General features: G+C 69.6%; 52 protein-coding genes (2 of these 52 running past the window's edge). 28 read left to right on the plus strand and 24 right to left on the minus strand.

Going from position 1 to position 56,496, the window contains the following annotated elements:
• Positions 1-102, minus strand: the 5' portion of a protein-coding gene (locus ACXJJ3_RS21685) for an ABC transporter ATP-binding protein (RefSeq protein ID WP_458163542.1). 915 nt of this gene lie to the left of the window's left edge; only the first 102 of its 1,017 coding nucleotides appear in the window; its start codon is at positions 100-102; its stop codon lies beyond the left edge, outside the window.
• 196 nt (positions 103-298) lie between these two features.
• Between ACXJJ3_RS21685 and ACXJJ3_RS21690 the strand changes: the two genes are divergently transcribed.
• A complete protein-coding gene (locus ACXJJ3_RS21690) occupies positions 299-850 on the plus strand; it encodes a MarR family winged helix-turn-helix transcriptional regulator (protein WP_427887177.1) in 552 nt (183 codons plus the stop codon).
• Between the two features lie 386 nt (positions 851-1,236).
• A complete protein-coding gene (locus tag ACXJJ3_RS21695; RefSeq protein WP_458163545.1) occupies positions 1,237-2,658 on the plus strand; it encodes a molybdopterin-dependent oxidoreductase in 1,422 nt (473 codons plus the stop codon).
• Here ACXJJ3_RS21695 and ACXJJ3_RS21700 read toward each other — a convergent pair.
• Positions 2,639-3,250 (minus strand): TetR/AcrR family transcriptional regulator, encoded by a 612-nt coding sequence (locus ACXJJ3_RS21700; protein ID WP_458163547.1) that lies wholly within the window; start codon positions 3,248-3,250, stop codon positions 2,639-2,641. The two genes, ACXJJ3_RS21695 and ACXJJ3_RS21700, sit on opposite strands and share 20 nt — an antisense overlap.
• A gap of 56 nt (positions 3,251-3,306) precedes the next feature.
• On the opposite strand from ACXJJ3_RS21700, the gene ACXJJ3_RS21705 reads away from it, so the two are divergent.
• From ACXJJ3_RS21705 to ACXJJ3_RS21720, 4 genes are all read left to right on the plus strand, one after another.
• A complete protein-coding gene (locus tag ACXJJ3_RS21705) occupies positions 3,307-4,005 on the plus strand; it encodes a hypothetical protein (RefSeq protein WP_458163549.1) in 699 nt (232 codons plus the stop codon).
• Positions 4,002-6,065 carry a YhgE/Pip family protein gene (locus ACXJJ3_RS21710; RefSeq protein WP_458163551.1) on the plus strand — a complete coding sequence of 688 codons (2,064 nt, stop codon included), beginning with the start codon at positions 4,002-4,004 and terminating at the stop codon, positions 6,063-6,065. The genes ACXJJ3_RS21705 and ACXJJ3_RS21710 overlap by 4 nt, the downstream gene beginning before the upstream one ends.
• Positions 6,066-6,126: 61 nt before the next feature.
• Positions 6,127-7,521, plus strand: coding sequence for a ricin-type beta-trefoil lectin domain protein (locus ACXJJ3_RS21715; protein ID WP_458163553.1), 1,395 nt, complete (start codon positions 6,127-6,129; stop codon positions 7,519-7,521).
• Positions 7,522-7,531: 10 nt separating this feature from the next.
• Positions 7,532-8,020, plus strand: coding sequence for a DinB family protein (locus tag ACXJJ3_RS21720; RefSeq protein ID WP_458163555.1), 489 nt, complete (start codon positions 7,532-7,534; stop codon positions 8,018-8,020).
• On the opposite strand, the gene ACXJJ3_RS21725 is transcribed toward ACXJJ3_RS21720, so the two are convergent.
• Positions 8,007-8,483 (minus strand): YbaK/EbsC family protein, encoded by a 477-nt coding sequence (locus ACXJJ3_RS21725; RefSeq protein ID WP_458163557.1) that lies wholly within the window; start codon positions 8,481-8,483, stop codon positions 8,007-8,009. The genes ACXJJ3_RS21720 and ACXJJ3_RS21725 overlap by 14 nt on opposite strands.
• Positions 8,459-9,316 (minus strand): DMT family transporter, encoded by an 858-nt coding sequence (locus tag ACXJJ3_RS21730; RefSeq protein ID WP_458163559.1) that lies wholly within the window; start codon positions 9,314-9,316, stop codon positions 8,459-8,461. Before ACXJJ3_RS21730 ends, ACXJJ3_RS21725 begins: the two co-directional genes overlap by 25 nt.
• An 81-nt stretch (positions 9,317-9,397) precedes the next feature.
• Between ACXJJ3_RS21730 and ACXJJ3_RS21735 the strand changes: the two genes are divergently transcribed.
• Positions 9,398-10,288 (plus strand): LysR family transcriptional regulator, encoded by an 891-nt coding sequence (locus ACXJJ3_RS21735; protein WP_458163561.1) that lies wholly within the window; start codon positions 9,398-9,400, stop codon positions 10,286-10,288.
• A 93-nt stretch (positions 10,289-10,381) separates the two neighbouring features.
• Here the strand turns inward: ACXJJ3_RS21735 and ACXJJ3_RS21740 are convergent, their stop codons facing one another.
• The 9 genes from ACXJJ3_RS21740 to ACXJJ3_RS21780 all read right to left on the minus strand — a co-directional run bounded on the left by ACXJJ3_RS21740 (position 10,382) and on the right by ACXJJ3_RS21780 (position 20,123).
• Positions 10,382-10,603 carry a hypothetical protein gene (locus ACXJJ3_RS21740; RefSeq protein WP_458163563.1) on the minus strand — a complete coding sequence of 74 codons (222 nt, stop codon included), beginning with the start codon at positions 10,601-10,603 and terminating at the stop codon, positions 10,382-10,384.
• Positions 10,604-11,050: 447 nt separating this feature from the next.
• Positions 11,051-12,292: a hypothetical protein gene (locus ACXJJ3_RS21745; RefSeq protein ID WP_458163565.1), complete on the minus strand. Its 1,242-nt coding sequence runs from the start codon at positions 12,290-12,292 to the stop codon at positions 11,051-11,053.
• Positions 12,289-13,191: a carbohydrate ABC transporter permease gene (locus tag ACXJJ3_RS21750; protein ID WP_458163567.1), complete on the minus strand. Its 903-nt coding sequence runs from the start codon at positions 13,189-13,191 to the stop codon at positions 12,289-12,291. Before ACXJJ3_RS21750 ends, ACXJJ3_RS21745 begins: the two co-directional genes overlap by 4 nt.
• Before the next feature lie 9 nt (positions 13,192-13,200).
• Entirely contained in the window at positions 13,201-14,091 is an 891-nt protein-coding gene (locus tag ACXJJ3_RS21755) for a carbohydrate ABC transporter permease (RefSeq protein WP_458163569.1), read from the minus strand.
• Positions 14,091-15,461, minus strand: a complete 1,371-nt coding sequence (gene ngcE, locus ACXJJ3_RS21760) for an N-acetylglucosamine/diacetylchitobiose ABC transporter substrate-binding protein (RefSeq protein WP_458163571.1) — start codon at positions 15,459-15,461, stop codon at positions 14,091-14,093. Before ngcE ends, ACXJJ3_RS21755 begins: the two co-directional genes overlap by 1 nt.
• 103 nt (positions 15,462-15,564) lie before the next feature.
• A complete protein-coding gene (locus ACXJJ3_RS21765; RefSeq protein WP_458163573.1) occupies positions 15,565-16,233 on the minus strand; it encodes an N-acetylmannosamine-6-phosphate 2-epimerase in 669 nt (222 codons plus the stop codon).
• Positions 16,230-17,117, minus strand: coding sequence for an N-acetylglucosamine kinase (locus tag ACXJJ3_RS21770; RefSeq protein WP_458163575.1), 888 nt, complete (start codon positions 17,115-17,117; stop codon positions 16,230-16,232). Before ACXJJ3_RS21770 ends, ACXJJ3_RS21765 begins: the two co-directional genes overlap by 4 nt.
• On the minus strand, positions 17,114-19,747 hold the full coding sequence (locus ACXJJ3_RS21775) for a hypothetical protein (protein WP_458163577.1): 2,634 nt from the start codon (positions 19,745-19,747) through the stop codon (positions 17,114-17,116). Before ACXJJ3_RS21775 ends, ACXJJ3_RS21770 begins: the two co-directional genes overlap by 4 nt.
• A gap of 193 nt (positions 19,748-19,940) precedes the next feature.
• Positions 19,941-20,123, minus strand: coding sequence for a hypothetical protein (locus ACXJJ3_RS21780; RefSeq protein WP_458163579.1), 183 nt, complete (start codon positions 20,121-20,123; stop codon positions 19,941-19,943).
• 48 nt (positions 20,124-20,171) lie between these two features.
• Between ACXJJ3_RS21780 and ACXJJ3_RS21785 the strand changes: the two genes are divergently transcribed.
• The gene (locus ACXJJ3_RS21785; protein WP_458163581.1) at positions 20,172-20,960 is read left to right on the plus strand and encodes a glycoside hydrolase family 172 protein; all 789 of its coding nucleotides are present in this window, start codon (positions 20,172-20,174) and stop codon (positions 20,958-20,960) included.
• Here ACXJJ3_RS21785 and ACXJJ3_RS21790 read toward each other — a convergent pair.
• A complete protein-coding gene (locus ACXJJ3_RS21790) occupies positions 20,957-21,847 on the minus strand; it encodes an acetamidase/formamidase family protein (RefSeq protein ID WP_458163583.1) in 891 nt (296 codons plus the stop codon). The two genes, ACXJJ3_RS21785 and ACXJJ3_RS21790, sit on opposite strands and share 4 nt — an antisense overlap.
• Positions 21,848-21,866: 19 nt before the next feature.
• Positions 21,867-22,493, minus strand: a complete 627-nt coding sequence (locus ACXJJ3_RS21795) for a hypothetical protein (protein WP_458163585.1) — start codon at positions 22,491-22,493, stop codon at positions 21,867-21,869.
• A gap of 90 nt (positions 22,494-22,583) precedes the next feature.
• Here ACXJJ3_RS21795 and ACXJJ3_RS21800 point away from each other — a divergent pair, with 90 nt between their 5' ends.
• A complete protein-coding gene (locus ACXJJ3_RS21800; protein WP_458163587.1) occupies positions 22,584-23,366 on the plus strand; it encodes a polysaccharide deacetylase family protein in 783 nt (260 codons plus the stop codon).
• 20 nt (positions 23,367-23,386) lie between these two features.
• The gene (locus ACXJJ3_RS21805; RefSeq protein WP_458163589.1) at positions 23,387-24,559 is read left to right on the plus strand and encodes a YncE family protein; all 1,173 of its coding nucleotides are present in this window, start codon (positions 23,387-23,389) and stop codon (positions 24,557-24,559) included.
• Here ACXJJ3_RS21805 and ACXJJ3_RS21810 read toward each other — a convergent pair.
• A complete protein-coding gene (locus tag ACXJJ3_RS21810; RefSeq protein WP_458163591.1) occupies positions 24,556-25,299 on the minus strand; it encodes a GntR family transcriptional regulator in 744 nt (247 codons plus the stop codon). The genes ACXJJ3_RS21805 and ACXJJ3_RS21810 overlap by 4 nt on opposite strands.
• Before the next feature lie 605 nt (positions 25,300-25,904).
• On the opposite strand from ACXJJ3_RS21810, the gene ACXJJ3_RS21815 reads away from it, so the two are divergent.
• From ACXJJ3_RS21815 to ACXJJ3_RS21850, 8 genes are read left to right on the plus strand one after another with little or no spacing between them, the layout of a single operon-like run.
• Positions 25,905-26,693, plus strand: coding sequence for a TIGR03084 family metal-binding protein (locus tag ACXJJ3_RS21815; RefSeq protein WP_458163593.1), 789 nt, complete (start codon positions 25,905-25,907; stop codon positions 26,691-26,693).
• Positions 26,690-28,432, plus strand: coding sequence for an acyclic terpene utilization AtuA family protein (locus tag ACXJJ3_RS21820; RefSeq protein ID WP_458163595.1), 1,743 nt, complete (start codon positions 26,690-26,692; stop codon positions 28,430-28,432). Before ACXJJ3_RS21815 ends, ACXJJ3_RS21820 begins: the two co-directional genes overlap by 4 nt.
• Positions 28,429-29,550: an acyl-CoA dehydrogenase family protein gene (locus ACXJJ3_RS21825; protein ID WP_458163597.1), complete on the plus strand. Its 1,122-nt coding sequence runs from the start codon at positions 28,429-28,431 to the stop codon at positions 29,548-29,550. The genes ACXJJ3_RS21820 and ACXJJ3_RS21825 overlap by 4 nt, the downstream gene beginning before the upstream one ends.
• A complete protein-coding gene (locus ACXJJ3_RS21830) occupies positions 29,547-31,100 on the plus strand; it encodes an acyl-CoA carboxylase subunit beta (RefSeq protein ID WP_458163599.1) in 1,554 nt (517 codons plus the stop codon). Before ACXJJ3_RS21825 ends, ACXJJ3_RS21830 begins: the two co-directional genes overlap by 4 nt.
• A 5-nt stretch (positions 31,101-31,105) precedes the next feature.
• On the plus strand, positions 31,106-33,007 hold the full coding sequence (locus tag ACXJJ3_RS21835; protein ID WP_458163601.1) for an acetyl/propionyl/methylcrotonyl-CoA carboxylase subunit alpha: 1,902 nt from the start codon (positions 31,106-31,108) through the stop codon (positions 33,005-33,007).
• On the plus strand, positions 33,004-34,161 hold the full coding sequence (locus ACXJJ3_RS21840; RefSeq protein WP_458163603.1) for an acyl-CoA dehydrogenase family protein: 1,158 nt from the start codon (positions 33,004-33,006) through the stop codon (positions 34,159-34,161). Before ACXJJ3_RS21835 ends, ACXJJ3_RS21840 begins: the two co-directional genes overlap by 4 nt.
• Positions 34,162-34,174: 13 nt before the next feature.
• Positions 34,175-35,719 carry an AMP-binding protein gene (locus ACXJJ3_RS21845; RefSeq protein WP_458163605.1) on the plus strand — a complete coding sequence of 515 codons (1,545 nt, stop codon included), beginning with the start codon at positions 34,175-34,177 and terminating at the stop codon, positions 35,717-35,719.
• Positions 35,712-36,323 carry a TetR/AcrR family transcriptional regulator gene (locus tag ACXJJ3_RS21850; RefSeq protein WP_458163607.1) on the plus strand — a complete coding sequence of 204 codons (612 nt, stop codon included), beginning with the start codon at positions 35,712-35,714 and terminating at the stop codon, positions 36,321-36,323. Before ACXJJ3_RS21845 ends, ACXJJ3_RS21850 begins: the two co-directional genes overlap by 8 nt.
• Here ACXJJ3_RS21850 and ACXJJ3_RS21855 read toward each other — a convergent pair.
• A complete protein-coding gene (locus tag ACXJJ3_RS21855; protein ID WP_458171929.1) occupies positions 36,296-38,545 on the minus strand; it encodes an NACHT domain-containing protein in 2,250 nt (749 codons plus the stop codon). The two genes, ACXJJ3_RS21850 and ACXJJ3_RS21855, sit on opposite strands and share 28 nt — an antisense overlap.
• A 106-nt stretch (positions 38,546-38,651) precedes the next feature.
• Between ACXJJ3_RS21855 and ACXJJ3_RS21860 the strand changes: the two genes are divergently transcribed.
• Together ACXJJ3_RS21860 and ACXJJ3_RS21865 are read left to right on the plus strand one after the other, a co-directional pair.
• Positions 38,652-40,100 carry an MDR family MFS transporter gene (locus ACXJJ3_RS21860; RefSeq protein WP_458163609.1) on the plus strand — a complete coding sequence of 483 codons (1,449 nt, stop codon included), beginning with the start codon at positions 38,652-38,654 and terminating at the stop codon, positions 40,098-40,100.
• A 181-nt stretch (positions 40,101-40,281) separates the two neighbouring features.
• A complete protein-coding gene (locus ACXJJ3_RS21865; protein ID WP_458163611.1) occupies positions 40,282-41,712 on the plus strand; it encodes a GNAT family N-acetyltransferase in 1,431 nt (476 codons plus the stop codon).
• Positions 41,713-41,766: 54 nt separating this feature from the next.
• Here ACXJJ3_RS21865 and ACXJJ3_RS21870 read toward each other — a convergent pair whose 3' ends face one another.
• Positions 41,767-42,195: a MarR family winged helix-turn-helix transcriptional regulator gene (locus tag ACXJJ3_RS21870; protein WP_458163613.1), complete on the minus strand. Its 429-nt coding sequence runs from the start codon at positions 42,193-42,195 to the stop codon at positions 41,767-41,769.
• A gap of 28 nt (positions 42,196-42,223) precedes the next feature.
• Here ACXJJ3_RS21870 and ACXJJ3_RS21875 point away from each other — a divergent pair, with 28 nt between their 5' ends.
• On the plus strand, positions 42,224-42,616 hold the full coding sequence (locus ACXJJ3_RS21875; RefSeq protein WP_458163615.1) for a MarR family winged helix-turn-helix transcriptional regulator: 393 nt from the start codon (positions 42,224-42,226) through the stop codon (positions 42,614-42,616).
• Positions 42,617-42,996: 380 nt separating this feature from the next.
• Here the strand turns inward: ACXJJ3_RS21875 and ACXJJ3_RS21880 are convergent, their stop codons facing one another.
• Entirely contained in the window at positions 42,997-43,185 is a 189-nt protein-coding gene (locus tag ACXJJ3_RS21880) for a hypothetical protein (protein ID WP_209700304.1), read from the minus strand.
• Between the two features lie 213 nt (positions 43,186-43,398).
• On the opposite strand from ACXJJ3_RS21880, the gene ACXJJ3_RS21885 reads away from it, so the two are divergent.
• From ACXJJ3_RS21885 to ACXJJ3_RS21900, 4 genes are read left to right on the plus strand one after another with little or no spacing between them, the layout of a single operon-like run.
• On the plus strand, positions 43,399-44,694 hold the full coding sequence (locus ACXJJ3_RS21885) for an XRE family transcriptional regulator (RefSeq protein ID WP_458163617.1): 1,296 nt from the start codon (positions 43,399-43,401) through the stop codon (positions 44,692-44,694).
• A gap of 9 nt (positions 44,695-44,703) precedes the next feature.
• Entirely contained in the window at positions 44,704-45,234 is a 531-nt protein-coding gene (locus ACXJJ3_RS21890; RefSeq protein WP_458163619.1) for a GNAT family N-acetyltransferase, read from the plus strand.
• A gap of 14 nt (positions 45,235-45,248) precedes the next feature.
• Positions 45,249-46,127, plus strand: a complete 879-nt coding sequence (locus ACXJJ3_RS21895; RefSeq protein WP_458163621.1) for an oxygenase MpaB family protein — start codon at positions 45,249-45,251, stop codon at positions 46,125-46,127.
• A gap of 26 nt (positions 46,128-46,153) precedes the next feature.
• On the plus strand, positions 46,154-47,347 hold the full coding sequence (locus tag ACXJJ3_RS21900) for an ROK family transcriptional regulator (protein ID WP_458163623.1): 1,194 nt from the start codon (positions 46,154-46,156) through the stop codon (positions 47,345-47,347).
• Positions 47,348-47,351: 4 nt separating this feature from the next.
• Here ACXJJ3_RS21900 and ACXJJ3_RS21905 read toward each other — a convergent pair whose 3' ends face one another.
• Complete coding sequence (locus ACXJJ3_RS21905) at positions 47,352-47,948, minus strand: ParA family protein (protein ID WP_458163625.1); 597 nt, start codon at positions 47,946-47,948, stop codon at positions 47,352-47,354.
• Between the two features lie 258 nt (positions 47,949-48,206).
• On the opposite strand from ACXJJ3_RS21905, the gene ACXJJ3_RS21910 reads away from it, so the two are divergent.
• Positions 48,207-48,728, plus strand: a complete 522-nt coding sequence (locus ACXJJ3_RS21910; RefSeq protein ID WP_458163627.1) for an RNA polymerase sigma factor — start codon at positions 48,207-48,209, stop codon at positions 48,726-48,728.
• Positions 48,725-48,973 (plus strand): hypothetical protein, encoded by a 249-nt coding sequence (locus tag ACXJJ3_RS21915; protein ID WP_458163629.1) that lies wholly within the window; start codon positions 48,725-48,727, stop codon positions 48,971-48,973. Before ACXJJ3_RS21910 ends, ACXJJ3_RS21915 begins: the two co-directional genes overlap by 4 nt.
• Here the strand turns inward: ACXJJ3_RS21915 and ACXJJ3_RS21920 are convergent.
• Positions 48,960-49,817, minus strand: a complete 858-nt coding sequence (locus tag ACXJJ3_RS21920) for an NAD(P)-dependent oxidoreductase (RefSeq protein WP_458163631.1) — start codon at positions 49,815-49,817, stop codon at positions 48,960-48,962. The genes ACXJJ3_RS21915 and ACXJJ3_RS21920 overlap by 14 nt on opposite strands.
• Positions 49,818-49,859: 42 nt before the next feature.
• On the opposite strand from ACXJJ3_RS21920, the gene ACXJJ3_RS21925 reads away from it, so the two are divergent.
• A complete protein-coding gene (locus tag ACXJJ3_RS21925; protein WP_458163633.1) occupies positions 49,860-52,682 on the plus strand; it encodes a BTAD domain-containing putative transcriptional regulator in 2,823 nt (940 codons plus the stop codon).
• Here the strand turns inward: ACXJJ3_RS21925 and ACXJJ3_RS21930 are convergent.
• The 3 genes in view from ACXJJ3_RS21930 to ACXJJ3_RS21940 are tightly spaced (each overlapping or abutting the next) and all read right to left on the minus strand, a layout consistent with a single transcriptional unit that may run on beyond the window.
• A complete protein-coding gene (locus tag ACXJJ3_RS21930) occupies positions 52,660-53,622 on the minus strand; it encodes an ABC transporter substrate-binding protein (RefSeq protein ID WP_458163635.1) in 963 nt (320 codons plus the stop codon). The genes ACXJJ3_RS21925 and ACXJJ3_RS21930 overlap by 23 nt on opposite strands.
• Entirely contained in the window at positions 53,619-55,562 is a 1,944-nt protein-coding gene (locus tag ACXJJ3_RS21935) for an ABC transporter permease (RefSeq protein ID WP_458163637.1), read from the minus strand. Before ACXJJ3_RS21935 ends, ACXJJ3_RS21930 begins: the two co-directional genes overlap by 4 nt.
• Positions 55,562-56,496, minus strand: partial view of a quaternary amine ABC transporter ATP-binding protein gene (locus ACXJJ3_RS21940; protein WP_458163639.1) — the 3' portion only. The gene runs 121 nt beyond the window's last position; the window shows 935 of its 1,056 coding nt (coding positions 122-1,056); its start codon lies off the right edge, out of view — the gene reads right to left on this strand; it ends in the stop codon at positions 55,562-55,564. Before ACXJJ3_RS21940 ends, ACXJJ3_RS21935 begins: the two co-directional genes overlap by 1 nt.

Raw genomic sequence — 56,496 nt, forward strand, 5'->3', positions numbered from 1 at the left:
GCGTTTGGTGCTGAACAGGGCTCGCAGGCGCGGCAAACGACCCGGGAGCACCGCGGGCCGGCTGAACTCCTTGACCAGGTCGATTGCCTCGATCACTGCCATCCGTACCCTCCCCAGCGAGCGCGTCCGGTCATCCTGCCACCGTTCCGGCGGCGCCGCAGTACGAATTTCACCGTTCTAGACCAGATATGGCTCAGGTTGTCCGTTACGCTCGGGAGGTTTGCGGTTCTGGGTCGATGTGTAGCCGAAGGGTCACCCCGTGTAGCGAAGTGAACTGGTCAGCTAATAGAGTCCGCGCATGACCATCGCGCCTTCGCTTTGCTCGCCCCTAGCGCTCGCCGATGCAGAACCCACTCGCGCTGCCGAACCATGGGAAAGCGACGTGCTGACGGCCTACGGGCTGCTGCGAGAAGCAGCGGCCGAACTGGATCACCTGATGCGCCATTCCCTGAAGCGCAGTGGACTGCAAATGGCAATGTTCGAACTGTTGCTACGGCTGGCCCGTAGCAACGGGGAGAAGCAGCGTCTCACCTCCCTTGCCCGGGAACTGACCGTCACCACCGGTGGCATCACCCGTCTGGTCGACCGCGCCGAGAACCTCGGCCTGGTTCGCCGGGAGCCGTGCCCCGACGATGCCCGCGGCTCGTTCGCCGTCCTGACCGAGGAGGGGAAGCGGCGGCTACGCGACGCGCTGCCGGATCACCTACTCGAGATCGACAGCCTCTGGATGTCTCAGTTGGCGGACGACCGCGACCTCGTCCTCGGCAAGCTCCGCCGGGTCCGCGACAACGCCCGACGCTGGCCGAACGGCCGCCCGGGTCTTGGGCCGATCACGCCCGACCGGATCTGACCAGCACCACATTTTCACCAACCGCATTACCCGCGACTAACGGATGGGGCGCCCGACTGGTGTCGGGCGCCCCATCGCGCAATTGTTGAGAAGTGAACCAGCGCCAACCCGGCACGCCCGCCGAGCCAACCGGCCAGACCAGTCCCACGCGTGGCCCCCGCTGGCAGGGCGGTGCCGACGTGCGTACAAGCGGACCGACGCGTGTCAGCGGGCCGGCAGGGCCGGCGGGCCTTGGTGGCCGAGCGAGTGGTCCGGTTGGACCTGGGGACAGTGGTAGGTCCGGCGGTCCCGGCGGTGTGGGGCGGCGGGGTTTGTGGTGGCGCGGGGCTTTGGGTGGGATTCTGGCGGCCTTGGCGGGGCTCGCTGTGGGTGGAGTGGTTGCGGCGGTGCTGGGGACGCAGCAGACGCCGGTGGTGGCGATCGGATCGGCGTTCATCGATCGGACGCCGCCGTGGTTGAAGGATCTGGCGATCTCCTGGTTCGGGACGAATGACAAGACCGCGCTCCGGGTCGGCATCCTGATCGTCGTCGTCCTGCTCGCCGCCGTCGGCGGCATCCTCTCGGTACGCCGGTACTGGGCCGGCGCACTGATCACGATCGCGCTCGGCGCCGTCGCCGTGGTGGCGGCGTTCACCCGCGCGGACTCCGGTCAGACCGGCTTCCTCCCGTCGGCCCTCGCCGGCATCACGGCACTCCTCGTCCTCCGTCTGTTCAGCCGGAGACTCGAACCGCTCGTGGACTTCCCGGACGACGCCGTCAGCCGTCGCGGATTCCTGCAACTGTCCGCCGGTGTCGCGCTCGGCTCGGCCGCGGTCGGCGTACTCGGCAAGGTCGTCGGCGGGAACCGCGCCGCCGTCGCCGACGCCCGCAACCAGCTCCGCCTCCCGAAGCCCCCGACCCTCGCGCCACCACCCGGCGTCCAGGCGGACGGCGCCGTAGCGTGGGCGACCGCGAACACGGACTTCTACCGCATCGACACCGCCCTCTCGGTCCCGCTGATCGTGCCCGCGGACTGGAAGCTGCGGATCCACGGCATGGTCGACCGCGAGCTCAACCTCTCGTTCGACGACCTGCTGAAACGCCAGGTCATCCACAAGTGGGTGACGCTGACCTGCGTGAGCAACGAGGTCGGCGGCGACCTGATCGGCAACGCGCTCTGGTCGGGCGTGGTCCTCAAGGACCTCCTCCAGGAGGCCGGCCCGTCGAAGGACGCGGACGCGATCAAGTCGACCTCGCAGGACGGTTTCACCGCCGGTACGCCGCTCCCGACGCTGCTCGACGACCGCCAGGCGATGCTCGCGTTCGCGATGAACGGCGACCCGCTCCCGGTGGAGCACGGCTTCCCGGTGCGGATCGTCGTACCCGGGCTGTACGGCTACGTGTCGGCGACGAAGTGGCTGGTCGACATCGAGGTGACCCGGTTCGACCAGTTCGAGGGGTACTGGACGCCGCGCGGGTGGTCGGCGCTCGGGCCGATCAAGCTGTCGTCGCGGATCGACACCCCGCAGAACAAGAAGGTCGCGCCCGGCCCGGTGACCGTGGCGGGTGTCGCCTGGGACCAGCACGTCGGCGTCTCCAAGGTCGAGGTCCGCGTCGATGGGGGCCCGTGGCAACAAGCGACGCTGGCCGCGGACCCGTCGGTGGACACCTGGCGGCAGTGGCACTGGACGTGGAACGCGCCGCAGGGCATGCACATGCTGCAGGTACGGGCGTTCGACGCGCAGGGCAATCCGCAGGTCGAGTCGTCGGCGCCGCCCGCTCCGAACGGCGCGACAGGCCTGCACACGGTCAGCGTGAAGGTCGGCTGACCGCTTCCAGCACCATCGGCAGGAACGTGTGCTCCAACGACCCGGCCGGCACCGCGTCGGGCTCGAGCAGGCTCTGCGACCGGGCGCCTTCGTGGACGGCGATGACCATCCGGACGAACTGCTCCGCCGGGACGGTCAGCTCGAGCCCGCTGGTCTCGGTGATCTGCTCGACCAGCCGGGTCAGGCTGTCGCGGAACATCGCGCGCTGCTTGTTCAGCGCCTCGGCCGCATCGGGGTCGCGCAGCGCGTGCAGCGTGAACTCGGCCGAGATCAGGTGCCACTGCCGCTGATCCGGCGCGGTCTCGTCGAGCAGTCCGAGGACGGCGTCGAGCAACGACCCGGGCTGGGTCGCGAGCTCGGGTAGCAGCGCCTCGATCTGCTCCAGCAGCCGGTCGGTGGTGGCCTGGAACAGCGCGAGCACCAGCTCGTCCTTGGACCCGAAGTTCGAGTAGAACGCGCCGCGGGTGAAGCCCGCCCGCTCGCAGATGTCCTCCACCGATGCGCCGTGGAACCCGCGCTCGGCGAACACCTCGAGGGCGCCTTCGAGAAGACGGGCCCGCGTGTTCGAGCGTCGGCGCTTGGGAGGTTCCATAGGAGTAGGATACAGTTCTGTATTGAATACACAACCGTATCGAACGGGGATGCAGGATGGAGCTCGAGGCCGTCGGGATCAGCGTGCGTGGCCCGCACGCACCGATGCTGCTCGCCACGTCGGTGGCGGTCGCGGATCATCAGGTCGTCCTGCTGACCGGTTACCCGGGCGCGGGGCACGTGGCCGCGGCGCTGGGACTGTCCGGCCGGCTGAAGCCGGACACCGGCACGGTCCGGCTCGACGGCAAGACCGACCTCGCGCTGCTGCGCCGCCGGATCGCCGTGGTCGACGCGCCCGGCATCACCGAGCCGGACGACGCCCTGCCGGTGCAGACGGTCGTCGGCGAGGAGCTGGCGATCGCCGGCCGCAAGGCGGGGCGTAAGGCGGTGCTGGAGTGGCTGAACGAGCATGACGCCGCCGAGCACGCCGACAAGCGGTTCGAGCACCTGCCGGTCGCCGTACGGACCAGGCTGCTCACGGAGCTCACCGTTGCGCGTCCCGACGTACAGGTGGTGATTCTGTGCATGCCGGATCGACATGGCGGTGATCCGCACGGCTGGTACCAGCTGGGGCGCGGGCTGGCGGCAGAGGGATACGGCGTGATCATCACGTGTGCCGACGCGTCAGCGCGACTGCTGGACGTCAAGGCCGCCCGGATGGGCGAGACGGATCAGCCCGACCCGGTGCAAGTCGCGCCTATCGCTCCTGTTGAGCCTGTAGCTGCAATTGAAGAAGAAGAGGAGACAGAGGCGTGACCGCGCTGCGGATGGCCCTGAGTGAGTTACGGCGTCTGACGGCCGGTCGGCTGCCCAAGCTGGCCGTGGTCGCCCTACTGCTGGTGCCGGTGCTGTACGGCGGCCTGTACCTCTACGCGAACCACGACCCGTACGGGCGGCTCAACAAGATCCCGACCGCGGTCGTCGTCGAGGACCAAGGTACGACGCTGGCGACCGGCGAGAAGCTCAACGTCGGGCCGCAGGTCGCGGACGAACTCGTGAAGTCGAAGAGCTTCGACTGGCACCAGGTGGACCGCGCCGACGCGACGCAGGGCGTCTCCGACGGGAAGTACGAGTTCGCCCTGGTGCTGCCGAAGTCGTTCTCGGGCGACCTGGCGTCCAGCGCGGACTTCAAGCCGCGGCAGGCGCAGCTGGAGCTGCTGACGAACGACGCCAACAACTACATCGCGCACACGATCGCCAACCAGGTCGTCGCGCAGGTGACGAAGACCGTGGCGTCGCAGGTGAGCGAAACCGCCGCGTCGCAGCTGCTGGCCGGCTACAACACCATCCACAAGCAGATCAGTACTGCGGCCTCAGGAGCTGCCCAACTGCAGACCGGGCTGACCTCCGCCGCGACAGGTGTCACGAAGCTGCAGACGGGCGCTACCCAGCTCAACACTGCGCAGAAGCAGCTGTCGACCGGTGCGACGCAGCTGGCTGCTGGCGCAACGCAGGCGTCGCAGGGCGCGTCGTCACTCGCTACCGGTGCCGCGCAGCTCGACAGCGGCCTCGGAACGTTGAAGGACAAGACCGCGTCGCTGCCGAAGCAGACGAAGCAGCTGGCCGACGGCGCCGACCAGGTGGCCGACGGCAACGAGAAGATCGCCGGTGTCGGGCAGCAGGTGGCGACCGCGTCCGGCACGCTGGTGCAGGACCTGAAGACGTTCGACACCCAGCTTGCCGCGAAGCTGAAGGAGCAGGGCCTCAGCCAGCACCAGATCCGCGTGATCATGCTGGAGACCGCCAAGCTGCGCACTCCCGTCGTCCAGGCGAACACGAAGATCCAGTCCACGTCCAAGCAGCTCAATCAGCTCGCTACGGGTGCCCGGAAGGTGGCGAACGGCGCGTCCCAGCTGGCTGACGCCACGCCTGCGCTGACCAACGGCATCAGCTCCGCCGCTAGCGGCGCACACCAGCTCAACACGGGCGCCACTCAGCTGAAGACCGGCCTTGGCACACTGCAAACCGGCGCTACGAAGCTCGCTGCCGGTGAAAAGCAGGCCGTGACTGGCCAGGGCCAGCTGCTGACCGGCGTGAACAGTCTTGCGACCGGCGTCGGTCAGCTGAAGACCGGTGCGACCCAGCTGAACACTGGGCTGCAGAGCGGCGTCAAGCAGATCCCCAACCCGACTGCTGAGCAGCGTAAGGCGGTTGCCGAGACGCTGGGTGCGCCTGTGACGCTGCAGAACGTCTCCCAGGCCACGGCCGACAGCTACGGCGCCGGTTTGGCGCCGTTCTTCCTCAGCCTCGCCTGCTGGATCGGGGCGTACGTCCTGTTCCTGCTGGTCCGGCCGCTGTCGCCGCGGGCGCTGGCCGCGCTGCAGTCGCCGTTCCGGGTGGCGCTCGGCGGTTGGTTGCCTCCGGCCCTCTTCGGCGCGGTGCAGGCGACGCTGGTGTTCGTGGCCGTCGTCCTCGGCCTCGGCATCAACGCCGCGCATCCGTGGCTGACCGTCGGGTTCCTGATCCTGACGTCGTTCACGTTCGTCGCGATCCTGCACGCGCTGTCGGCGTGGTTCGGTGCGGTCGGGAAGTTCCTCGGCCTGGTGCTGATGGTGGTGCAGCTGGTCAGCGCGGGCGGTACGTTCCCGTGGCAGACGATCCCGGAGCCGCTGTACTTCTTCCACCACGCGCTGCCGATGAGCTACGCGATCGACGGCGTCCGGCATCTGATGTACGGCGGGCCCGGCACCTCGCTCGGGCGGGACCTGCTCGCGCTGGCGGCCTGGTTCGTCGTCGCGATGGCCGCTTCCACCCTGGCGGCCCGCAAGCAGCGGGTCTGGCCGGCGAAGAAGCTCCAGCCGGAGCTCGTGCTGTAGACGCTCGGTAGTCGGCGGCGAGGCATTGACGGGCCGGAATGTTTGCGTGAACATCGGCGGCATGAGATCACCAGCCCGGCGCCTCGCCGCCGCGACGCTCTCGGTCGCCGCCGCCGTCACCGCCCTCACCGTCCCCTCGTCCTCGGCGGCTCCGCTGCCCGGCAACACCGGCGCGTTCCGCGGGGTGAACTGGGCCGACCCGCGCGACAACTACGCCCACGACGCGGTCGTCCCGTCCGGCCTCAGTACGGCGGACGACTACCCGACGACGTACCGCAAGGCTGACGGGATCGTCGGCGAGTTCCGCAAGGAGCTGAAGGCGAACACGGTCCGGCTGCCGATCAACCCGTCGAGCGTCGGCACCGCCTGGTGGAACTCGTACCGCGGCGCGATCGACGCCGCCGTCGGCCGCGGGTTCACCGTCATCCTCAGCTACTGGGAGGCCGACAACGCCAAGGACGGGCGGGTCGACGACCCGGCGGCGTACGCGGCGATGTGGGACACCGTGGTCAAGACGTACGCGAAGAACCCGCACGTGTACTTCGAGCCGATGAACGAGCCGTTCGGGTACTCGCTGACCGACTGGGTCTCGCTGACGTCGGCCTGGATCGCCCGGCACAGCGACGTACCGCGGAGCCGGATCGTCATCTCGGGCACCGGGTACAACGACAACGTGACCGGGGTCGGCGCGGCGCCGGAACTGCAGGGGACGCTGCTGTCGCTGCACTTCTACGGGTTCTGGGCGTCCGACACCACCGAGGCGGCGTGGCTGGCGAACCTGCGGCCGCGGATCGGGTCGTACGGATCGCGGACGATCATCGACGAGGCAGGGTCGCCGATGACGATCGGGCTGAACTACGGCAACCACGAGGGCAACGTGTACACGTCGTACCTCGCTGCGCTCACCCAGGTCGCCCGCGAGAACAAGATGGGCATCGTGTACTGGCCAGGGCTGCGTACTGGTGATTCCTACTCCATGACGACGCAGGTGGGACCGGCCGACCTCAAGGTCAACAGCCGGAGCGGGCTGGACCAGCTGTGGTGGGGCTGGCGGTTGCTGAAGGACGAGCCGACCAACACGCTGCCGCCGTCCCCGCCGGGCCAGCCGCTGCGTGGAGTCGCCAGCGGCCGATGCACCGACGTACCTGGGTTCTCAACCGCACCTGGTACGTCGCTGGACCTGTGGGACTGCAACAACGGTGGCAACCAGTCCTGGAACTACACGGCCGCGAAACAGCTCACGGTGTACGCCGACAAGTGCATGACGGCCGGTAGCGCCCTAACGATCGAGAACTGCACCGGCGCGAGCAACCAGGCGTGGGAGCTCAACGCAGACCAGACCGTGACGAGCGTTGCCGACCCCGCGCGCTGCCTTACCGCAACAGGCACCGGAAACGGCTCCGCGGTCGTCACAGCCGCCTGCAACGGCTCGAACGACCAGAAGTGGACCCGTTAGAGTCCCCTGAATGGAGGACTTGGTACGTACTGCGGGAGAACGCGAAGTACTGGAAGCCTTTCTGGAATCGCATCGGCAGGTCGCGGTGGAGAAGCTCCGCGGCCTGTCCGAGCAGGACGCACGACGCCGGCTGGTGCCGTCCGCGACCACACCGATCGGTCTGGTCAAGCACCTGACCGGCGTCGAGCGCAACTGGTTCCAGCACATCGTCGCCGGGCAGCCGCGCGCCGAGATCGCCGGCGAGTCCGCCGGTGGGCCGGACAGCTGGGAGATCGCGGACGACGAGACGGTCGACGGGATCATCGCCGCCTTCGACGAAGCCTGCGCCGCGTCGCGACGGATCGCCGGCGGCCTGGCGCTCGACGACGCAGTACCGCATCCGCGCGACGGGGAGGTGTCGCTGCGGTGGGTCTACGTGCACCTGATCCGCGAACACGCGCGGCACGACGGCCACGCGGACATCCTGCGCGAACAGATCGACGGCGTCACCGGGGCGTGATCGGCTCGACGCGCGGGTTCGCGAGCGCCGCGTAGTCCGCGCCGGAGATCATCACCGAGCGGTCGAGACGGGCCGCGTTGAAGTACAACTCGGGCGCGGCGACGACGGCCGGATCCGCGACCAGTTCGAGGTCCGGGTCAAGGCTGAACGGCAGGACGGTGCCCGGCACGGTTCGGGCGAGACGTTCGGCCGTCGCGGCGTCGGCGAATCCGACGTACCTCGCGGCGTACAGCTCCTTGATCGCGTCGAGGTCGACGCGGCGGTCGCCCGGGACGACGGCCAGGACGTACTTCGTCGTCCGCTTGTCGGGCTTCACCAGCAGGATGATGCATTTGGCGGCGTCCGCGACCGGGTGGCCGCGGAGTGCGCTGACGGTCTCGGTGGTGCCGTCCGGGGCATGGTCGATCAGCTTGTACGGGACGCCGTCGAGCAGCGTGATCAGACGGGCGTAGGTGTCAGACATGGGGTCTCCCGGTGACGGCGTTCGATGGATTGGCCCCAGGTGGTGCCGGCGAGCATGAGGACGGCGCCTAGTGCGGCCGGTACGGTCAGCCGTTCGTCGCCCAGACCGATGCCGATGGCAACGGCCCAGATCGGTTCGGTGCCGAGCAGCAGGCTGGCGCGGCTGGCCGACGTACGCTGCACCGCCCAGGTCTGGGCCAGGAAGGCGAAAACGCTGCAGAACAAGGCCAGGTAGGTGACCTGCAGCCAGATTGTCGGGGCAGTGGGCAGATGCGGCAAGGCGGGTACGACGAAGAGCGCCGTACCGACGAGGGACTGGATCGCGGTGAGCTGGAGCGGGCGGACGTCCTGGGCGAGGCGTCCGACGAGCGCGACATGGGCGGCGCGTACGACGGCGGCCGCGAGCATCAGCAGGTCGCCGACGCCGGGGCGGTGGATGCCGTTGCCGGACATCAGCAGGCCGACCGCGAGTACACAGGTCGCGGCGGCCAGGTAGAACTTCGGTGGCATCCGGCGGCGGTCCATCAGCGGCGTCAGGACGAGCGTGAGGCTGATGATCAGGCCGGCGTTCGCCGCGGTGGTGTGCGTGACGCCGTACGTCTCGAGGACCAGTACGGCGGCCTGGGTGAGGCCGAGGAGGAGGCCGGTCCGGAGCTCGGCGCGGTTCGCGCGGCGGGCGGCCGGGAGCAGGGCCAGGGCGGAGATGGCGTAGCGGAGGAACAGGACGGTGAGGACCGGGAGAGTCGCGGTCGCGGTCTTCGCCGCGAGATAGCTCGAACCCCAGACAACCGCGACCATCAACAGGACGAGGTCGATACGGCGGGATCCGGGCACGGCTCAACGGTGACCGACTCCGACGTTGTAGCCAAGACCGAACTTCTTCAACGAGGATGTAGCAGTCCTACAGTGTTGGGTATGGACGAGCGGCAGTTGCGGGTACTTCGGGAAGTCGGTGAGCTGGGCAGCGTGACCGCCGCGGCGGAAGCGCTGCTGGTGACGCCGTCGGCGGTGTCGCAGCAGCTGCGGTTGCTGCAGCGCTCGATGCCGGTCCCACTCACGGAACGCGCCGGGCGGCGGGTCGTCCTCACCGCCGCCGGTCAGGCACTCGCGAGCGCCGCCGTCGACGTGGAGTCCGCGCTGGCCAGAGCGCGGCATGCCGTCGACGAGTACGTCGAACAACCCGACGGAGTCGTCTCCGTCGCCGCCTTCCACAGCGCGGCGGCCGCCTTCTTCCCCCTCCTCCTGCAGGCGGCGCCCCAGTTGCGCCTGCATGACGAGGACGTCCCGCAGGACGAGTTCCCGCCGCTGACCCGCGAGTACGACATCGTCCTCGCCCATCGCCTCGACCACGCCCAGGCCTGGCCGAGTACGGTCGCCGTCACCCCGCTACTGCGCGAACCGCTGGACGTCGCCGTACCCGCCGACCACCCGCTCGCCGCCAAACGCGTCCTCACCCCACGCGACGTGGCCCACGAACCCTGGATCACCGTCCACGACGGCTTCCCCCTGATGGCCACCATCGAGGCCATCGGCGCCGCCGCCAACCACCGCCTCGACCTCGTCCACCGCGTCAACGAATTCACCGTCGTCACCGAACTGGTAGCCGCCGGCGCCGGCCTCGCCCTCATCCCCCGCTGGACCGCCCGCCCCCACCCCACCGTCTCCCTCCACCCCCTCCGAGGCGTCCACACCCTCCGCCACATAGACGCCCTGCACCGCCCCGAACACACCGCCCGAACCGCCGTCCGAACCACCCTCACCCAACTGGTCAAAGCAGCCCGAACCATCCGCACTGCGGGAGCATGAACACTTCGGCGCCACCTCGGGGGTTCACCTCTGAGATGGCGGGTTGGCACCCTGGATGCAGGTGGTGAACCCACAACCTCAGAGGCGAACCTCTCAAATGGGACGTCGCTGGCCGCCGGTGGGCGAGCAGCCTTCGCGCCAGAGGCCGGCCACCGCGGCGATCTGAGTCGGCAGGTCGAGCGTGTCCACCTGGATGTGGTGGTCGGCGTACGGCGGGTTCGTGGTGTTCTCGGCGTGAAGCAGTCGGAACTCGTCCTCGGTGAGCCATGCAACGCGAGAGGCCGCCCGCCGCAGCGCCTCCGGCAGGCCGACCATGGCCCGCGGCCAGGAAGCTGCGCGCCATCGCGCACGCGTTCACCGCGCCGAGCCTTTGCTGCCTGCGCCCCTCATCGCCGTCCCACGGCGCCGCAGCACCAGACACGACGAGCTGCCGTACGTCATCCACATCGACGAAGGCACACCTCGGACGCCGTTCCGCGACAGCCCGGCCCGTCACGCTCTTCCCGACCGCGGGTCCACCCGTGAGAATCAACGGCGGAAGCGTCATCGCTCCTCCAATCGACAGCGTCGCACCCGATTCTGCCGCGACGCCCGTGCGTGGTCGTTGCGGTTAGCAACAGGTTGTCCGGCGGCTGGGGCCTCGGGGCAAATGTGCGGGGTTGGCCTCTGAGGTGGTGGGTTGGCGGCTTGCATCCGGGGTGACAACCAGCCAGCTGAGAGGCCAACCCTCGCCTGGTTCCAGTTCGGGTACGGCGGGTTGCCTCAGCTGTTGACGAAGTTGGCGGTTTCGGTGATTAGTTGGTTGGTGGTGGGTTGGTCGAAGAAGGTGATGAGGGCTTCGTAGGTGCCGGCTTCGGCGGCGGAGGGGTCTACTACGTAGCCGTAGTAGCCGTCGGTGTAGCCGATGACTCGGGTGATGGGGTGGGTGCTGTCGGACTGGAGGCAGGCGCCGTGGACGGCGAAGAGTTCTACTGGGAGGTTGATCCAGCAGACCTCGCCGATGGTGACGGCGCTGACGGGGAGGTCGAAGGTCGGGGGGAGGGCGGCGGCGGCCATCAGGGCTTGGCCGCGGGCACCGTCGAGGCGGGTTTGGGAGATGCGGCCGGAGGGGTCGTCGGTGCCGTTGAGGTGGCTGGCGGCGGCGGAGACGACCTTTTCGGCTTCGGCGGCCGGCGGGATGGTGCGGACCGGGAGGGTGAGCGTCGTACGGCGGATCGCGGGGGGTGACTGGGGGAGCTCGAGGCCGGGGTGAGCCAGGGCTTCACGGACGCGGCCGGCGAGGAGGGTACCCAGGCGGGTGACTTCGGCGGCGCCGCGGCCTCGGCGGGTGAAACGGGGGCTGACGTCGCCGGCGGCGCCTTGGAGGAAGCCGACGACGGCGGGGGCGAGGGCGGCGCGGGCGGCGCCGGGCCAGTCGGCGGAGTACTGCATGTTCTCGGGGCCGTACGTCGTCGGGTGGCAGGCGAAGTCGAGCAGCACCGCTTCGAGAGAGCCGGAGAGCGAGTGCAGCGCGAGGATGCCGGCCGTGTTGTCGTGCGGGCCGTTGCGGCGGTGCCGGTTGGTGCCGACGCCGACGACCTCGACGGATCGCCAGGAGGCGGTCACCGGCTGTCGTTCGAGCCGAACCGAAGTGACCGCAGCGAGTAGCGGTTCGACCAGGTCGCGTTCGCGGGCGGCGGGGATCACCGGGTGGATCTCGCCGGTCCAGCCGGACGGGCCGGAGTGCGTGTGGGACGCGGACACGACGACGTGCGACGGCGGGATCCCGGCGGCAGCAGCGGCGGCCGCGGCGAGTTCGGAGACGAGTTCGCAGCCGACGGCGATCGCGTCCAGGGTCAGCCACAGCACGCCCGGGTCGTCGGCGCCGGACAGCCAGATCAGGCTGGCGTTCAACGGGTCCGCGGTACCGGTGGCCACGCCGGCACGGGCGGCGTACCCGTCGAGGCGGTGACCGGGTGGTGGAGTGACGTCCAGGGACTTCGCTGCCAGAAGGAGTTCGGTCACTTGAGGGCTCCCGCGGTCATACCGGCACTGATCTGCCGGTGGAATCCAAGATATACGGCCAGGACCGGAATTATCGAGATGGTGAGTCCGGCGAACAGTCCTGAGAAGTCGCTGTGATAGCCCTGGGTGACCGCGATGTTCGCCAGCCCCTGGGTGACCAGGTACCGCTTCTCGTCGGTGTTCAGTACCAGCGGCAACAGGTACTCGTTCCACATCCCGAGGAACTGGAAGATGCCGATGCTGACCAGGCCGGGCCGGGCGAGCGGCAACATGATGCGAAAGAGCACACCCCAATGAGAACACCCGTCCACAAGTCCCGCCTCGGCCAGCTCCTTCGACTGCGTCCTGAAGAAAGCCGTCAGGAAGAACACCGAGAACGACATCCCGTGAGCGGCGTACACCAGGATCAACCCGGCGTACGTGTTCAGCAACCCCAGATTCTGTACGACGAAGAACAGCGGCACCAGCGCCAGGAACCCGGGGAACACCATTCCCGCCACGAACACGTAGTACAGCACCCGCGCCCCGGGGAACTCGAACCGTGCCAGTACGTAGGCGACCGCTGACGACAACAGCAACGTCAGTACGACGCCGCAGCACACGACGACGACGCTGTTGAAGAAGTAGGACCCGATGTGCGACTCGTTCCACGCACGCGAGAAGTTGTCCCAACGCCACCGCGACGGCAGCGTCCACGGGCTGGTGAAGATGTCCTGGTCGGACTTGAACGAGCTGAGCACCGCCCACAGCAGCGGGAACACGACCATCGCGCCCCACACCAGCAGGAACCCCTGGGACACCCCGCCGAGCACCCGCGAACCGACCGCGCTCCGCGACGGACCGGGTGACGGCGGTACGGCGGGAGCGCTCTCCCGGGACGGTGATGTCAGAAGAGCCATCGTGTCCTCTCAGTACTCGACCCGTTCGCGGCGGGTCAGCCGGAACGTGAGCAGGGTCAGGATCATGTTGATTCCGAACAACGTGACGCCGATCGCGGACGCGTACCCGAACTTCCCGTAGGTGAACGCGTTCGTGTACATGTAGAGCGAGATCACCTGGGTCGCGTCGTCCGGACCGCCAGGCCCGACCGACAGGATCTTCACCAGCGCGAACATGTCCAGCGCGCCGATCACCTGGAACACGAGCGCCGTCTGCACCGTGTTCCAGATCAACGGCAGCGTCACCCGGAAGAAGGACTGCACCGCGCCGGCGCCGTCGAGCAGCGCGGCCTCGTACAGCTCGCGCGGGATCGCCGCCATCGCGGCCGTGAACAGTACGACGTAGAACCCGACGCCGCCCCACACGACCACGGCCATGATCGAACCAAGCGCGGTCTTGCCGTCACCGAGCCACAGCCGCGCGAGACCGCCCAGACCGACGGCCCGCAGGAATCCGTTCAGCAGTCCGCTCCGTGGCTCGAAGACGAACTGCCACAGCACGCCGACGATCGCGATCGACAGGATGCCGGGGAAGAAGTACACAACCTTGTAGATCCGCGATCCCGGGACGCCGCCGCGGTAATTCAGCGCGGCCGAGAAGAACAGCGACAGCGTCACGATGATGATCGGCAACGACACCAGCAGGAACAGGTTGTGCCGTAACGCCACCCAGAACACCGAGTCGTGGAACAGCGTGACAAAGTTCGAGAACCCGATGTACTGGTAGCTCGCCGACAGCCCTTCCCAGTTCGTGAACGCGATCGGGAACGCCTGCACGTACGGCGAGATCACGAACACCGCGTACACGGCCAGCGGGACCACCAGCAGGCTGATGACGAAGCGGTACTTCCCGTGGTGCATCAGACGTGGAACTTCTTGATCGACGGATCCTTCGCGGTCTCGTCGGCGTACTTCTGCATCTGCTTGCTCCACCCGTCGGGCGTCAGCTCGCGGTTCATCAGCGCGGCCATCGCCTTGTCGGAGTTGTCGAGCAGCTTCTTGTACCAGAGCCGCCACTGCCAGTCCGCGAACATGTTGGTCCCCGCGGCGGTGATCACCGCCTGCATCGATTTGTTCGCCGACGACAGCTCGAGACCGTCACTGGCGCCCTTCACCACGGTCAGCGACTTGGTCACCTGGGTGAAGTTCTTCATGCACTGCTTGGACAGGATGATCCCCAGCAGTTCGAGCCCGCCCTGCGGGTTCTTCGCCTTGGCCGGCACGATCAGCGCACCGCCCGGGCCGCCGGTGACGGTCTCGAACGGCGCCTTGTCCGCGGACGACATGCCCGGCACCGGGACCATCGTCATGCCGAGGTCCTTCGGCGCGATGGTGCCGAGCTCGTTCTCCAGCCAGCCGCCGCACGGGATGAAGACCGCCTTGCCCTGCGCCCAGTACGTCTGCGACTGGGTGTGCGTCAGCGCCTGCGACCCCTCCAGCAGGTACCCCTTCGCGGCCAGTTCCTGGTAGCCCTCGGCGGCCGCGATCAGCGCCGGGTCGCGCCACGCGTTCGGCTCGAGGTTGTCGACCTTCTTCTTCAGGTCCGGCCCGGCCGCCTTGTACGCGGTCATCAGCATCGGGTTGGTGAGGTAGCCGGGGAACTTGCCCTGGTACGTCCACGGCGCGATGTCGGTCGTCTTCTTGATCTCCGCGCAGAGCGCGAGCATCTCGTCCCAGTGCTTCGGGTACTCCCAGCCGTGCTTGTCCAGCATCGGCTTGCTGTACCAGATCCCGCCGACGCCGAACACGTACGGCATCTCGTACTTCACGCCGTCGTACCGGCCGGCCTCGGCGACGCCCGGGAGGAGCGTGTCGCGGACCTTCTTGCCGGGTTCGTCGTACGCGTCCATATCGAGCAGCGGGCCGATGTCCATGACCTGCTTCTGCGCGGCCAGCGTGGCGCCGTCGAGGCCGACGTTCTCGATCAGGTCCGGCGGGTCGCCCTGGATGAAGCGCGGCTGCAGCTGCTGCTGGAGCTGCTGGCCGCTGGTCAGCTTGACGTCCGCCTTCGGGAACTCCTTGCGGTAGAGATCCAGCGGCATCGTGGTCCATTCCTTGCCGTAGCCGCCGTCGAAGTTGAAGAACTCCAGCGGCTTGCTGCCGTCCACCGACGACCCGCCGGCGGCCGGTGCACTCTTGCTCTGGACGGGCTTCGCGCAGGAGGCGAGCGTGGCGACGGCAGAACCGGCGAGTGCGGCGCGGAGCAGGGTACGGCGGTCGACCTCGATCATGATGACGAGTCCTCTCAGGGCGTTGACTGGGTCATGGATACGCCCGGCGAGCAGTCGCGCGGAAGACCGCTGGAGAAGGTTGACTAGACCACTGTGCGCGGGTCTAGCGAGCAGGGATCGCGCCGGCCAGGCGCGCGGTGAGATCCATCGGGTTCGTGATCGCATGCCCGACCACGACGGCGTACGCGCCCGCATCGCAGACGCTGCGGACGTCGTCCGGGGTGCGGATCCTGCCCTCCGCCACGACCGGGCAGTCGAGCTTCGCCGCCAGTTGCCGGACCAGTTCGACGTCAGGTCCGGTCGGTGGGCGGCCATTGGTATAGCCGGACAGCGTCGTCGCGACCACGTCGGCGCCCGCGTCCCGGGCCGCCAGCCCGGCGTCCAGGGTGTCCACGTCGGCCATCACCGGTACGCCGAGCTCGGCGTGGATGCGGGCGATCTGCTGCGCGACCCGCTGCCCGTCGGGGCGCGGGCGCAGCGTCGCGTCGAGCGCGATCAGGTCGGCACCGGCGGCAACGATCCCGACCGCGGCGTCGTACGTCGGGGTGATGAAGACGCCGGCCGGGTCGCCGATCTTGTGGATGCCGATGATCGGCAGGTCGGTGACCGCGCGGATCGCGGCGACGTCGTGCGGCCCGTTGGCCCGGATCGCGCCCGCCCCACCGGCCTCGGCCGCCTGTGCCATCAGCGCCATCCCGGCCGGCCCGTACAGCGGGTTCTCGGGACCTGCCTGGCAGGACACCACAAGGGTGCCGGGGGCAAGGGTTCTCATCGACGGTGCGTCACAATCAGGTCGGCGTACGTCGCGGCGGGGCCGGTCGCGAGGCGTTCGGCGCCGTCGAGCGAATTGCCGGCCGCGGGCGTGAGTTCGGCGCGCGCGGGAAGGGCCGCGCGGACCGGGGTGAGCAGTTGTTCGCCCGCGCCCGCGAACAGCCCGCCGACGCACGCGACCGGTACGGGTCCTTCGCCGGCGAGCTGCGCGACCGCGGCACCGATCGTCTCGGCGATGTCGGCGGCGGCCTGGACGAGGAGCTCGTGCGCGACCGGATCGCCTTCGGCGGCACACCGCAGTACTTCGGGGGCGAACCGCGCGACGTCGTCGACCAGCGTCGACGAGCGGTACAGCGTCACCGGGTCGAGCGAGGTGTCGGCGAGCTTGGTCGCGGGGCCCCGGCCGTCCCTGGCACGCTGGACGGCGACCAGCCCGGCGCGGCCGATCGCGAACGCGCTGCCCGCGTCGCCGAACAGGTATCCGTGCCCGTCGAGCTTGCGCCAGGTCCCGTCCCGGTCGACCGCGAGACACACCAACCCGGTGCCTGCAGCAACTACTACGCCGAACCCGTCCGGCAGCGCGCCGGCGTGCGCGGTGACCATGTCCTGGGTCAGCCGTACCTCGTCGGCGTCGAGCAACTCGGCGACGTCCGCCGCCAACCGCTCCGCGGCACCCGGCGCCTGTGGATAACCGGTCAGCCCGAGCGCGACCACCTCGACCGGCCCGTCCAGCTGCGCCTCCGTCGCGGCCGTACGGATCGCTTCGAGGAGCTTGGGCATCGCGTCCGGCCCGTGGGTGTACCCGGGGCCGCTGCCGGTGCGGCCGGCCGGAAGGACACGGAGGCGGAGGGCGGACTGCCCGCCGTCGATCGCGATGCGGGTCATGCGGTGATCCAATGCGAGTAGTCCTGCCACGGGAGGTGCCAGCGGTTCACTTTGCGGGTCCGGCGGTCCTGGCCGGCGGTGTCGTTGGCGACCAGCCGGACGCTGCCGAGTTTCTCGTCGTACATCACCGCGGGGGAGCCGGTGAAGTGCAGCGTACCGACAGGTTCCCACGGGGTGTGACCGCCGCGGACGTCGATCATCGAGCAGTGGTGGATGCGGCGGTCGGCGCCGAGGACGTACACCTCGATCGTGTCGGCGCCGGGGTTGAACGCGACCACCGGGTCGTCGGCGAGCTCGAGGTCGCCGAGCTGCTGCCAGCGGCCCTGGCCGACGCGGTCGTCGAGGTACGTGTGGTGCAGGTGGTTGTCGGCGCCGCGGACGTAGATCTCGTACGAGTTCACCGGCTCGTTCCGCGCCCACGCGGGGTCACCGGCGACGTGCAGGTCCCCCACCAGAGACCGCACACCGCCTTGCACACGGACGACCCTCCCGTCTTCACCACGATGGAAGGCAGGCGTCGCGATCTCGCCCCTGCGGATGGATTCGAACTCCGCCCGGACAGCTGCCACCGGTTCGTGGTTGTTGCCAGGCTCGGGGAAGAACGGGGTGCCTTGCAGGTACTGCATGGCGGCCATGAGGGTCGGCGCGACCGACCACCCGGTCTCCACGCAGTACGGTCCCCAGCCGATGTCGGCGTTCGACCCGAAGTACTCCCAGGCGTCGAAGTCGAACGCACGCTGCCAGGTGCCGTCGAGCTGCTCGTCGTCCGGGTCGTCGATCTGGATCCGGCTGAGGTAGTCGAGGACGCCGTGCGCGAGTTCCTCGAAGACGGGTTCGCCGGTGATCTGGTGGACGATCGGCAGCGCCCAGGCCGCGAACGGCGTGCCGTACAGCTGGTCGGTCACCGGGTCGCCGTTCGCCTGGAAGATCGACGCCTCGTCGACGCCGTACGCCTCGTTGCTCGGCGGGCACTTGCCGTCCCACTCCGCGAACCCGCCGTCCGGGCCCTGGCGGCTCTTCAGGTAGTCGGCGAGGTCCAGCATCGTCTGCAGGTACAGGGGTTTGCGGGTGTAGAAGTACCCGCCGGCGAGCGGCAGCAGGAACCGGCCGGCCTCGCAGGTGCGGCTGGTCTCCAGCCGGGCGCGGGGATGGTGCGAGGCCATGTGGTCGAGTCCGCGCTCGGCGATCTCCAGGTACGACGCTTCGCCGGTGACGCCGTACGCGTACAGGTACGCGCACAGCGCGGAGCTCTGCCAGTGCGACGTGAGGTCGAGGCCGTCCTCGATCGGGCTCCGGCCGAACTCGTCCCAGCCCTTCACCATCAGCGTCGACGGGGTGCGCCACGGGTCGACCTGGAGGCCCAGCTCGGTGTTCGCGGTACGGATCAGGGACTCGACGCCGCGGAGGCCGGCGTCGAGGTCGCCGGAGATCAGCGCGAAGAGCGAGATCCAGCCGCCGTCGTCGGCGAACAGGTTGTTCGTCGCGGTCAGGTCGGTGCGGGCGCCGCGCGGTTCGAAGGCGCCGTACAGGTTGTTGCGGTCGGTGAGTTGCTCTTCCTCGACGACGTGGCGCATGAGGTTCTCTGCGATGGTGTGGCCGCGCGGGTCTTCGGTGAGGTCGGCGTACATCCGGAAGGCGTGCGCAGTCTGGGTGTAGCAGTCGCCGCGCGGGACCGGGCGGAACGGGAGTTTGCCGTCGAAGCCGATCTCGTTGGAGAACCCTTCGGCGACACCCTTCGAGCCGTCCGGTGCGTCGTAGAACATGCCGGCCTTGTCGAACCAGGCGATGCCGCGGTCGACCATCCGGCGGTACCGCTCCGCGCGCGGTCCGACGGTGACGGTGGTCGTGTGGTCGCCGACGGCGAACGTGTGCTCGCCGTCCGGGAGCAGCATCAGCTCCGACTCGTATCTGCCGGGTGCGACCTCGACCAACCTCAGGTCTGTGGACGGCTTCTCGGATGCGCGGACGACCACCTTCACGGGTTCGGCTGTTGCCACCCAGACGTGGGGCTCGGTGAAGAGCTCGAGGTCGGGTGGTGCGTCGGTGCCGGTGATTTCGGCGGTGAGTAGTTGGAGGAGGCGGCGCCAGCGGCGTACCGGCTTGTAGCGGCCCCGGAGGTAGTGGCTGAGGGCCGTGGTGGCGTAGAGGAGGCGGCCTTCGCCGACAGGGATGTCGAGGAGGGCGGGGAAGGTGTGGTCGGGTGGGCCGAAGACCGCCTTGTGGGTGCCCGCGACCGAGCCGTACGTGAGCAGCTCGGTCGAGCCGTCCGGGGCGACCACCTCTTGGGCGCGGGAGAGGTGTTCGTCGAGGATGCTGAGCGGTTCGATGCCGGTCAGTGCCTCGCGGGTGAAGATGCGCTCGATGTGGGCGTCGCGCACCGGACCGCTCGGCAGGAAACCGTCGTCGACGGCGAACTCGACGTACGCCGTCCCGCCGCCGCGCACGTACTCCGCCAGCGCCGACGTGTCGAGCCGCGTCGGCTCCGGGTAGTTCCCCGCGAGCACGACCACCGCCCGGTACGCGGCGAGCCCCGCGGGGAGTTCGTCGTACCGGACGAAGGCGAGACCGGCGGCGGCGAACGCGGTCGCCGGGCCGGGCGGACCGATCAGCGCGACAGACGAAGCAGGCACCGGTTCACTGTTACCGACGAATCGCGGTCGGTAAAGCACCTTGGGTAGACCACTCGGGCCGGAACCGGACGCAGCGGTCTCACTCGACAGGGTGTGACGCGGCCGGCGGCGCCCTAGGGTCGTCGGGTATGGGTGACTTCAACGGTCTCGACGTACATCTCGGCAACCTGGCGCGGCTGTCGTCCGCGCGGTCCTACTCGATCAGCGCGGAGAACCCGGACGGCGCCAAGGCCGGCGGCGCGCGGGCGACCGAGGGCGTGCTGTCCCGGCAGGCGCGCGACCTCGGCCCGGGCTGGAAGATCCAGCCCTGCATCAACCTCGCCCGGAGTCCACCACGACGCTCGCGGAGATCGACGGCGCCGGCGCGATCACGCACCTCTGGATCACGGTCGACTCGAAGACGTGGCGTTCGCTGGTACTGCGGATGTACTGGGACGGCGAGGAGACGCCGTCGGTCGAGGTCCCGCTCGGCGACTTCTTCTGCAACGGCTGGGGTCGGCACTGCCAGGTCAGCTCGGTGCCGATCGCGGTGAACCCGAAGGGCGGCTTCAACAGCTACTGGCAGATGCCGTTCCGCGGCGGCGCCCGGATCACGATCGAGAACCTGCTGGAGACCGAGGTCGAGGGTTTCTTCTACCAGGTCGACTTCGTCCGCACCGAGGTACCGGCGGACATGGCGTACTTCCACGCACAGTTCCGCCGCTCGAACCCGGTCCCGTACGGCGAGGTGCACACGCTGCTCGACGGCGTCCGCGGCCAGGGTCAGTACGTCGGCACGTACCTCGCGTGGGGCTGCAACAACACCGGCTGGTGGGGCGAGGGCGAGTTCAAGTTCTACCTGGACGGCGACGACGAGTACCCGACGATCTGCGGTACCGGGACCGAGGACTACTTCGGCGGCGCGTGGGGCTTCGAGCACCCGGCCGGCCAGTACGCGACGTTCACGACGCCGTACCTCGGGATGCCGCAGGTGATCGAGCCCGACGGCTTCTTCGACAACCAGCAACGCTTCGGCCTGTACCGCTGGCACATCCAGGACACGATCCGCTTCACCGAAGACCTCCGCATCACCGTCCAGGCCCTCGGCTGGCGCCGCGACGGCCGCTTCCTCCAACTACAGGACGACCTCGCCTCAACCGCGTTCTGGTACCAGACCGAACCACACACCCCGTTCCCCACCCTCCCCGCCAAGGACTACCTCGAGGTGGTCTAGCGCGGCGCGTACGGCAGGGCCGGCTTCGCCACCTGGAGGAGGTCGGCCATCGGGGCCAGGCGCTCGCGGGGGACGAGCATCTTGAAGGTGGGCGAGTGCGAGACGACGCTCGACACCCGCAGCTCACCGATCAGGCTGAGCAACGCGTTCGCCTCCTCGAACCCGACGTTCTGCGAGGCGGCGAGGTGGTGTGCGGCGTCGGAGATCGCCTGCGTGTAGGCATCCTTCTCGGCGAAGCGGCTGCACAGGTGGACGAGTGCGTCGGCCGTCTCCACCAGCGGGCGGTGCGGTTGTGTACCTCGGTGGATCTCGACCCGGAGCCGGCAGCGCGCACCGATTTCGATCCCCTGGCCGCTGGCTTCGCCGTCGCCCATCGCGGCATGCGCGTCGCCGATCACGAACCGGCCTGTGCCGACGTCGTCGTGCAGGTAGAGGACCGCGCCGGGGCGCAGTTCGCGGGTGTCGAGGTTGCCACCGTGGTCCCACGGGTCCGCGGTCAGCGTCTCGCGGACCAGGCCGATCCAGCCGAGCATCGGGCGGACGGCAACGGTGTGGCGACCGTCGAGTACGGCGTGATCCCCGACGATCTCGGCCCGTCCGACGTACTCCGCCGTCGCGGACTCACGCAGTACGCCGCCCCACGGCTCCCACGCCTTCGTCGTCGTGGCGAACCCGTACCGCCCGACCGGGTCCAGCTCGAGCCCCTCGAGGTGGAACGCGAGCGTGTCCCCCGGACGTACGCCCTCGACCCGGAGCGGGCCGGTGAGGAACGGGTACTCGGCGGCCGACCACGTGCGGACGAGCACCTCCTCGCCGGGCGTGATGACGGCGGCGTCCGGCAGGTCGGCGCACGCGAGGTCGACGGGTGGCGCGTCGATCGGTCTCATCCGGGCGAGCGTAGGCGGTTCAGAGGGCGGCGGGAAGCCTGCAGGCGTCCGAGAGCGGGAGGCCGGTGAGGTGGAGGGTCGGGTGGGTCCAGTCGTTGAGGATCGGGTCCGTGGAGAGGTGGTCGGCGAGTTCGGAGCGGCTTAGTTCGAAGACGTGGGCGGCGTTGCCGGTGAGGTCGACGACGGACTGCATCAGGTGGCCTACCTGGGCGGTCCACAGGGTGTCGTCGGCGGTGTGGTCGTCCGGGCGGATCAGGAGCACCTCGACGTCGCTGGCCAGGTCGCCGTCGCCGCGGGCGATCGCGCCGTACAGGCCGGCGTGGACGGGTGGGATGTGCCAGCTGCTGATCTCGGCGGCGAGGTGGGTGCTGAGCGTGGTGCGGAGGTTCGCGAGCTGTTCGACGATCGGGGCGAGCAGGTGCTTGCGGTTCAGGCGGTACAGGAGTGAGTTGCCGAAGTCGTCGCCGTGGACCAGACCGGTCGTGGCGAGGCGTTGCAGGACCAGGCGGACGCCGGCGACACTCCCCGTACCGGCGAGCTTGTGGATCTGGCGACCGGACAGTCCTTCCTCGGCGGCGGCCAGGACGAGCAGCACCGGCCCGTCCAGTGAGGGCACGACGGTGCTGATGGGGCTCGCGAGATCCACCCTCGGCACCCTAGTGACGATCGGGACCGGTTCCGCAATCACACTGACGGCTCAGGGTCCGCTCAGGATCGGGTACATAGGTTCGCGGGTATGGAGCGCCGTACAGTCCTGCGATCGGCATTGCTGGCACTAGGTACGGGCGCGTTGGCCGACTGTTCGAAGTCCGAGCAGGCCGCGACTGCACCCACCTCGGCGCGAACGTCCGCCGCGCCCCCGGCCACCACCCGGCCGACGGCGCAACCGAGCCAGCGACCGAAGCCCGCGCCGCCGTCCGAGGCCGTCGAGATCGGGCACGGTCCGCGGACGGTCCCGCGGGTCGCGCTGACGTTCCACGGCAATGGCGATCCGGCGCTCGGCACCAAGCTGCTCGACCTGGTCGAACACGCCGGCGCCAAGGTCAGCGTGCTCGCGGTCGGCACCTGGCTGGTCGCGCATCCGGAGATGGCGACCCGGGTCCTGCAGGGCGGGCACGACCTCGGCAACCACACGATGCACCACAAGGCGATGCGCAAGCTCGGCGCCGCCGAGGCCCGCCGCGAGGTCCACGACTGCGCAGCGGTTCTTCGCCGTACGGCGAAGAACCAGGGCCGCTGGTTCCGCGCCTCGGGGACCCAGCAGACCACGCCGCTGATCCGCTCGTCCGCGGCCGCCTCCGGTTACGCTGCCTGTGTGTCGTACGACGTCGACGGCCTCGACTGGCAGGACCCGTCCGAGGGGACGGTGGTGAAGGCGGTCCTGGACGGCGTACGTCCGGGGTCGATCGTCAGCCTGCACCTCGGGCACCCGGTCACGCTCAGCGCACTGCCGCAGATCCTGTCCGGCCTGCACGCCAAACACCTGTCCCCGGTCACCTTGAGCGAACTCCTGCAATGAAACGAGCCGTTGCCCTGAGCATGGTTCTGCTGCTGGCCGTCAGTAGCTGTTCCGGCAACAGTCACACCGATATCTCGACCACCCCGGCGCCGTCACCGGCGCCCGGTCCGACGTCGGGTTCACACGTGAAGCCGGCCGCGAAGAGCACGCTGCTTCCCGGCATGCCGCCGCCGTTGTCGCCCACCGACGTCTGGGCGGCCGACCGCCCGGGGATGCTCGCCGCCGCGGTGCGGAAGTTCCCGGAGCGGATCTACGTCCCGAACAGCGGCAGCAACACCGTGACCGAGATCGACCCGCGCACGTTCAAGGTGATCCGCACGTTCCGGACCGGGCGCGAGCCGCAGCACGTCGTACCGTCGTGGGACCTCAAGACGCTGTGGGTGAACAACGACCTCGGCAACAGCCTGACGCCGATCAACCCGCTCACCGGCATCCCCGGGCGCCCGGTCGCGGTCCACGACCCGTACAACCTGTACTTCACCCCCGACGGCAAGCACGCGGTCGTGATGGCGTCGAACGACAAGCAGCTGGTGTTCCGCGACCCGCACACGATGGCGATCCAGAAGACCGTGCCGGTGCCGTGCGCCGGCGTGAACCACGCCGACTTCACCGCGGACGGTACGTCGTTCCTGGTGTCCTGCGAGTTCTCCGCCGAGTTGCTCGTGGTCGACACGGCCGCGGAGAAGGTGACGCAGGTCGTCCACCTGCCGGCCCGCCGCGGGATGGGCATGCCGATGCCGCAGGACGTGAAGCTCTCGCCGAACGGGCGGTTCTACTACGTCGCCGACATGGTGAGCAACGGGATCTGGGTACTGTCCACGCGGCCGCCGGTCGCGATCAAGGCGTTCATCCCGACCGGCAAGGGCGCGCACGGGCTCTACGTCACCCGGAACTCGCGGTACCTGATCATCACCAACCGCGGCGAGGGATCGATCTCGCTGCTCGACTTCCGGACGCGGAAGCTGGTGCGGAAGATCAAGATCACCGGCGGCGGCAGCCCGGACATGGGCGGCTTGTCACCGGACGGCCTGGTCTTCTGGGTGTCCGGCCGGTACAACTCGGTCGTCTACGCGATCCGGTTGAGCGACGGCAAGCTGCTCGCGAAGATCCCGGTCGGCAAGGGGCCGCATGGTCTGGCCGTCTATCCACAGCCCGGCCGGTACTCACTGGGCCATACCGGGGTCTTCCGCTAGAGCCCGCGGGCGTTCGCGCGCGGGCCCGGGGTGGTGGTCCGGAGCTCGGTGGTGAACGCGTACCGGTCACCGCGGTACACGGCCGACGTGTACTCGAAGACACGGTCGCGGCTGTCGAAGCTGACACCGTGCAGCGCGATGCACGGCTGGCTGGTCGGGATGTCCAGCCAGCCGGCGGTCTTCGCGTCCGGCATCATCGGCTCCAGCCGCGACGTCCCACTCACCACGTCGATGCCGTAGCGGCTTGTCAACAGGTCGTACAGCGAGCCGTTCAGGTCCTCGGCCCGCAGCCCGGAGACGTACGCCGCCGGCAGCGTCGTCCGCTCCACGACCATCGGGTGGTCGTCAGCCAGCCGCAGCCGGGTGAACGAGATGATCGGGTCGCCGACCGGGATCCGCAGCCGCCGCGCCGCCGCCCGCTCGGCCTTCTGGTGCCGGAACTCCAGCATCGTGCTGCCCGGCCGCATCCCGCGCCGCCGGATGTCCTCGGAGAACCCGATCATCCCGAGCCAGCGCGCCACCTTCGGCCGGGTCGTGTACGTACCGCTGCCGTGCCGCCGGACCAGCAGCTCCTCGATCACCAGCTCGTCGACGGCACGCCGCAGCGTCATCCGGGCGACGTTCCAGCGCGCGGCCAGCTCCCGCTCGGGCGGCAGCGCGGCGCCTTCCGGCAGCGTGTCGATCAGACTCAGCAGCAGCGCCCGGATCTCGGCGGCCTTCCCCGGCAGCGAACCATGCATGGGACTTGAGTAACACCGGCTGGACCACTTCGAAAGCCTTTAGACGACCGTTGAACAGACCACTCGGCCCCTGCCGATTGAGGGGCTAACGCCTGAGAGGTTGGGTTACCTACCCGCATGCCGACCGCAAACCCAGCATCTCAGGCGTCAACCCCTCAAACGGTCATCACCGCCGGCAACCGCGACTGTGGTGGTTGGGTTCGGCGTCATGTGCTCCAGGTCTCGGGCGGCCGCCAGTCGGGAGATCCGGGGGATGCAAGTCGATGCTCGGCCTGTACGGACAACTCATGCTGGTTGCACCTCGCCGAGACCGGCACCCAACTTGTGCGGCTACGGTCCCCCTCCGCCGAGTCGTGGCAAGCGGCCCGCACCCCTGCGGCGAGTCGTGAGAAAAGGTGCCAGAAACCAGCCGCAATCCACGACTCGACGAACAGGTACCGAGCCGTTCGCCACGACCCGGCGAAGAGTAGACGTGGGGATCTTTCTCCCTCTCTGATGTGTGCTCTTCCTCCTCTTCATTGACCAGGCCGAAAACAAGCACGCTTGATTCTTTTTGGTGGGAGTGGGAGGCTCGGCTGCATCGATCCCCGGCGAGGGAGTGCGGCGTGCGACTGGATGATGTGCTGGCCGATCTGTCGGTCGAGAGTGCTGAACTGGATCGGTTGGTCGGTGGGCTGGCGGCCGACGAGTGGTCTACTCCGACACCGGCGGCGGGGTGGACGATCGCGCATCAGATCGCGCATCTGGCCTGGACGGACGAGGCGGCCCGGTTGGCGGCGAGTGATCCGGACGGGTTCAAGGCCTCGTTGCAGGTCGCGGCAGCGAGTCCGACGACGTACGTCGACGACGGCGCGGCGGAGACGGCCGCGCTGCCGCCGGATCAGTTGCTGACGTACTGGCGGGAGTCCCGCGCCGAGGTCGCGGAGGCGCTGCGGAAGGTGCCGGACGGAGAGAAGGTGCTCTGGTACGGCCCGCCGATGAGTCCCACCTCGATGGCGACGGCGCGATTGATGGAGACGTGGGCGCACGGGCAGGACGTGTTCGACGCGCTGGGTGTCGCGCGGCAACCGAGCAACCGGTTGCGACATGTGGCGCACCTGGCGGTGCGGACGCGGGACTTCGCGTATGTGCTGAACAACCGCCAACCGCCCGCGGAGGCGTTCCGGGTTGAGCTGACCGGGCCGGACGGTGACGTATGGGGATTCGGTCCTGAGGACGCCGGGCAGCGGGTGAGTGGGCCGGTGCTCGACTTCTGTTTGCTCGCCACGCAGCGTCGGCACCGCAACGACCTGGCGGTGGTCGCCGAGGGCGCCGACGCCGAGGAGTGGCTGGGGATCATCCAGGCGTTCGCCGGGTTACCCGGGAAGGGCCGCGAGCCGGGGCAGTTCGGATGAGCACACCGAGCACGTCCGGGAGTGCGGGCGGCTCCGCCCCCATCCGCATCGGGAACGCCTCCGGCTTCTACGGGGATCGATTCACCGCGGTACAGGAGATGTTGACCGGCGGACCGTTGGATGTGCTCACCGGCGACTACCTGGCCGAGCTGACGATGCTCATCCTCGGCCGGGACCGCCTGAAGGACCCGGGACTTGGGTACGCGAAGACGTTCCTCAAGCAACTCGAGCACGGGCTGGGCGAGGCCCTCGACCGCGGCGTGAAGATCGTCAGCAACGCAGGCGGCTTGAACCCTGCCGGGCTGGCACAGGCGATCGGTGAGCTGGCGGACAGGCTCGGGTTGCATCCGAAGGTTGCGCACGTCGAAGGCGACGATCTCCTGCCCAGAGCTGAAGAGCTGGGGTTGGGCCGGCCACTCACGGCGAACGCCTACCTCGGTGCCTGGGGTATCGCGGAAGCGCTGCAGGCCGGCGCGGACGTGGTCGTGACCGGGCGGGTCACCGACGCCTCGGTGATCGTCGGGCCGGCGGCGGCGCATCACGGCTGGACGCGGACGCAGTACGACGAGCTCGCGGGAGCCGTCGCGGCGGGGCACGTGATCGAGTGCGGGTGCCAGGCGACCGGCGGGAACTACGCGTTCTTCACCGAGATCCGCGACTTCGGCCGGCCGGGGTTCCCGATCGCGGAGATCGCCGCGGACGGCAGCAGCGTGATCACCAAGCACGACGGCACCGGCGGCGCGGTCACGATCGACACGGTCAAGGCGCAACTGCTGTACGAGATCACCGGCGCCCGGTACGCCGGCCCGGACGTCACGACGCGGCTCGACTCGATCGAACTCACCGAGGACGGCCCGGACCGGGTCCGGATCTCCGGCGTCCGCGGCGAGGCGCCACCGCCGACGTACAAGGTCTCGTTGAACAGTGTCGGCGGGTTCCGCAACGAGGTCTCCTTCGTCCTCACCGGGTTGCAGCTGGAGCAGAAGGCAGAGCTCGTCCAGAAGCAGCTGGAGCAGGCGCTGCCGAAGCGGCCGGCCGAGCTGAAGTGGTCGCTCGCCTGGACCGAGAAGCCGAACGCCGACTCCGAGGAGCAGGCGAGCGTCTACCTCCGCTGCGCGGTGAAGGACCCGGACCCGAAGGCGGTCGGCCGCGCGTTCAGCAGTACCGCGGTGGAGCTGGCGCTGGCGAGCTACCCCGGGTTCCACGTCACCGCGCCGCCGGGCGACGGTTCGCCGTACGGCGTGTTCCGCGCCGGGTACGTCGACATCCACGACGTCGAGCACGTCGTCGTACTACCGGACGGGACGCGGAACGTCGTCGCCCCCGCGGGCGAGACGCGACCGCTCGAAGCCGTCGGCGATATCGACGAGCCGATGCCATTGCTGCAGCTGTCCAGCGGGCCGCCGCGGACCCGCGAGGTGCCGCTCGGCCGGATCGCCGGGGCGCGCTCCGGGGACAAGGGCGGCGACGCGAACGTCGGCGTCTGGGTCCGCGACGAGAAGGCGTGGCGGTGGCTCGCGCACACGTTGACGGTGCCGCTGTTCAAGGAGCTGCTGCCGGAGACGGAGACGCTGACCGTGACGCGGTACCTGCTGCCGAACCTGTGGGCGGTGAACTTCGTCGTCGAAGGGCTGCTCGGCGAGGGGGTCGCGGCGCAGGCCCGGTTCGACCCGCAGGCGAAGGCGGTCGCGGAGTGGCTGCGGTCGCGGTACGTCGACGTACCGGAGGTGCTGTTGTGAGTGCCTTCCGGGAGTCTGTCCGGCGGTTCATGGGCGCGGAGGTGCTGCCGCATCTGGATCAGTGGGAGCGGGACGGTGAGCTGCCGCGGGAGCTGCACAAGAAGGCGGGCACACTCGGGCTGCTGGGCGTCGGCTTCCCGGAGGCGGTCGGTGGTGGCGGCGGGTCGCTCCTGGACGCGATCGAGGTCGTCGAGGAGATGCACTACGCGGGCGGCTCCGGCGGCCTGGTCGCCTCGTTGTTGACCTGCGGCATCGCGCTTCCACACATCATTGCTGCGGGCAACCAGCAGCAGGTCGAGCGGTGGGTTCGGCCAACGTTGGACGGTGAGCTGATCGGGGCACTGGCGATCACCGAGCCGGGTGGCGGGTCGGACGTGGCGTCGCTTCGGACGACGGCTCGGCGCGAGGGTGACGTGTTTGTGGTGAACGGTTCCAAGACGTTCATCACCTCCGGGTGCCGGGCGGACTTTGTGACCACCGCGGTCCGGACCGACGGCCCTGGACCGCATGGGATCAGCTTGCTGGTGGTCGAGCGCGGGACGGCTGGGTTCGAGGTGTCGCGGAAGCTGGAGAAGATGGGGTGGCTGTGCTCGGACACAGCTGAGCTGTCGTTCACGGACGTTCGTGTGCCGGTGGGGAATCTGGTCGGGGCCCAGGGATCCGGGTTTGTGCAGCTCGCGGTGAACTTTGTGGCGGAGCGGCTCACCTTGGCTGTGCAGGCGTACGCCGGGGCTCAACGGGCGCTCGATCTCACCGTTGCGTGGTGTCGGGATCGCGAGACCTTCGGCCGGCCGTTGATTTCGCGGCAGGCGGTGCAGCACACGCTCGCCGAGATGGCGCGGCGGGTCTCCGTGGCGCGGGTCTATGTGTACGACGTCGCGCGCCGGGCGGAGGCGGGGGAGGACGTGATCGCGGAGACGTGCTTCGCGAAGAACACCGCGGTGGAGGCGGGGCAGTGGGTGTGTGATCAGGCGTTGCAGTTGCACGGCGGGCTCGGGTACATGCGGGAGGCCGAGGTGGAACGTCAGTACCGCGACCAGAAGATCCTCGCCATCGGCGGCGGCACGACCGAGATCCTGACCGGGCTGGCCGCCAAGAGACTGGGGTACACGGCATGAGTAACCGTCAAGTGATGCTGGAGAAGCTTGCCGAGCTGGACGTCGAGCATGCGAAGGCGCTCGCGGGCGGCGGACCGAAGTACGTCGACCGGCACCACCGGCGCGGCAAACTGCTGGCCCGCGAGCGGATCGAGCTGCTCCTCGACCCGGACTCGTACTTCCTCGAACTCTCGCCACTCGCCGGCTGGGGTTCGGACTTCACCGTCGGCGCCAGCCTGGTGACCGGGATCGGCGTGGTCGAAGGCGTCGAGTGCCTGATCACCGCGAACGACCCGACGGTCAAAGGCGGCTCCAGCAACCCGTGGACGCTGCGCAAGGCCCTGCGGTCGGACGAGATCGCCCGGGCGAACCGGCTGCCGGTGATCAGCCTGGTCGAGTCCGGCGGCGCGGACCTGCCGACGCAGAAGGAGATCTTCATCCCGGGCGGCGCGATGTTCCGCAACCTGACCCGGTTGTCGGCGGAGGGCATCCCGACGATCGCGCTGGTGTTCGGCAACTCGACCGCGGGCGGTGCGTACATCCCGGGGATGAGCGACTACGTGGTGATGGTCGACGGCGGCGCGAAGGTGTTCCTCGCGGGCCCGCCGCTGGTCAAGATGGCGACCGGCGAGGACGCCGACGACGAGTCGCTCGGCGGCGCCTCGATGCATGCGCGGAAGTCCGGGCTGGCCGACTACTTCGCGGTCGACGAGCAGGACGCGATCCGGCTCGGTCGGCAGATCGTCTCCCGCCTGAACTGGCGCAAGCAGGGCCCGGCGCCGCGGCCGACGTACGACGAACCGCTGCACGACGCGGACGACCTGCTGGACATCGTGCCCGGCGACCTGAAGGTCCCGTTCGATCCGCGGGACGTGATCGCCCGGGTCGTGGACGGCTCGGTGTTCGACGAGTTCAAGCCGCTGTACGGGTCGTCGCTGGCGACCGGGTGGGCGTCGGTGCACGGGTACCCGGTCGGGATCCTCGCGAACGCGCGGGGCGTGCTGTTCAGCGAGGAGTCGCAGAAGGCCGCGCAGTTCATCCAGCTCGCGAACCGGGCGAACACGCCGCTGATCTTCCTGCACAACACGACCGGCTACATGGTCGGGCAGGAGTACGAGCAGGGCGGGATCATCAAGCATGGCGCGCAGATGATCAACGCGGTCTCGAACTCGAAGGTCCCGCACCTCTCGATCCTGATGGGCGCATCGTACGGCGCCGGCCACTACGGGATGTGCGGGCGCGCCTTCGATCCACGCTTCCTGTTCGCGTGGCCGTCGGCGAAGTCCGCGGTGATGGGTCCACAACAGCTCGCCGGCGTCCTCTCGATCGTCGCCCGGGCCGCCGCGCAGGCGAAGGGCATGCCGTACGACGAGGACGGCGACCGCCAGATGCGCGCGTACGTCGAAGGCCAGATCGAGGCGGAGTCGCTGCCGATGTTCCTCTCCGGCCGCCTGTACGACGACGGCGTGATCGACCCCCGCGACACCCGCACCGTCCTCGGCATCTGCCTGTCCGCCATCCACTCCGCCCCGGTCGAAGGCACCTCGTCCTTCGGCGTCTTCAGGATGTGACGCGCATGTTCAGCTCTGTTCTGGTCGCCAACCGAGGTGAGATCGCCCGGCGGATCTTCCGCACCGCACGCTCGCTCGGCCTGTCCACGGTCGCCGTGTACTCGACGGCCGACGCACGGATGCCGTTCGTGGACGAGGCCGACGCCGCTGTGGAGCTTCCCGGAAACGCGCCTGGCGAGACCTACCTGCGCGCGGACCTCATCGTCGACGCGGCGCTGCGCGCGGGCGCGGACGCCGTACATCCGGGGTATGGGTTCCTGTCGGAGAACGCGGGGTTCGCGCAGGCGGTGATCCACGCGGGGCTGACCTGGATCGGGCCACCGGTGGATGCGATCTCGTCGATGGGGTCGAAGATCGAGGCGAAGAAGCTGATGGCCGCCGCCGGGGTGCCGGTGCTGGCCGAGCTCACGCCCGCGGAGGTGTCGGCGGAGGACCTGCCGGTGCTGGTGAAGGCGTCGGCCGGCGGTGGTGGGCGCGGGATGCGGGTGGTGTCGCGGCTCGAGGACCTGGCCGGGGAGATCGAGGCGGCGTCGGCGGAGGCGTTGTCGGCGTTCGGCGACGGGACGGTGTTCTGCGAGCGGTACCTGGCGAGCGGGCGGCATGTCGAAGTACAGATCATGGCTGACCAGCACGGGACGATCTGGGCCGTCGGTGAACGTGAGTGTTCGATCCAGCGGCGTCATCAGAAGGTGGTCGAGGAGGCGCCGTCGCCGCTGGTCGAGCGGGTTGCCGGGATGCGGGAGAAGCTGTTCGACGCTGCTCGGAAGGCTGCGGCGGCGATCGGGTACGTGGGCGCGGGGACGGTCGAGTTCCTGGCGGACGAGGCCGGCGACTTCTACTTCCTCGAGATGAACACGCGGCTGCAGGTGGAGCACCCGGTCACGGAGGAGACCACCGGGCTCGACCTGGTGGAGCTGCAGTTCGCGGTCGCCGCCGGCGAGCACCTCCCGCCGGAGCCTCCGCCGACGGTCGGCCACGCGATCGAGGTCCGGCTGTACGCCGAGGATCCGTCTCACGACTGGCAACCCCAGACGGGTGTCCTGCACCGCTTCGACATTCCGGCCGCCGTACGGGTGGACTCGGGGGTGGAGGACGGTTCGGAGGTCTCGCCGTACTACGACGCGATGCTGGCGAAGGTGATCGCGTACGGCGCGGACCGGGCCGCGGTCGCCCGTCGGCTGGCGGCCGCCCTGCAGAACGCGCGGCTGCACGGGCCGGGGACGAACCGTGATTTGCTGGTGTGGATCCTTCGGCATCCCGCGTTCCTCGCGGGCGACACGGACACCGCGTTCTTCGACACGCACGGGGTGGGCGGGGCGGTCGACGAGGCCGTTGTGCGGGTCTCGGCGCTCGCGGCTGCGCTGGCGGATGCGGCCGGGCGCCGTACGCCAGTCCGCGTGCCGAGCGGGTGGCGGAATCTCGTATCTCAGTCGCAGCGTAAGAGTTATCGCGTCGGGGATGCGGTGCATGAGGTGGAGTACCGGCTGACGTGCGACGGATTGGTTGTCGACGGCAACACTGCGCTGATTTCCCTGGACTCCGAGCGAGTGGTGCTCGAGGTCGACGGTGTGCGGCGGGGGTTCGAGGTCGCGGCGTACGGCGGGCTGGTGTGCGTGGACTCGTCGCTGGGCAGTGTCGCGTTGGTGCCGGTGCCGCGGTTCACGGATCCGGCGCGGCAGGTGGCCGCGGGGTCGTTGGTGGCACCCATGCCGGGGACGGTGGTGCGGGTCGGCGTGCAGGTCGGGGACGTGGTGACGCAAGGGCAGCCGTTGGTCTGGCTGGAGGCGATGAAGATGGAGCACGCGATCGCCGCCCCGGCGGACGGGGTGGTCGGTGAGTTGAAGGTGGCAGCGGGACAACAGGTCGAGGTCGGCGCCGTCCTGGCCGTGGTTGGGGAGGAAGTATGAGCTTCGTCGAATCCGAGGAACGCCGCGAGCTCCGGAAGGTGGTCGCGGAACTCGGCAAGAAGTACGGCTACGAGTGGTTCAACCGGCAGGCCCGGTCCGGCGGGCACACCACCGAGCTGTGGCTGGAGGCCGGCAAACTCGGCTTCCTGGGGGTGAATCTCCCCGAGCAGTACGGCGGCGGAGGCGGCGGGATGGCCGACCTGTCGATCGTGCTGGAAGAGCTCGGCGCGGCCGGGTGTCCGCTGCTGATGATGGTGGTCTCGCCGTCGATCTGCGGCACGGTAATCTCCCGCTTCGGCACCGACGACCAGAAGCGGCGCTGGCTCCCGGGCCTCGCCGACGGTACGACGATCATGGCGTTCGCGATCACCGAACCCGACGCCGGCTCGAACTCGCACCAGATCACCACCACCGCCCGCCGGACCGACGATGGCTGGTCGCTCTCCGGCCGGAAGGTCTTCATTTCGGGCCTCGACGTCGCGAAGGCCGTCCTGGTCGTCGGCCGGACCGAGGACGCTCGCACCGGCAAGCTCAAGCCCGCGCTGTTCATCGTCCCGCTCGACGCGCCGGGCGTGGAGTTCCAGCAGATCGAGATGGACCTGATCAGCCCGGACAAGCAGTACTCCTTGTTCCTGGACGACGTACAGCTGCCGCGCGAGGCGCTCGTCGGGTCCGAGGACGCGGCGCTGATGCAGTTGTTCGCGGGCCTGAACCCGGAGCGGATCATGGCGTCCGCGTTCGCGCTCGGCATCGCCCGGCACGCGCTCGGCAAGGCGACGGCGTACGTGCAGGAACGGCAGGTGTGGAAGCACCCGATCGGCGCGCACCAGGGGCTCGCGCACCCGCTCGCGCAGATCAAGATCGAGCTCGAACTCGCCCGGCTGATGATGCAGAAGGCGGCCGCGTTGTACGACGCGGGCGAGGACCTCGCCGCGGGTGAGGCCGCGAACATGGCGAAGTACGCCGCCGGTGAGGTCGCCGTCCGGGCCACCGATCAGGCCGTGCAATCGCTCGGCGGGAACGGTATGACGGTCGAGTACGGCGTCGCCTCCCTGGTCGCCGCCGCCCGCGCGACCCGGATCGCCCCGGTGAGCCGGGAGATGATCCTGAACTTCGTCGCACAGCACAGTCTCGGGTTGCCGAAGTCGTACTAGGAGGAGTGGGGCCATGATCATCACCAGCCAGTTCCCGCCCGTCGAGGTGCTCGACGTACCGATCCACGACGCCGTCCTCGGCAGAGCCCAGGAGTACGGCGACCGGCCCGCGATGGTCGACGGCGTCACCGGCAAGACCTTGAGCTACGCGGAGCTGGACCACCTGACCCGACGGGTCGCGGCCGGTCTCGCCGAGCTGGGCGTCCGGCACGGCGACGTGATCGCGCTCTACAGCCCGAACTCGATCCTGTACCCGGTGGTGTTCTACGGCGCCACCCGGGCCGGCGCGACCGTGACCACGGTGAACGCGCTCTACACCCCGGACGAGTTGCACAAGCAGTTGATCGACTCGAAGGCGAAGTTGCTGGTGACGATTTCGCTGTTCCTGCCGGCCGCGACCGCGGCGATCGAGGGGACCGACGTCGCGGAGATCTTCGTCTGCGACCAGGCCGACGGGTATCGGTCGGTCCAGGAGCTGTTCGCGTCGACCGCCCCGGAGCCGGTGGTGGAGATCGACCCGGCGTCCGATGTCGCCGTACTCCCGTACTCCAGCGGGACCACCGGCGCGGCCAAGGGCGTGATGCTGACGCACCGGAACATCGCGACCAACATCTCGCAGGCCGAGGTGATGATTACGCTCGGCGAGGAGGAGCGGATCATCGCGATCCTGCCGTTCTTCCACATCTACGGGCTGTCGGTGCTGATGAACCTGCCGTTGCGGCTCGGCGCGACCGTGGTCGTGCTGCCGAAGTTCGAGCTGCAGCAGTTCCTGACGACGCTGGACGAGCAGCGGATCACGCGGGCCTTCGTCGCGCCGCCGGTCGTGCTGGCGCTGGCGAAGCACCCGGCCGTCGACGGCGTCGACCTGTCCGCCTTGAAATACGTGACGTCGGCGGCGGCGCCGTTGGACGGTGAGCTGGCCGAGGCGTGCGCGAAACGGCTCGGGTTGCACGCCGTACTGCAGGCGTACGGGATGACCGAGCTGTCGCCCGGGACGCACGCCGTACCGCAGGACGACCCGGAACCGCCGCCGGGCGCGGTCGGCAAGCTGTTCCCGTCCACCGAGATGCGGCTGGTCGGTGCCGATGGCAACGATACGGACGAGGGCGAGATCTGGATCCGCGGGCCGCAGGTGATGAAGGGGTACCTCGGCCGCCCGGCCGACACCGACGCCACCGTCGACGCGGACGGCTGGCTGCACACCGGCGACATCGGGCGGGTCGACGCCCGCGGCTACCTGTACGTCGTGGACCGGGTGAAGGAGCTGATCAAGTACCACGGGTACCAGGTGCCGCCCGCGGAACTCGAGGCCGTGCTGCTCACCGACGACCGGATCGCGGACGCGGCGGTGATCGGCGTGAACGCGGACGGGGTCGAGGTACCGAAGGCGTTCGTGGTGCCGATGCCCGGGGTGTCGCTGACCGCCGAGGACGTGATGGAGTACGTCGCCGCGCGGGTCGCGCCGTACAAGAAGGTCCGGCAGGTGGAGTTCATCGACGCGGTACCGAAGGCGGCGTCCGGGAAGATCCTCCGCCGGGAGCTCCGAGCCCGTGAGTGAGGTCGTGAAGGCGCCGCAGCAGGACCGCTCGCGGGCGACGCGGCAACGGCTGCTCGAGGCCGCGGTCGAGTCGCTCGCCGAGGTCGGGTACGCCGCCACGACGGTGAGCGTGGTGGCGACGCGGGCCGGGGTGTCGCGGGGCGCGGCGCAGCACCACTTCCCGACCCGGGCGGACCTGTTCGCGGCGGCGGTGGAGTACATGACCGAAGTACGGCTGGCGGAGATCCGGGCGCAGGCGTCCGCGCTGCCGAACGGCTCCGGGCGGACCGAGGCGATCGTGGGGATGCTCGCCGACGTCTACACCGGGCCGTTGTTCCGGGCCGCGTTGCACCTGTGGGTGGCGGCGGCGACCGATGACACGTTGCGGGCGCAGATCGTCCGGCTGGAGGCGCATGTCGGACGGCAGGCGCACCGGGCGTTGCTCGAAGTGCTGGAGGTCAGCGAGCGGACGCCTGGGGTTCGGGAGACCGTGCAGGGCGTTCTGGACATGGCCCGCGGACTCGGTCTGGCCGACCTGCTGACCGACGACAGCGCCCGCCGTCGCGGCATCGTCGGGCAGTGGAGCCGAATCCTCGATCAGGCGCTGCGCGAGCCCGCCGTCTGACCGGCGGCGCGCTCCGCGATCCGGCGGTCGACCTTCGCGGCGAGCTCGTCGGGCGTGCACTCCGCGAGGTGGTCGCGGACGAGCAGGTGGATGAACGCGTACTGGCTCCGCCCGGTGCGGGCGAGCACGTAGCGGTCCGCGGCGTACTGGAGGAATGCGCGGCGGCGCCAGGACAGGTAGCCGGTCCAGCGGAGCAGCAGGTCGTGCAGCCAGCGGGACAACGGGCCGGCCAGTACGGGTGGACGCCGACGCCAGGCCTTGGCGGCAACGGCGCCTACGACGACTCCCGCGGCTGCCTCCAGCTGTGGCGATGCCAGGTCTGCTCCGAGCAGTACTGCGAGCAGGAACGCGACTACTGCGCCGCCGGCCACCCACACGTCCATCCGCCAGGTGTCACCGACCTCAGCAGCAGGTAGGTGATCCGTAGGCAGCGATTTGACCAGGCGGATGCCTTGAGCGACCAGGAGCCCGATAGCGACACCAGCAGCGAACGGCCCGGCGTCACCCAGGCCCAGCACGACCCAGCTCGCCACTACAACCACTAATAGCCGCACACCCACCAACAACCGCCGCCTGTTGTCGTGGAACACGATCAGCTCGACACCGTACGCACCAGCAACGAGCACGGCCTCAACGGCGAGCGCCACCTTGGCCGTCAGTAACTCCACCAGCCCCAGAGCAGCACCAGTGACTGCAACCGTCCCGGCAGTGCCCGTCAGCAGCACGACCGCGTAAAGCAACGCCTGGCGCGGCCCGTACCCGGCAAGCCGCTGCCAGGGGTGCGGCAGCAGGTGGACGAGCACCAACGCTGCACCGGCCACGGCCAGCCCGGCGAGTGCGCCGTACTGCGCGATCATCAGCACCGTGGCGCCCGCACTGAGCGCTCCGAACAGGGCGGGCAGGCACACGGCATGCGTCAGGTAGTCGACCTCCGGCAGCGGCAGTCCGTACCACCCGTCCGGCGTCAGCCACCGCGGTACGGCGGTCCGGTCGCCCGCACGGCTGCGTGTCCACCACGCCAGACACCACAGGCGCCGTACTGCGGTCTTGGCGTCGTACTGCCTGCCGGTCTTGCGGTTGCGGGCCAGGACCTCGCAGATGAAGGTGTCGAAGAGTTCACGGCGCAGGTCGGCGACCCCGCCGGCGGCGACGTCCTCGGGCTCTCGGCCTTGGTACGCGAGCGTCATCACGTTCAGCATCAGCGGTGAGCTGACCAGGTCCCACAGCTCGTCGTCCTGCTCGATCGCCGCCCGCGCACCGTCCAGCGCCGGCCCGACGGCGGCGAAGTAGTCGAGCACCTGCTGCCTCGAGAGCGGCCGGATGTGTACGGCGCCGTACAGGCTGAGCCGCTGCGGCAGGCGCTCGTAGTCGTGCGTCCGGCAGGTGATCGCGAGCTGGTCGACCCGGTAGTTGTGGCGCAACTCCTTCAGGACCGGATCGAGCTTCGGGCGATCCGGCTCGGCGATCTCGTCGAGTCCGTCGAGCAGCAGTGCCAGCCGGCCGGCCCGGAGCCAGGTCCGCCCGACCGCGGGCGGGATCCGGTAGCGGTCGTTCACCTCGTACAGCAGCCAGCGGACGAAACCGGCCAGCAGGGCGCTGTCGTTCGGGTCGTCGTCGGCGGCATGCGCCGGTTGCGTCCCCCAGCCGGCCAGGTCGACCACGACCGGGACGGGTCGTCGCTCGTCGTCGTGCGCGTGGGCCGAGAGGCGGCGGGCCAGGTTCAGCAGCATCGTGGTCTTGCCGGCCCCGGGCGCGCCGAGGATCAACATGTTGTCCTCGAGACCGTCGAACACCGACGCGATGTCGGCGCCGGCGGGGATCCGGGTCGGCGGGTCGTTCAACGGCTGGACCAGCAGGTCGAACGGGCGGACCGCGTCCGGCTCGCCGTCCAGCGCGACCGCGATCCGGGTCCGCGCGGCCAGCGAACCGGCGCGCCGTTCGGACAGGTACCGGTCGATCTGCAGGAGCGCGTTCTGCCGGTTCCGCGGCTGGTCGGCGGTGCGGTTCGAGATCCGCGGCTGCCGCCGGTTCCTTACCTCGAGCAGCGCGGTGCCGACGGCGACCACCCAGAGCACGCCGATCGCCGGCCACACCCAGCCGACGTACGGCGCCAGGAACCCGGGCGCGGTACCGCCGGTGCCGACGTTGATCGCGATCGGCAGCAGCACGACGGTCAGCGACACGGTCACCACGAGCACGGCGCCGCTCACGAAAGACCGCATCCTCACCCCCGGAGCGTAACGGCCCGTGAGCCCACCGTCGCCGCTGTCCGGCAGCCGATCTCCGGCTGGGGGAATGCCTGCGCGGTCACATAGATTGAGGACCAATATGACTACTGAGCGGATCGACCGGACGAGTGTGGGGCTTCGGTCGGAACGGGGCCCGATCCTGCTCGCGGTGATGCTGAGCGTCGGACTGGTCGCGATCGACGCGACGATCCTCGCCACCGCCGTACCGTCCGTGGTCGCGGACCTCGGCGGCTTCACCCAGTTCCCCTGGCTGTTCTCGATCTACCTGCTCGCGCAGGCGGTGTCGGTGCCGATCTACGGCAAGCTCGCCGACCAGCGCGGGCGGAAGCCGATGATGCTGCTCGGCGTCGGCCTGTTCCTGCTCGGGTCGGTGCTCTGCGGATTCGCCTGGAGCATGCCGGCGCTGATCGCGTTCCGGCTGATCCAGGGGCTCGGCGCGGGCGCCATCCAGCCGATCGGGATGACGATCATCGGCGACATCTACACGGTCGCCGAGCGCGCGAAGGTCCAGGGGTACGTCGCCAGCGTGTGGGGGATCTCGTCGTTCGTCGGGCCGACGCTCGGCGGCGTGTTCTCGGACTACATCTCCTGGCGGTGGATCTTCTTCGTGAACATCCCGCTCGGGATCGCCGCCGCCTGGGTGCTGGTCCGCCGGTTCGAGGAGAAGGTCGCGGACAAGACCGGGCACACGATCGACTACGCCGGCGCGGTGCTGCTCGCGGCCGGCGGTTCGCTGCTGCTGCTCGGGCTGCTCGAGGGCGGCGTGATGTGGGACTGGGGTTCGGCCCGGAGCATCGTGATCCTGGCCGCTGCCGTCGTACTGCTGGTCGCGTTCGTGCTGGTCGAGCGACGCGCGGCCGAGCCGATCCTGCCGCTGTGGGTGCTCGGCCAGCGGGTGCTGAACTCAGCGAACTCGGCCGCGTTGCTGATCGGCCTGCTGATGATCGGGCTGTCGACGTACGTGCCGCTGTTCGCGCAGAGCGTGCTCGGTACGTCGGCGTTGGTCGCCGGGTTCACGCTCGCCGCCATGACGCTCGGGTGGCCGATCGCGGCGTCGTTCGCGGGGCGGATCTACCTGCGGGTCGGGTTCCGGACGACGATGCTGATGGGTGCGGTGATCGTCGTACTCGGGTCCGGCATCCTGCTCACGGTCGGCGCGCACAGCTCGGTCCTGCACCTGGCGCTGGCGTGCTTCGTGATCGGCGTCGGGCTCGGCTTCTCCGCGTCGCCGTCGGTGGTCGCGGCGCAGTCGTCGGTCGATTGGCAGACCCGCGGCGTGGTGACCGGCGCGAACATGTTCGCCCGCTCGGTCGGCAGCGCGGTCGGCGTCGCGGTGTTCGGCGCGGTCGCGAACGGCGTCGTCGCGGCCCGCCTCGGCGACAACCACGCAGACCTCGAGAAGGTCCCCGCCGGCGTCCTCGCCCCGGCTGTCCACGACGTGTACTACGGCGCCGCCGCGGCAGCGCTCCTGCTGGTGGTCGCGGTGATCTTCATGCCCAACCGCATCACCGAACGACCGCTCCGGTAGCTAGCCGGATCGCCCCCGGCCCCGACGGAGCTGGACCATATCCGAGGTTGGCCTCTCAACTGGTGGGTTGGCACCTTGCATGCCGGGGGACAAACCCACTAGCTCAGAGGCCAACCCCGCACCTGGCCTGCTGGCGCACGGCAACCCCGGGGCTTGCTTGACGAGGCACTAGGTTGGCTGCATGCGTGCAGTCGACTGTGTCGGGGCTCTGATCCGGGACGAGCAACACCGCGTCTATCTGCAACGGCGTACGGCGGACCGTCGGCTGCTGCCCGGGATCTGGGACATCGTCGGCGGCCATCTCGAACCGGGCGAGACGCCCGAGCAGGCGCTGGCCCGGGAGGTCGAGGAAGAGACCGGGTGGAAGGTCCGCGACATCGTCTGGAAGGTCGCGGACTGGGAATGGGAGTGGGAAGGGCGCGTACGCCGCGAGGTCGACTACCTGATCACCGTCGACGGCGACCTCACCCGCCCGCGGCTCGAACCCGGCAAACACGACGTCTCCGCCTGGGCCGGCCCCGACGACCTCGACCTGCTGATGGTCAACCGCACCGACGGCGACCGCCGCCTGCGGGACCTGGTCGCGCACGCCGTCCGCACCCGCTTCACCGACCGCCTCCGCCTGGAACCCATCACCGGACCCAACGGTGTCCTCCCCGGACATGCGGCGGACCTAGAGCGCATCTTCGCGGACCCGTGGGTCGCCCACTGGTACGACCGCACGCTGACCGCGGACCAGGCAACCGCCCAAGCCGCCAAGCACCAGGCGGACTGGGACCGCGACGGCGCCGGCAAGTGGATCGCCTACGACCGCACCACCAACGCCCTGATCGGCCGCGGCGGCCTCTCCCGCCTCCCCGCCGGTACGCCGACCGCCGACGCGATCGCCACCCTGGCCGGACCGCAGTGGGCGACCGACCGTCTCGAACTCGGCTGGGCCCTCATAGAACCCGCCCGAGGCCAAGGCCTAGCCACCGAACTAGGCCGCGCAGCCCTCACCTACGCCTTCACCACCCTCAACGCCACCACAGTCGCAGCCTTCACCGAACAGTCCAACAAGTCCTCCCAAGCCGTCATGCAACGCCTCAAGATGCGCTACGCCGGCGAGATCCAAGCCGAAGGCTGGTCCTCCGACGCCACCGAGGTCCGCTCTGACGCCCCGTTCGCCGTCTACGTCGCCGACCAGGCAGGTCGGTCGGACGAAGTCGACGCGGTGGTCGGCGACACCGTGCGCTGGGCGGCGGACCAGGCGGACGTCCGCGGTCTGGCGATGGTCGGGTCCTGGGCCCACGACGCGGCGCGGATGACGTCGGACCTGGACCTGATCGTGCTGACCGACGCACCGGCGCGGTACCTCGAGAACGACGACTGGCTCGACGTGTTCGGCGCCGTGGCCGTCGTACGACGTCAGCAATGGGGTCCGCATCTGACCGAGGTCCGGCTCCAGCGGGCGTCCGGGCTGGAGGTCGAGGTCGGCATCACGGCGACCGCCTGGGCCGCGATCGACCCGGTCGACCCCGGCACCCGCCGCGTGCTGACGGACGGCGTACGCGTGCTGCACGACCCCGAGCAGTTGCTCGCCTCGCTGGTCCGGGTCTGCACCAACCTCTGACGCTTTCCGGAAAGAAATCGGCGTGGAGCGGCGAAAAGGTTCCGAAAAGGGGACCTAGCGGTCCAGGGTGGTGAGGAAGCGGGTTAGGAGGGCTGCAAAGGTCTCTCGTTCGGTGGGGGTCCAGTCGCGCATGGCGGCCGCGAAGTGGGTGCGGCGGTGGGTGTGGGTGGCCTCCAGTTGAGCTTGGCCGGCGGGGGTGAGGACGAGGTTCGTGCGGCGGCCGTCTGCTTGGTCGGCCTCGCGGCGGATCAGGCCGGCCTTGACGGCGGCGGCGACGAGCTTGCTGGCGCGGGGCTGGTCGACGCCCAGGGCGGTAGCTATGCCGTTGACGCCGATGGGGCTGGGGGCGGCCTCGACGGCGTCGAGGACGTCCTGGGTTAGGTTCGGCGTACCGGACTGGAGGGCGAACGTACGGCGGGTCTGACGGCGGCGGATGGTGATCATCGCGGCCTCGACGGCGGCTACCGGGTCGGTGTTGTCCATGTCCAGCTCCAACTATATGCTCATCGACATGTATATGTCAGATGACAACAAGCCTATCGGCTGGTGGCTGAAGGAGGTCGACCGGCTGCTGGAGGCGTCGTTCGAGCGGCTGCTCGCCGACGACGGACTGACTCGCCGCCAGTGGCAGGCGGTGAACGCGGCCGCGGGCGGCGGGTCGGTCGCGGAGGCTCTGGCGCCGTTCCTGAGCGGCGACCCGGCCGAGCTCGTCGCGGTGACGAATCCGCTGGTCGAGCGCGAGTGGCTGACCGGCAACGAACTGACGGCGGCCGGGTCGCGTGCCCTGGCGGACCTGACGATCAAGGTCCAGGCGCAACGCCGCAGGATCACGGCGGGCATCTCCGCCGAGGAATACCAGGCCACCGTCGACGTCCTTCGACGAATGGCGGGCAACCTCGTCTGAGGGCTCCGGAGTGTGACCGCCCAGGCGCGGCGGTCACACTCCGGAGCCGGCCACCTCAAGGGGGAGGTTCCCGGTGAGGTGTCGGGAGCCTCCGGTGTCCTACCGCCCAGGACACTCGGCCCTGCCTGACCCGAGGTGTCGGTCAGGAGGTGGTTGGAACGGCTGGGCGGCGGCGATACAGGGAACTCAGCCGCCAGGCCCAGCCGGGTCGGTGGGCGGCGCGGTCCGGAGTTGAGGAGTACTCCGGACCGCACCTGGGTTTCGTCCGGGACTGAGGAGTGCCCCGAACCTTCCAGCGCCGGCCCTGGACGTGAGGAGACCCCAGGGTCAGCACACCGGGTCTGAGGAGGACCCGGAAAGCAGTGGGTACTACGGGTGTTTCAGTCGGTCGCGTCGAGCGGCCCGAGCAGGTCGTTGGTGACTTTGAGACCGGCGAAACGGCGCCGCATCGCCTGTTCGTAGCGGGCCGCCAGCGGCGCCTCCGCGACGTACTGCGCGATCACGTGCTCGCCGAACCAGACCCGGACTCTGCGCCGGTGCTGTCTCGACGTGATTTCCGCGATGGTCACAACCTCTCACCCCGTAACTCTCAGGCCTTGCAACCAGTTGGACTTACTGGTTGTCATGGCAGTAATGGTGCACGAGCCCAACGTGACCGCTCTAGGACCTGGACCGGACCTTTGCCGGACCTCTTCCGGTCCTCTCGCGGACATCTGGGGGACAGCACCTTGTCGTGGGGCACAAGTCGAGACAACGTCTGACTGACGTGAACGGGAGGAACGATGGCGAGTAGGTACGCGCCAAAGACGGTGCTGGCGCATCTGATCCAGCGCCGGAACCAGACCTACTCCGAGATCGTCGCCGAGTTCGTCGAGCTGGGTGGAACCATCACCGAGCGGCACCTGCGTCGCCTCGCATCGGGCGAGCGTGCAGGGACCACTCCTCAGACCCGGCGCACCCTGCAACGCATGTTCGGCAAGCCGGTCGAGGAGCTCCTCGCGCCGTATGTCGCCGAACAGGCCGCCCAGGTGGTGCCGGCACCTGCCGCGAGTGGACGGATCACGACAGGTAACGAGATGGAGGTTCTCGACATGGCTGCCAGCCGAGCAAGGGCGTTCGCCCTTGCGGCCCAGTCCGGTCTCGGAAGCGAGGCCATGGAGCAGGTGTACGACGACGTACGCCACGCCGCCCAGGCGTACCCACAGCGCCCATTGCCGGAGATCCTCGGCCAGCTGGTCGAGACCCAGGACCTCGTGTTCGGTCTGCTGGAGAGCCGGCAACGCCCGGAGAACCACCGCCAGCTCTACTTCCTGGCCGGTGTCACCGGCGGGCTGCTCGCGAAGGCCTCCCACGACCTCGGCAACCCGCACGCCGCGCTCACCCAGGCGCGGACCGCGTTCATGTGTGCCGACAACGCCGACCACCACGGGCTGCGTGCCTGGGTGCGCGGTCTGCAGTCCCTGGTCTCGTACTGGGCCGGCAACCCGCACGACTCGGTGCGCTACGCCCAGCTCGGCGCCGGGTACGCCGAGCAGGCGAACAGCACCACCAGCGTCTGGCTCCCGGTCAGCGAGGCCCGCGCCTGGGCCGCGCTCGGCAACCCGGAGGCCACCCGTGCCGCGCTCGAACGCGCCGAAGAGGCGTGGAACTCGGTGCACAACGACGACCTGGACGAGATGGGCGGCCTCTGCACCTTCGGCCGCAACCGCCAGCTGTACTACGCCGCCGACGCGCTCGCGCAGCTGCCCGGCGAGGTCGAGCAGGCCCAGCGGTACTCCAGCCAGGCCGTCGACGCGTACACCGACCAGAACCACCCGGAGTGGGCGTTCGGCGACGCGGCCGGCAGCCACGCCGCGATGGCGATCACCCGGATCGCGAGCGGTGAGCTGGACGGTGCGGCGGACGCGTTGGCCCCGGTGCTGACGCTGCCGACCGAGCGCCGGATCAACGGTGTCGTGCACTCGGCCCGTCGGGTCCACCAGGCGCTGCGGCAGTCGGGTCGCGCCGAGGACGCCCGCGAGCTGCAAGAGGAGATCGAGTCCTTCACCCGGACTCCGATGCAGTCCTTCCCCCGGTAGCCTGCGCCAATGGAGCTCAGCGGACAGCTGACTGTGTTGCGCGAATTCCGAACCTCAGACCTCGACGACTACCTGGCCATCGCCGGCGACGACCGGGTGACGACCTGGATGGCGTTCGACAGCTACGACCGGACCAAGGCCGAGCAGAACCTGGCCGGCATCGTGCAGCGGTCGGCGCAGCAGGACCGGCCGGACTACATGCTCGCGATCACCCGGCCGGACGACGACCGGGTGATCGGGTTCGGCCGGATCGCGCCGAGCGGGTCTTGGACGGCCAAGCTCGGCTACGCGATCGGTGCCGACCACTGGGGCCACGGGTATGCGACCGACGCGTCCCGGGCGCTCCTGCAGTTCGCCTTCGGTCCGCTCGCCCGGCATCGGGTGACGGCCGCGATCGGGCCGGAGAACGAGGCCTCGATCGCGGTGGTGAAGCGGATCGGCTTCACCTACGAGGGCCAGCTCCGCGACCACGTGTTCACCAACGGCGCCTGGCGCGATTCCCGCCTCTACTCGATCCTCGAGCACGAGTACGACGACTGAGCAACACTGGTGGCATGGCCGCCACCACCATGATTGATCCGCTGCGGGACAGCCTGGCCCGGATGATTCTGACGAAGGTCGCGGGGCCGGATCCGCAGGCCGAGCGGAGCCGGGTGCACAGTACGCCCGGTCCGCGCTGGTTCGCGCCGGATCGGCCGATCCGCCGGGTGCACGGGGACGCGTCGATGTTCGCCGGCGGTCTGCGGGCGCTGCTGCTGCAGTCGCTGCACCCGCTGGCGATGGCGGCGGTCGCGGCGCATTCCGGGTACCAGGGCGACCCGTGGGGCCGGCTGCGGCGGACCAGCTACTTCCTCGCGATCACGACGTACGGCGCGATCCCGGACGCGGAGGAGGCGATCGCCCACGTCAAGGCGGTGCACGAGCGCGTCCGCGGGACCAGCCCGGGCGGGGTGAAGTACCGGGCGTCGGACCCGCATCTGCTCAAGTGGGTGCATGTCGCCGAGGTGGACAGCTTCCTCGCGGCCCACCAGCGGTACGGCGCCCATCCGCTGACCGCGACGGAGCAGGACGAGTACGTCGCGGACGCGGCGCTGGTCGCGGAGAAGCTCGGCGTGATCGACCCGCCGACCACGCTCGCCGAGGTACGGCAGCTGCTCAAGGAGTACCAGCCCGAGCTCCGCGGTACGACGGAAGCCCGCCAAGCGGCCCGCTTCATCCTGGTCCACCCGCCGGTCCCGTGGGCGGCCCGTCCCGCGTACGCCGTACTCACCGCCGCCGCCGTCGGCCTGCTCCCGTGGTGGACCCGCATCCCGCTGCGCCTCCCGTACCTGCCGCTGGCCGAACAGACCGTCGTCCGGGCGGCCGGGGACGGCCTCACCAAGACCATCCGCTGGGCGCTGACCTCGCCAACACTGGCAGAAACCCCCTCTTAGAGTCCCTGCGCTTGTAAGTTGTTCTCGTGCCGCTGCGTCCTCATCGTCCGCTTCCCCTGGCCACGCCGGCGGGGATCGAGGTGCTGACCAAAATCCTGACCCAGGGGCCGATCCCGCGGGTGGAGATCGCGCGCCGCACCGGGCTGTCGCAGGCGGCGGTGACGAAGGCGGTCGCGCCGCTGATCGAGACCGGGTTCGTCACGGACGCCCCGGCGGGCGACGAGGGCCAGCTCGGGATCGGGCGGCCGGTCAGCCCGTTGACCGTGGTCCCGAGCAGCGTCTCGGTGATCGGCGTCAAGGTCACGCCGACAAGCCTGATCGGGGTCACCACCGACTTCACCGCCGGGATCCTGAACGTCCGGCACGACGAGCTCGACAGCACCGACCCCGAGACGGTGATCGAGCGGCTCGCGGAGCACGTGAAGGCGCTGATCGGTGCCCTCAAGACCGGTACGACGATGGCGGGCCCGCTGGCCGGGATCGGGATTGCGGTCTCGGGCGACGTCGACGCGACGAACGGCGTGGTCCGGGACTCGCCGCTGATGGGCTGGCGCGGCGTCCAGGTCGCGGAGCTGCTCGGTCAGCGTGTCCGGGTGCCGATCCTGGTGTCGAACGACGTCCGCGCGCTGACCGTCGCGGAGCACTGGTTCGGCGCCGGGGTGAACGCGGACTCGTTCGCGGTGGTGACGATCGGCTCCGGGATCGGCTGCGGGCTCTACATCAACGGCGAGGTCGTCTCCGGCGCGTACGGCGTCTCCGGCGAGCTCGGCCATCTGCCGCTGGCGCCGGGCGAACTGGTGTGTACCTGCGGCCGGCGGGGTTGCGTGGAGACGGTTGCGTCGTCGGATGCCATCCTGACCCGGACCCGGGAGCAGACCGGGCAGCCGGACCTCGACCTGGCCGGGGCGGTCGCGCTGGCCCACGACGGGAACCAGCAGGCCCGGGGGGCGTTCGACCGGGCGGGCGAGGTGATCGGCGCCGCGCTGGCCGCGATGGTGAACCTGGTCGGGCCGGAGCTGGTGATGATCGCCGGCGAGGGCGTCGCGGAGTACGACCTGTACGAGGAGCGGATGCGCCGCGCCTTCGCGGAGCACGCGTTCGGCGCGGCCGGGGACTGCCGGCTGATGCTCCGGTCGCACACGTTCGACGACTGGGCCCGCGGTGCGGCGGCCACCGTGATCCGCTCCTACGTCCGAGGCGAACCGCCGCTCCAGCGTTAACAGCTCAGGTGCGGGCCGCGGCGAGGATCTTGCGCCAGACCTTCTTGTACGACTCCAGGCCGTCGGAGGCGAGCGGTCCGGTCGGACCGGCGGTGATCGAGACACGCTCGGGGATCGTGCCCCAGACCGGGATGTTCTCGGCGGCGTACTGCTGCATCGCCTCCTGGTAGGAGCGGGTGTACGTCCGGGCCGAGCAGATCACCAGGCCGGCCGGGACGTCGTCCGGGACGAGCTCCATGACGGCCTTCACCCGCGGGGTCTCGACGCCGCCGACGCGGGTCGGGATGACCACGATCCGGGCGCGTTCGAGGGCCTTGTTCAGCAGCCGCTCGTGGGACGGCGGCATGTCGACGATGCCGATGCCCTCCGGCGGGACCTTGTCCAGCGCCTTGTTCAGCAGGCGCTCGGTCGGTGCCTCCGCGATCTCGATCCGGGAGAGGTGGTCGTCGGCGGATTCCGCGATCCAGTCCGCCGCGCTGCCTTGCGGATCCGCGTCGACCAGGGTGGATGTGCGACGGTTGGAAGATGCCAGCGCGGCCAAGTACACCGACGTGGTTGTCTTACCGACCCCGCCCTTCAGTGCAGCTGTCACGATGATCATGGGCACGAACTTACCCGGTTCCGTCCGATTTCCGGCGTGTCGTCGGCGTTGCCCGGTCACATCGTGATAGTTGCCCCCGGCCCGTGTGTACAAGCTCAACCGCACTTCAGCGGAGAATCCTTTCCGCCCGGTCCCGCCTCTTACTCCTGATCTCGCACCCGACGAAGGAGTACGTCATGACCTGGATCATCGTCGCCGCGGCCGTCGCGGTCGTCCTGCTCGGCACCTGCAGTGCCGTCGTCCTGCGCCGGCGGACCCGTGGCTGACCTCGACGAACAGCTGGTCCGCGCCGCCCGGAACGGCGACCTCGACGCGCTCGGCACGCTGGTCGCCGACTCGCATCCGACCGTACGGCGCTTCGCCCGGACGCTGTGCGCCACGCCCGAGGACGCCGAGGACGCCGCGCAGGAGGCGTTGATCATCCTGTACCGCAAGATCGGGATGCTGCGCGCGACCAGTGCGCTGACGTCGTGGATGTTCCGGATCATCCGCAACGAGTGCCTCCGCCGGGCGCGGGCCGTCCTCCGCGAGCACCCCGTCGTACCGGAGACCACGCCGTCCGCCGAGGACGAGGCGCTGCGCCAGCTGGAGGCGCAGGCCGTCGCGGCGGCGATCGCGCAGCTGCCGCCGGACCAGCGCTCCGTCCTCGTTCTCCGGGACGTCCAGGGCTACAGCGGCCCTATGGTCGCGAAGGCGCTCGGCCTCACCGTCCCCGCCATGAAGTCCCGCCTGCACCGCGCCCGGGCGACCGTGCGCGAGACGCTAGGAGTCCTGTCATGAGCTTCGCCAGTACCTCCCTGTCCCGCCACCTCGTCCGCGGCGTCCTCGGCTTCGGCTCACTGATCGCCGCCTTCGCGCTCGTCCCAGCCGTAGGCCTGTGGAGTCTCTTGTTGCTGCCGATCGCGTTGGTCGCCTTCCGCGGCTGTCCGACCTGCTGGGTCATCGGCCTGCTCGAGACGATCTCTCGCGGCAGGCTGCAGCGCGAGTGCATCGACGGCGAGTGCAAGCTGACTACGGCTTCCTGACCATCTCGACCAGCGCGCTCAGGCCGTTGGCGCCGTACCCGGCCGCGTCAGCGCGCGCGAACAGCTCAGCCACGGCGGCCGGCACGGTCACGTCGAGGCCCGCGTCGGTGAACGCCTGGACGGCGTGCTCCGAGCCGACCGCTTGCATGTGGAGGTTGTTGTCGGCCCCCGGGTACTCGCCCGACTCGAGCTCGCGGGTCAGGATCCGCAGGAAGCCCATCGGGCCGTCCTGGGTCAGGTCGGTGAGCATGCTCGCGGCGTACGGGCGCAGCTTCTCGGCGTCCCCGACCAGCGATGCGGAGTAGAAGTAGCTGATCAACGTGGTCCAGAAGATGTTCAGCATGGCCTGGTAGTAGAGCATCGCCAGGCCCGGGTCGGTGCCGACGTGGTCGACGCGGCCCAGTACTTCGAGGGTGGTGCGGTGGGCGTCCAGCGCCTCCGCGGGACCGGCGTAGAACGCGTACGCGCCGGGCTGCCCGATGCCCGGCGGCGGGACCATGATGCCGCCGGTCACCAGGGTCCCGCCGCGCTCGGCGACCCATGCGGCCGCCTCACGCAGGCGTTCGGGGCTGTCCGAGCTGAGGTTGACCAGCACGCGGCCGGTCAGGTCCGCGTCTGCCAGCGAGTCGTACATCGCGTGGTAGTCGACCTGGCTGATCACCACGATCGCGCCGGCCGCGACCGCCTCTGCTGCCGTCGTCGCCGGTACCGCGCCGAGGCCGTCCGCCTTGCCCGGCGTCCGATTCCAGACGGTGGTCGGGTGCCCGGCGGCGACGTACGTCCGGGCCATTGTGGATCCCATCGCGCCGAGGCCGATCACTGTCACTGCTTCTCGTGAACTCATACGGCCGATGCTCGGAGAACGCGCTACGGGTTTACTACGGGTATGTACTTCGGGGTGCTCGGTCCGCTGCTCGTGCGGACGGGCACCGGCGTACCGGTCGCCGTACCCGACACGAAGGTCCGGGTCCTGCTGCTGGACCTGCTGGCGAACCGCGGTACGCCGGTCAGCGCCGACCGGTTGATCGCGGATGTGTGGGGAGCACGCCCGCCACGGAACGCGACCGGGACGCTGCAGGCGCGCGTCTCCCAGCTGCGGTCGGCGCTGGAGCGGGCGGAGCCCGGCGCGCGGGGTCTGGTGCGGCATGGGCCGGCCGGGTACACGCTCGACGCGGAGGTTGTCGACAGCAACATCTTCGAGGAGTACGTCCGGCGCGGTCGGGCGCGGGAAGCCCTCGAGCTGTGGCGAGGTCAGCCGTACGCCGATGTCCGCGACCACGAGTTCGCCCGGGGCGCCCGCGAGCAGCTGGAGGAGCTGTACTTGACGGCGCTCGAGGACGGCGACGACGTACTGCACCGGACGACCGAGCTGATCCGCGAACGCCCGCTCGACGAACGGCTGCACGCGATCCATCTCAAGGCGCTCTACCGCGCGGGCCGCCAGCACGAGGCGCTCCACGCGTACGCCGGGCTCCGTGAAGCGTTGTCGGACGAGCTGGGCGCCGACCCCGGCCCGGAGCTGACCGCCCTGCACCAGGCGATCCTCCGTCACGACCCCTCCCTGCAACACTCCCCAACGCTGCCCGCACCACTCAACCCGCTGGTCGGACGAGCAGACACGCTGGCCGTGGTGCGAAAGCAGCTCACCACCAACCGCTTGGTCACCTTGGTCGGCCCAGGCGGCGTCGGCAAGACCCGCCTGGCCCTGGAGCTCGGCAGCACGCGGTTGGGTGTTGGTGGGGTGCGGATGGTGGAGTTGGGGGCTCTGCGGGAGGGGGATGTGCTGGAGGCGTTGGCGGGTGTGCTGGAGCTTCGGGACGAGGCTGGTGATCTCCTGCCCCGGCTGGTTGATTCGTTGCGGGCTCGGGAGCTGCTGCTGATTCTGGACAACTGCGAGCACCTGGAGCTGGCCGAGCTTGTCCAGCGCCTGCTGGCGGAGGCGCCCGGGCTTCGGGTGTTGGCGACCAGTCGGGCAGCGCTGGGAGTGCCGGGTGAGCAAGTGGTCGAGGTACCACCGCTCACACCACCAGCTGCAGCCGAGCTGTTCCAAGCACGCGCAGGCGTCACCGAGGACGTATCGGCGATCTGCGACCGCCTCGACGGCATTCCGCTCGCACTGGAGCTGGCCGCAACCCGCGTCCGAGCGTTGGGTGTCCAAGGACTCGCAGAACGCCTCGACGACCGCTTCCGCCTCCTGTCCGGCGGTAAAGCCGGTCCAGAGCGTCAACGGACGCTCCGCGCCACCATCGACTGGAGCTGGGACCTACTGGCCGCCGACGAACGCCAAATGCTCCACAGCCTCGCCGTACACGCCGGCACGTTTTCACTGGAAGCAGCAGCCCAAGTCAGCGACCTACCGGAGCACCTACTCCTGGCACTCGTCGACAAGTCGCTCGTGGTCGCAACAGGCGGCCGCTACCAGCTACTGGAGTCCATAGCGGCGTACAGCCTCGAAAAGCTCGCCCAAGCCGGCGAGGAAGCGACGCTGAGGCAACGGCACGCCGCCTACTACCTGGCGCTCGCCCAGCAGGCCGAGCTGCACGGCGAGCGGCAGCACGAATGGCTCCAACGCCTCGACCAGGAAGCGGCAAACTTCCGCGTCCTCCCGCCCTCACTGGAGTTGGCCACCGCCCTCGCCTGGTACTGGTACCTCCGCGGCCGCCACGGCGAGGCCCGCCGTACCCTTGCCGCCGCCCTCGACCTCCCCGACCAGCCGGCCGACCTCCGCGCCCAGGCCGCCGTCTGGCTCGCCGGGATGACCGCGACCGATGCCCACGGCACCGATGTGGCCGCGGCCGGGGACGACGCGCTCGCGGCGGTCGGCGACGACCCGGACGCGCTGTGGTTCCTGACCATGACCCGCTGGGCGTACGGCGACCCGACCGTGCTGATGCAGCGCATCGACCGGGCCATCGCGCTGTTCACCGAGAGGAACGACCGGTGGGGCCTCGCCGCCGCGTTGAGCACCCGCGCGCAGCTCAACATCGTGCACGCGGACCTGCCGGCGATGCAGCAGGACAGCCGGCGCAGCCTCGAACTCTTCGACGAGCTCGACGACGACTGGGGCCGGCTGCAGGCGACGTATGCGCTGATCGTGGCGGCCGAGATCAGCGGCGACTACCCGACCGCGACGGGGTACCTGGAGGACGCGGTCCGGCGCGCGAAGGACCTCGGGCTGTGGACGGAGGTATCGTTCCGGACCGCGGGCCTCGGCCGGATCGCGATGCTGACCGGCGACCACGCCCGCGCCGACGAACTCCACGAACAGGCCCGCCGGCTCGCGGTCGAGCAGTCGAACAAGTCCGCCGAGGAGTACGCCGAGGTCGGGCTCGGCCTGTCAGCGCGCAGGCAGGGCCGCCTCGACGACGCGGAACGGTACTTCACCCGGTGGCTCGCCTGGCTGGAGCAGATCGGCGGTACGCCGGGGATCGGGTTCATCACCAACCAGCTCGGTTACATCGCCGAACAGCGCGGCGACTTCACCACGGCCCGTCGGCTGCACGAGCGCGGCCTCGAACTCGCGCAGCGCACCGGCGACAAGCGGGCGATCGCCCTCGCGCTCGAAGGGCTGGCGGGCGCGACCGAGGATCCCGGCCGCGCCCTGGAGCTGCTCGACGAAGCATCAGCCCTGCGTCAACAGGTCGGCGTACCGCTGCCGCCCGCTGAACGCTTCGATGTGGAAAGAGCTATTTGCCGAGCCAGGCGTTGACCTTGGACTGGTTGTCCTTCACCCACTTCTCCGCGGCCTGGTCCGGCGTCAGCTTGTCGACGGCGATCATCCGCGCGACCGTGTTCTGGTCCTCGTTCGTCCACTTGAAGTTCTTCACCAGGTCGTACGCCGGGCTGCCCGAGTCGGCGAACTTCTTCGAGACGATCTTGTCCAGGTCGTACGGCGGGTAGTCGCAGGCGACCCTCGCCGGGACCGCGTCGCAGCCGGCCTTCCAGGTCGGCAGGTTGATCTTCACCAGCTTGACCTCGTTGAAGAACCACTGCGGCTCGTAGAAGTACGCGAGCAGCGGTTTCTTGTCCTTCTCCGCGTCCCGGAACGCCTGGATCAGCGCGGTCTCGCTGCCGCTCTGCACGACCTTGTAGTTCAGCGACAGGTTCTTCACCAGCGCCTCGTCGTTGGTCACGTACGACGGGTCGCCGTCGAGCAGCTGCCCCTTGCCGCCGGACTCCGACGTCTTGAACAGGCCTGCGTACTTGTTCAGGTTCTTCCAGTCGGTGATGTCCGGGTACTTGGCGGCCATCCACGGCGGCACGTACCAGCCGATCACGCCCTTGACGCCGGTGGAGCCGGCCTCGACCGCGACCTTGTCGTCGGTGATGTACTTCTTCTTCAGGTCCTCGTGGCCCCAGTTCTCCAGGTTCACGTCCACCTCGCCGGTGGCGAAACCCTGCCAGGCCACCTGCTCGGCGAGGTTCTTCTCGACCACCTTGCAGCCGAGGTCCTTGGTCGCGACGTACGACACCACGGCCGCGTTCGCCGCGTACCCGACCCACGGGCTGACGGTCAGGTTGAACGAGCCGCACTCCTTACCACCGGCGGCCGGCTTGTCCGACCCGACCTTCTGGCCACCGCAGCCTGCTGTGGCCGTTATGGCAAGAGCGACCGCCGTCAGCACACCGGCGTACCGGAGTCTCTTCACCGCTTGTCTCCTTCATAGTTGTGGGTACGGCGGGCCGCCGCCTGTGTCACCCGATCGAGCAACACCCCCAGAAGTACGATCGCCAACCCGGCCGCGAGCCCCTTGCCGTACAGGTCGCTCTGCGCGAACCCGGCGGACACGTCGTACCCGAGCGCGCCCGCGCCGACCAGCCCGCCGACGACGACCATCGACAGTACGTAGATCAGGCCCTGGTTGACCGCGAGCGTGATCGCCCGCCGGGCCACCGGCAGCTGCACCTTGCTGATCACCTGCCAGCTGCTGGAACCGACCGAGTTCGCTGCCTCGACGGTCGCGACCGGCACCGCCTTGATGCCGTCGGCAACGATCTTGGTGGTGACCGGGACCGCGAACACCACCGCGGCCGCGATCGCCGTGAACCGGCTGGTGCCGAACAACGCCAGGAACGGTACGAGGTACACGAAGGGCGGCATCGTCTGGCCGGCGTCCAGCACCGGCCGGATCCAGGTGTCGACCCGCCGGTTCCGGCCGGCCCATACGCCGAGCGTAAGCCCGACCGCGACGACGACCACCGTGGCGAGCAGCGTCGACGCGAGCGTGACCATGCTGTCGTGCCAGACGCCGGTCGCGACCAGCAGCCCCAGGCAGACGGCCGCGGGGACCGCGCCTCGCCATCCGCCGAGAACGGCGGCCAGCGCGACCACGACCAGGCTGACCAGCCACCACGGCGACCCGGTCAGCAGACCCTCGAGCGGGTTGAGCAGGCCGACCGTCACGACATCGCGCACGCCGTACGTGAAGCCGCCGAAGACGTCCTGCACCCAGTTGGTCACCGCGGTGGCGAACTGCGCGATCCGCGAACCCACCTCGGCCGCCGGGAACTCGGCCGCCCACACGTAGGTCCGCGAGAACCACACCGCGACCAGTACGCCGACCGCGCCCGCGCCGAGCAGGACCTTCCGCCGGACACTCGCCGTACGCCACGGCCGGTCGCCCGCCGCCGTCGTCACCCGATCGAGCACGATCGCCAGGACGACGATCGCGAGGCCGGCGTTGAACGCGACACCGACGTCCAGCGTCTGCAGCGCCTTCAGCACGGTCTGGCCGAGGCCCGGCGCGTCGATCAGCGCGGCCACCGTGACCATCGAGAGCGCCGCCATGATCGTCTGGTTGATGCCGACCACCACGGTCGAGCGCGACATCGGCAGCAGGACCTTGAGCAGCGTCTGCCCGCGGGTCGAGCCGAGCGAACGGGCCGCCTCCACGCTCTCCGGCGGCACCGAGCGGATCGCGTGCGCGGTCAGCCGGACTGCGGGCGGCGCCGCGTAGATCAGCGTCGCGATCGTGGCCGCGGCCGGTCCGATCGCGAAGAACAGGGTCAGCGGCGCGAGGTACACGAACGTCGGCAGCGTCTGCATCAGGTCGAGGACCAGCGTCGCGACCTTGAACGCGCGATCGGACAACCCCGCCCAGATCCCCAGCGGGATCGCGACCAGCAACGACAGCAGCACCGCCGCGATCGTCAGCGCGAGCGTGTCCATGCTCTGCTGCCACAACCCCTGCAGCCCGACGAACCCGAGCCCGGCCGCGGTCAGTACGGCGACCTTCCAGTTGCCGAACGCCCACGCGCAGTACGCCGCGAGCGCGACCACACCCAGCCAGCCGATCACCGGCACCGGACGGTCGAACGACGGCTGCGAGATCACGTCCTGCAGCAACACCACGACCCCGTCGACCGCGGCCCGGATCGCGCCGAAGAACACGTTCCCCTGGCCGACGTCGTCGCTGTGCTCGGTCAGCCACCGGTGCAGCGCGGTCGTGTCCTGCCCGCCGAGGACAAGCGTGTCGATCCCGCGCAGCACGAAGTACGCCGCCACCCAGACGACCAGCAGCACGCCGACGACGACGCCACGCCGAGGCCGACGTACCTCGACCTCCACGTCGCTCGTGATCGCGGCCATCAGGCGTCCGCGACGACGGTGAGGATCTCCTCGTCGCCGATGACTCCGAGCAGGGTGCCGTTGTCCACGACCTTCACCGGGCGGTCCGCCTCGAGCACCAGCCGGGTCGCCTCGCGGACGAGGACGTCGGGGCCGAGCTCCGGCCCGTCGAGCGGCTCGCCCGGGCGCGGGTCGCGGGCGATCCAGCGCAACGTCAGTACGTCGGCCCGCGAGACGTCCCGGACGAACTCGCGCACGTAGTCGTCCGCCGGGGCGCCGACCAGCTCGTCGCCGGTGCCGAGCTGGACCGCGGCGCCGTCGCGCATCAGCAGGATCCGGTCGCCGAGCTTCAGCGCCTCCGACAGGTCGTGGGTGATGAACACCATCGTCTTGCCGACCTCGCGGTGCAGCCGCACCACCTCGGTCTGCATCTCCCGCCGGATCAGCGGGTCGAGCGCCGAGAACGGCTCGTCGAACAGCAGTACGTCGGGGTCGTTCGCGAGCGCCCGCGCGAGGCCGACGCGCTGCTGCATGCCGCCGGACAGCTGCTCCGGGTACAGGTGCTCGTTGCCGGCCAGGCCTACCAGGTCGATGACCTCCTGCGCGCGGCGCCGCCGGTCGGGCCGGCTCTCGCCGCGGATCTCCAGACCGTACGAGACGTTGTCGATCACCTTGCGGTGCGGGAGCAGACCGAAATGCTGGAACACCATCGAGAACTTGCTCCGCCGGAGCGCCCGCAGCCGCTTCTCGTCGGCCGCGCGCAGGTCCTCACCCTCGAACGTCAGCCGCCCGGCCGTCGGCTCGATCAGCCGGGTCAGACACCGCACCAGCGTCGACTTGCCCGACCCGGACAACCCCATCACGACGAACACCTCACCCGGCGCCACGTCGAAGCTGAGGTCACGGACCGCCGCCGTACACCCGGTCTTCGCGTACAGGTCGGCCCGATCCAGCG

This window comes from Kribbella sp. WER1, from assembly GCF_054189145.1.

Coding starts and splice junctions, on each gene's coding strand:
- ACXJJ3_RS21860 (WP_458163609.1), top strand. CDS start 38,652: ATGACTACTGAGCGGATCGACCGGACGAGTGTGGGGCTTCGGTCGGAA.
- ACXJJ3_RS21925 (WP_458163633.1), top strand. CDS start 49,860: ATGTACTTCGGGGTGCTCGGTCCGCTGCTCGTGCGGACGGGCACCGGC.
- ACXJJ3_RS21855 (WP_458171929.1), bottom strand. CDS start 38,545: ATGCGGTCTTTCGTGAGCGGCGCCGTGCTCGTGGTGACCGTGTCGCTG.
- ACXJJ3_RS21735 (WP_458163561.1), top strand. CDS start 9,398: ATGGACGAGCGGCAGTTGCGGGTACTTCGGGAAGTCGGTGAGCTGGGC.
- ACXJJ3_RS21915 (WP_458163629.1), top strand. CDS start 48,725: ATGAGCTTCGCCAGTACCTCCCTGTCCCGCCACCTCGTCCGCGGCGTC.
- ACXJJ3_RS21875 (WP_458163615.1), top strand. CDS start 42,224: ATGTATATGTCAGATGACAACAAGCCTATCGGCTGGTGGCTGAAGGAG.
- ACXJJ3_RS21890 (WP_458163619.1), top strand. CDS start 44,704: ATGGAGCTCAGCGGACAGCTGACTGTGTTGCGCGAATTCCGAACCTCA.
- ACXJJ3_RS21865 (WP_458163611.1), top strand. CDS start 40,282: ATGCGTGCAGTCGACTGTGTCGGGGCTCTGATCCGGGACGAGCAACAC.
- ACXJJ3_RS21870 (WP_458163613.1), bottom strand. CDS start 42,195: ATGGACAACACCGACCCGGTAGCCGCCGTCGAGGCCGCGATGATCACC.
- ACXJJ3_RS21725 (WP_458163557.1), bottom strand. CDS start 8,483: ATGTCTGACACCTACGCCCGTCTGATCACGCTGCTCGACGGCGTCCCG.
- ACXJJ3_RS21755 (WP_458163569.1), bottom strand. CDS start 14,091: ATGCACCACGGGAAGTACCGCTTCGTCATCAGCCTGCTGGTGGTCCCG.
- ACXJJ3_RS21715 (WP_458163553.1), top strand. CDS start 6,127: ATGAGATCACCAGCCCGGCGCCTCGCCGCCGCGACGCTCTCGGTCGCC.
- ACXJJ3_RS21765 (WP_458163573.1), bottom strand. CDS start 16,233: ATGAGAACCCTTGCCCCCGGCACCCTTGTGGTGTCCTGCCAGGCAGGT.
- ACXJJ3_RS21805 (WP_458163589.1), top strand. CDS start 23,387: ATGGTTCTGCTGCTGGCCGTCAGTAGCTGTTCCGGCAACAGTCACACC.
- ACXJJ3_RS21845 (WP_458163605.1), top strand. CDS start 34,175: ATGATCATCACCAGCCAGTTCCCGCCCGTCGAGGTGCTCGACGTACCG.
- ACXJJ3_RS21895 (WP_458163621.1), top strand. CDS start 45,249: ATGGCCGCCACCACCATGATTGATCCGCTGCGGGACAGCCTGGCCCGG.
- ACXJJ3_RS21770 (WP_458163575.1), bottom strand. CDS start 17,117: ATGACCCGCATCGCGATCGACGGCGGGCAGTCCGCCCTCCGCCTCCGT.
- ACXJJ3_RS21800 (WP_458163587.1), top strand. CDS start 22,584: ATGGAGCGCCGTACAGTCCTGCGATCGGCATTGCTGGCACTAGGTACG.
- ACXJJ3_RS21820 (WP_458163595.1), top strand. CDS start 26,690: ATGAGCACACCGAGCACGTCCGGGAGTGCGGGCGGCTCCGCCCCCATC.
- ACXJJ3_RS21810 (WP_458163591.1), bottom strand. CDS start 25,299: ATGCATGGTTCGCTGCCGGGGAAGGCCGCCGAGATCCGGGCGCTGCTG.
- ACXJJ3_RS21720 (WP_458163555.1), top strand. CDS start 7,532: ATGGAGGACTTGGTACGTACTGCGGGAGAACGCGAAGTACTGGAAGCC.
- ACXJJ3_RS21750 (WP_458163567.1), bottom strand. CDS start 13,191: ATGGCTCTTCTGACATCACCGTCCCGGGAGAGCGCTCCCGCCGTACCG.
- ACXJJ3_RS21790 (WP_458163583.1), bottom strand. CDS start 21,847: ATGAGACCGATCGACGCGCCACCCGTCGACCTCGCGTGCGCCGACCTG.
- ACXJJ3_RS21835 (WP_458163601.1), top strand. CDS start 31,106: ATGTTCAGCTCTGTTCTGGTCGCCAACCGAGGTGAGATCGCCCGGCGG.
- ACXJJ3_RS21690 (WP_427887177.1), top strand. CDS start 299: ATGACCATCGCGCCTTCGCTTTGCTCGCCCCTAGCGCTCGCCGATGCA.
- ACXJJ3_RS21740 (WP_458163563.1), bottom strand. CDS start 10,603: ATGGTCGGCCTGCCGGAGGCGCTGCGGCGGGCGGCCTCTCGCGTTGCA.
- ACXJJ3_RS21935 (WP_458163637.1), bottom strand. CDS start 55,562: ATGGCCGCGATCACGAGCGACGTGGAGGTCGAGGTACGTCGGCCTCGG.
- ACXJJ3_RS21840 (WP_458163603.1), top strand. CDS start 33,004: ATGAGCTTCGTCGAATCCGAGGAACGCCGCGAGCTCCGGAAGGTGGTC.
- ACXJJ3_RS21905 (WP_458163625.1), bottom strand. CDS start 47,948: ATGATCATCGTGACAGCTGCACTGAAGGGCGGGGTCGGTAAGACAACC.
- ngcE (WP_458163571.1), bottom strand. CDS start 15,461: ATGATCGAGGTCGACCGCCGTACCCTGCTCCGCGCCGCACTCGCCGGT.
- ACXJJ3_RS21785 (WP_458163581.1), top strand. CDS start 20,172: ATGTACTGGGACGGCGAGGAGACGCCGTCGGTCGAGGTCCCGCTCGGC.
- ACXJJ3_RS21705 (WP_458163549.1), top strand. CDS start 3,307: ATGGAGCTCGAGGCCGTCGGGATCAGCGTGCGTGGCCCGCACGCACCG.
- ACXJJ3_RS21830 (WP_458163599.1), top strand. CDS start 29,547: ATGAGTAACCGTCAAGTGATGCTGGAGAAGCTTGCCGAGCTGGACGTC.
- ACXJJ3_RS21700 (WP_458163547.1), bottom strand. CDS start 3,250: ATGGAACCTCCCAAGCGCCGACGCTCGAACACGCGGGCCCGTCTTCTC.
- ACXJJ3_RS21920 (WP_458163631.1), bottom strand. CDS start 49,817: ATGAGTTCACGAGAAGCAGTGACAGTGATCGGCCTCGGCGCGATGGGA.
- ACXJJ3_RS21885 (WP_458163617.1), top strand. CDS start 43,399: ATGGCGAGTAGGTACGCGCCAAAGACGGTGCTGGCGCATCTGATCCAG.